Source organism: Mycobacterium asiaticum (assembly GCF_001673635.1).
Lineage (GTDB): Bacteria > Actinomycetota > Actinomycetes > Mycobacteriales > Mycobacteriaceae > Mycobacterium > Mycobacterium asiaticum_C.
This window is the reverse complement of sequence record NZ_LZMH01000069.1, coordinates 1-57671: the sequence shown is the minus strand read 5'-3', so window position 1 is coordinate 57671 and position 57671 is coordinate 1. Positions and strand designations below refer to the sequence as shown.

The following is a 57671-nucleotide window of genomic DNA, read 5'->3' as shown; positions in this document are numbered from 1 at the left end:
AGGTCGCGTAGGTCGATCAGCCCGGCTTCGTAGGCATAGTCGTGGGCCAGTTCGAGGTGGCCCACCTCGGCGCACATCACCGCCTGGCTACACGCCGACAGCGACGAGTCGCGCACCATCCGCCGCTCGTAGTAGTCGACGTTGCGGGCCTTCTGCTCGCGGGTGAACGCGTGGCTCTGCCACTGCATGGCCAACACCAGATCCGCTTGCTTGATCACTTGCGCCGGATAGAGCTTCACGTACGCCTCGTGCATGAGCAGCGGGTAGGTGGAGTTCGTTTCGAAGTCCCATTCGGCGAAGGTGGTGAACCCCTCGCACTGCTGGTGCACTTCCAACTCCTCATCATAGGGAATGTTGGCGGCGTCGGCCGCATCACGCCAGACGGCCATCTCCTCGGTGGTGACGCCCAGCGCGCCGGCCTTGTCGGGATGACGTTTGGCGGCCTCGGCGGCGGTGCGCAGATTGTGCGCGGCCATCAAATTGGTGAACACGTTGTCCCGGACGATGGCGGTGTACTCGTCGGGGCCGGTGACCCCGTCCAGATGCCAGACGCCGTTGCGGTCGTGGTGTCCCAACGACGTCCACAACCGGGCCGTCTCTACCAGCACGGGCAGACCGCATTCCTCTTCCAGTGATTCGTCGCCGGTAACGATGCGGTAGCGCTCGAAAGCCATGGCGATGTCGGCGTTGATATGCCAGGCCGCCGTACCGGCCGGCCAATACGCCGAGCACTCCTGACCGCGGATGGTGCGCCATGGGAAGGCCGCGCCATCGAGGCCGAGTTCGGCGGCGCGTTCCTTTGCGAGATCCAATGTCGAAGCGCGCCAACGCAATGCGTCGGCAACCGCATGCGGCACGGTGTAGGTGAGCACCGGCAGCACGAAACCCTCGGTGTCCCAGAAGGCGTGGCCGTCGTAGCCGGTGCCGGTGAGTCCCTTGCTGGGGATCGCCCGGCGTTCGGCGCGAGCGCTGGCCTGTAGCAGGTGAAAAAGCCCGAACCGCACCGCCTGCTGGCTTTCCGGGTCCCCCTCGATTTCCACGTCCGCGGTGTCCCAGAACAGGTCCAGGTAGGCCCGTTGCCCGTCCAGGAGCCCCTGCCATCCGCTGTAACGCGCACTGGTGATGGCCGCGGCGGCCTGGTCCCGCAGTGCGGGCCGGGAACGCAGGCTCGACCATCCATAAGCCAGGTACTTGACGATGCGCAGCTTCTGGCCAGGCCGCAGGCCGCAGATGACCGTGGTGCGGGCCAGGTCGGCGCGGGCGTCGGTGGTGACCTCCAGGCGTCCCTCGACCTCCACCTCGTGGTCCATGGCGGCGGCCATCATCAGGGCGCTGCTGCGCGTCCGGTGCATGAGAAGCGCTTTGCAACCGTCACTTTCATGGTCGACGGCCTCCAGCGGATTCTCCAGAATGGCCGCCACGCGCGGGTCATCGGAGGTCTCGGGTTGGTCCTCGTTGGTGACGAGTTCGGACTGCACCGTGACGCGGGAGAAGTCGTCGATCGCTTCGACCACGTACTCGATCGCTGCCACACTGCGGTGCACCAGTGACACCAGCCGCGTGGACGTCACCTTGACCTGCTTGCCGGTGGGGGAGCGCCAGTGCGCCCGCCGAGTCATTGTCCCGGCGCGGAGGTCGAGAGTCCGTTCATGGTCCAGCAATTCGCCGTACCGGACGTCGAATGGCTCGTCGTCGACCATCAGGCGAATGATCTTGCCGTTGGTGACGTCGACGACGGTCTGGCCGGCTTCGGGATAGCTGTATCCCGCTTCGGCGTAGGGCAATGGCCGGATTTCGTAGAAGGAATTCAGGTAAGTCCCGGGTAGGCCGTATGGTTCACCCTCATCGAGGTTGCCGCGCAGCCCGATGTGCCCGTTGGACAAGGCGAATACGGATTCCGATTGGGCCAAAAGGTTGAGATTGAGGGTGGTCTCGCGAATCTGCCAGGGTTCGACCGGAAAGGCTTCCTCGGAGATCACGAGGTCTTCCCGTCGTCGTGACCGAGCAGATCGGCGAGATCGGTCACCACCACGTCCGCGCCGTTCGCGCGCAGTTCTTCGGCCTGCCCGACCCGGTCGACACCTACCACGAAGCCGAAATTACCGTCTCGGCCCGCTTGCACGCCGGAGATTGCGTCCTCGAATACCGCCGCCGCTTCGGGCTCGACGTCGAGCAACTCCGCGCCGCGCAGGTAGGAGTCCGGCGCGGGTTTGCCGGCGATGTTCTCCTCACGCAACGTGACACCGTCGACCCGCTTCTGCACGAACTGGTCCAGGCCGGTGATCTCCAGAACATCGCGGGTGTTAGCGCTCGATGACACCACCGCGATGGCCAGACCCGCCTCGGCGACGGCTTCCAGGTAGCGGCGTGATCCCTCGAAAACCTTGACGCCGTCGTCGTGCAAGACCTTCTGGAACATGTCGTTCTTCCGGTTGCCCAGGCCGTGAATCGTCTCGGTGTCAGCGGAGTCGTCCGGGCTGCCGTCGGGCAGCTCGATATCGCGGCTCTGCAGAAACGACCGGACCCCGTCTTCGCGCTTCTTGCCGTCCACATACTGCCGATAGTCGCTGGCGGGATCGAAGGGGACGAACTCCTCTCCGGTGCTTTCAGCTCGCTGGGACAGAAAGGAGTCGAACATGTCCTTCCACGCCTTGGTATGCACGCTCGCCGTGTCGGTCAGCACACCGTCCAGGTCGAACAGACAGGCGCGCACCTCTTCGGGCAGACCCAGCGTTGCAGCCACGGGTGGGACCTCGCTTTCGCGTAGTTGGCTATCTCACTCCCATGCCCAATGCTGTCCCGCCGGAAACTACGAATCAATCAAGCCGTGTTTACGGGCTACCTCTTCAAAGCTGGTCCGCACCGCGAGAATCTGCTGGGCATTCAACGCCGGAGTTATGTGTAGAAGCTTTTCGGTGATGGTATGGCGGAATTCGTCAGCAGAAAGGACATCGAAATATTCGTCGCCGGCCACTGACCCGTCATCTATGTCTGGACCCCTGTCATTCGCCAACCGCACTTCCCGGGCGAACTTTCCGCGGTCGCCTTCGTCGATTTCGAAAGAGACCCTGGTACCGCGGACCGCTCGGTGTTTCTCCACCTCAAGGTCGTTGACGTGCAGGAAAACGTCTTCGCCACCAAGGTCCGGCGTGATGAAGCCATAACCGCGCACTCCGTCGAACCGCACTATTTTTCCGGTGACCCGCACTCTTTCCGGCCCTTCATCATTCGACCCCGTGCCGGTGAGTATACCGTCGGGCCCAATCGGCCGATTAACACCGGAACCGAAGAATTGCTGAATGGCATTGTGTCGGTTCGGGAACCGCAATCGACAACGAAATCGATCGAGCCGGGTGCGGGTCGCCCGGTGGACAGCCACTAGACTCGGAGCCCGTGGAATCAGCCTCGCCGCGGCCCGTGTTGGTGGTCGACTTCGGTGCACAGTATGCGCAGTTGATCGCCCGCCGGATCCGCGAGGCGCGGGTGTTCTCGGAGGTCATTCCGCATACCGCCTCGGTCGAGGAAATTGCGGCGCGCGACCCGCTGGCGGTGGTGTTGTCCGGCGGGCCGGCCAGCGTCTATACCGAGGGCGCCCCGCAGCTGGACCCGGCATTGTTCGACTTGGACCTGCCGGTGTTCGGCATCTGTTACGGGTTCCAAGCGATGGCGCAGGCACTCGGCGGCACCGTCGCGCACACCGGCACCAGCGAGTACGGCCGCACCGAATTGAAAGTTCTTGGCGGCGATCTGCATTCGGATCTGCCCGGCGTCCAGCCGGTATGGATGAGCCACGGGGACGCGGTCACGGCTGCGCCGGCGGGATTCCAGGTGGTGGCCAGCAGCGCCGGGGCGGCGGTTGCCGCGTTCGAAGCGCGCGAACGTCGATTGGCCGGCGTGCAGTATCACCCGGAGGTGATGCACACCCCGCACGGTCAGCAGGTGCTCAGCCGGTTCCTGCATGAGTTCGCTGGGATCGGCGCGGAGTGGACGCCGGCCAACATCGCCAGCGCGCTGGTCGAGCAGGTGCGCGAGCAGATCGGCGACGGGCACGCGATCTGCGGCCTGTCCGGAGGAGTCGATTCCGCGGTGGCCGCCGCCCTGGTGCAGCGCGCCATCGGCGACCGCCTGACGTGTGTCTTCGTCGATCATGGGTTGCTGCGGGCCGGTGAGCGCGCCCAGGTGGAGCGGGATTTCGTAGCGGCCACCGGCGCGAACCTGGTCACCGTCGATGCCGCGCAGACTTTTCTGGATGCGTTGTCATGTGTGACCAACCCCGAGGGCAAGCGCAAGATCATCGGCCGCCAGTTCATCCGGGCATTCGAGGGTGCGGTGCGAGACATTGTGGGGGACAGCGGCTCTGAGGTGGAGTTCCTGGTACAGGGCACGCTGTATCCCGATGTGGTGGAGTCCGGCGGAGGCAGCGGCACCGCCAACATCAAGAGTCACCACAATGTCGGCGGACTGCCCGACGATTTGAAGTTCATTCTTGTCGAGCCGCTGCGGCTGTTGTTCAAGGACGAGGTGCGCGCGGTGGGCCGGGAGTTGGGCTTGCCCGAGGAAATCGTTGCCCGGCAACCGTTTCCGGGACCCGGTTTGGGTATCCGGATCGTCGGTGAGGTCACCGCGGCGCGGTTGGAGACGCTGCGGCGGGCGGATTCGATTGCCCGCGAGGAGCTGACCGCGGCGGGACTGGACAACCAGATCTGGCAATGCCCGGTGGTGCTGCTGGCCGACGTCCGCTCGGTGGGTGTGCAAGGGGACGGTCGCACCTACGGGCATCCGATCGTGTTGCGCCCGGTGTCCAGTGAGGACGCCATGACCGCCGACTGGACCCGGGTGCCCTACGAAGTGCTGGAACGGATCTCGACCCGCATCACCAACGAGGTGCGCGAGGTCAACCGGGTGGTGCTGGACATCACCAGCAAACCGCCCGGCACCATCGAGTGGGAGTAGCGAGGGGCGTCACCCTCGCCTTCCAGCGGTTCGGGCTGGAAACAGTTGTGCCGGCCGGGCTTTCGGCGCCGACCGGCGTGGGCTGTTTAGCGGACGGAACTACTGCCGGTTGTCCCCACCGCAGTTGGTGTTGGCGGGCTTGGACTGCCATGCGCAGGCGTTGACGTCGGTGGCGCTACCGAAGCCTCCTCCGGTGAACACGCCATAGGCCGCGCCCCTGGTTGCGGTGTAGGTGGCGCCACCGCCACCGCCCCGGCCGCCGGAATTGGCGACGGTCACCGTCCAGCCCTTGCCCTCCAGCGCGGTCTTGTACGCGTCCAGAACTGCAGTCGCGGGTGCACTCACCAGGAAGTGCATGCGGATGCCGTTGTTGGAGACGGCGTCGGGACCGTCGGTGCGCGCAGTGTTCGCCGGTGTGGGTATCAGCGATTGCAGTTGCGCTTGGTCGCCGCTGTCGGCGTATCCAGGCGCAGCAAGACCGATGGCGGTCGCGGTGATCGCCGTGGCCAGCAGGGCACCGGCGATGGTGCGCTGGAAGCTCTTGTTGTGCAGGGTTTTTGTGGTGGTGTTGGCGTGAATGTTCATGGCACTGATTTTTCAGCCACAACCGGAGGTGCAGTAGTGGCCTCGTTCTTGCAGGGGTACAAGTTCCCCTTGTACCTGCTCAGCTCACCAGTTCGCGGTCGCCGTAGGCGAGGGTGGCCGTGGCCCAGTCACCGCCGGATGCATAGACGAGGCGACGGGCGGTATCGAGATCGTCTTTGGCGGCGACAAGGATCAGGGTGTGGTCGGCGGTGGTGACCGATCCGCCCTGCAGTCGACGGTGCGCGGCGGGATCAGCCACAAACGCGGCCACCAAGCGGGCGAAGTCGACGTCGGGCACGGCGATGGTGATTGCGTCGGCGTCGGCGGGGTCCTCGGGCAGGTAGTCGAAGGTCAGTACCGCTTGCTGGTTGAACTGACGGCGTAGCGCCTCGGCGACGGTGTGCAACATGGGTTCGTCGACTACGCAGAGCTGGAATCGGCGGGCCCTTTCCACGTCCGCCGATTCGCCCGACCAGTACACCCCGTCCAGCGGGGTGGTCCCGGTGACAGAGGCTCCGTTGAGCGTGATCGTCGTGCTCGCCTGTAGGTCGAAGAGCGGCGAGTCGTCAGCCGAAATGAACAGGGCGGCCGGCCGGCAATCTCCTGTGTCGGAGGTGGCCGGTGGGGCTGAAGTGACCCCGAGGTTCACCCCAATACATACCAATGGCCACACCAGCATCGAGCGCATAAAGCAGCCTCTCACGTTGCTTGACGCTTGTCGGAGGGCAGGTGTTTACTTCGAATCAGATCGAACATACTTTCGAACATCGGCAAGCAGGAGGCGGTCGTGACTGTGGCTTTCGCCTCTGAAAATCGCGCTGACCAGCTTGAATCGCTGCGCCGGAAGATCGCGGCAATCTCCGGCAAGGATTCCGCTTCGGTGGAGCCGGTGTCGTCTACGGGGCCGGCGCGGCTGCCCCGGGGCACGGTGGCGGTGTTGTCTGGAGCGCGGTCTTTGTTGCTGCGCATGGTGGCCACCGTGACGGCGGACGGAGGCAACGTCGCGATCGTGGGCCAGCCGGACATCGGGTTGTTGGCGGCGGTGGAAATGGGGGCGGACCTCGATCGGCTCGCGGTGATTCCGGACCCCGGAAACGATCCGGTGGAAGTGGCCGCGGTGCTCGTCGACGGCATGGATCTGGTGGTGCTCGGTTTGGGTGGGCGCCGGGTCACGCGGACCCGGGCGCGCGCAGTGGTGGCCCGTGCCCGGCAGAAGGGGTGCACGGTGCTGGTCACCGACGGCGATTGGGAAGGCGCGGCGACGCGGCTGGAAGCCCGGGTCTGCGGCTATGAATTCAGTGCCGGGAGCCGTCCGGGCTTCGGGCGGATCAGCGCGGTGCGATTGCAGATCAACAGTTGCGGCCGGGCAATCGGCCGCGGTCGTACCGGGTAATTCCGATGGCTGGTTCCCCTGGATCGCGCGTCTTGGCGATCTGGTGCATGGATTGGCCCGCGGTCGCGGCGGCCGCGGCCGCCGGCCAGGCTGCGACGGCGCCGGTTGCGGTCACCTTGGCGAACCGGGTGATCGCCTGTTCGGCGACGGCTCGGGCGGCCGGGGTGCGGCGCGGGTTGCGGCGCCGGGAGGCGGCGGCCCGGTGTCCGCAACTGCACATCGCGGCCGCCGACGCCGACCGTGACGCCCGCTTCTTCGAGGGAGTGGTCGCCGCCGTGGAAGATCTGGTGCCCCGGGCCGAGGTGCTCCGGCCCGGCCTCCTGGTGCTGCCGGTGCGCGGGGCGGCCCGGTTCTTCGGGTCCGAACAGCAGACGGCCGAACGCTTGATCGACGCGGTGGCCGCGGCCGGCGCGGAATGTCAGGTCGGCGTCGCCGACGGGCTCTCCACCGCTGTCTTCGCCGCGCGGGCGGGCCGCATCGTGGAGCCGGGCGGCGACGCGCGGTTTCTGTCGTTGCTGTCGATCCGCCAGCTCGCCACCGAGCCGAGCCTGGCCGGGCCGGGGCGCAATGAGTTGGCAGACCTGTTGTGGCGGATGGGGATTCGCACCTTGGGGCAGTTCGCCGCGCTGTCCCGCTCCGACGTGGCCTCCCGGTTCGGGGCCGATGCGGTGACCGCGCATCGGTTCGCCCGCGGTGAACCGGAGCGAGGGCCGTCCGGACGGGAGCCACCGCAGGAGCTCGGCGCCGTGCTGGACTGCGATCCGCCGATCGACCGGGTCGACGCGGCGGCGTTCGCCGGCCGTTCGCTGGCTGCCAGCCTGCATCAGGGGTTGTTGGCCGCCGGGGTGGGATGCACCCGGTTGGCCATTCACGCCGTCACCGCCAACGGCGACGAGTTGAGCAGGGTGTGGCGGTGTGCCGAACCGCTGACCGAGGACGCCACCGCCGACCGGGTGCGCTGGCAACTGGACGGATGGTTGAGTCATCGCCTCGCGCGGGGTCAGCCTCTGGATGCACCGCTGACGTCGTTGCGGCTGCAGGCCGTCGAGGTTGTCTCGGCCGAGGCGCTGCAGCTCCCGCTCTGGGGCGGGCTGGGGGAGGAGGACCGGCTTCGGGCCCGACGGGCGCTGGTGCGGGTGCAGGGCTTACTGGGGCCGGAGGCGGTGCAGGTGCCGGTGCTGTCCGGCGGACGTGGGCCGGCCGAACGCATTACGTTCACCCCGTTGGGTGACGAGCCGGTGCCCCGGGCCGACCCGAGTCAGCCGTGGCCCGGCCAGTTACCCGAGCCGTCGCCGTCGGTACTGGTGGATGACCCGGTGGAATTGTTTGACGCTCAAGGCAACCCGGTCCGCGTCACCAGCCGGGGGCTGTTCTCCGCCGACCCTGCCCGGTTGGCCGTCCGCGGTCGGGATGACCAGTTGCGCTGGTGGGCGGGGCCCTGGCCGGTCGATGAGCGCTGGTGGGATGACCGGCCGGAGGCCATTTCAGGGGTCAGCCGGATCGCTCGTGCCCAGGTGCTGTTGCAAAGCGAGCGGGCGCTACTGCTGTGCTATCGACAGAGGAGGTGGTATTTGGAGGGAATATACGAGTAAGGCCGAATAACACACATTGCGGATGTGCTTATGCCGCAGGGGCATTCGTTGAGGTGTGCCGTAAACCGGCTTCGCTGTAACAATCGCGTAATGAAGAAGCCGGCGCTCGGAGCCTAGACGGCGGAGCGGGCCTTGCGCTTGTTGAGGAAGTCAGCCCAGGACACGACCTCGGGGTGCTCCTTGAGCAGGGCCCTGCGCTGCCGCTCGGTCATGCCGCCCCACACGCCGAACTCAACCTTGTTGTCCAGCGCGTCCGCGCCGCATTCCTGCAACACCGGGCAGTGCCGGCACAACGTCGCGGCCTGGCGCTGGGCAGCGCCCCGCACGAAGAGCTGGTCGGGATCGGCGCTCCGGCACAGTGCTTTCGAGACCCATGCACGCTCGCCGGAATCCTGCGCCGTCGGCGAGTTGTTGACCACGGAAAGGTTGAGCCGCCGCACGGTCGGCCTGGTTCCTGACACCTGCTGTTCCCTTTCTCCCGGCCGCGGTTGCGACCGCCTCCCCTGTGCCAGACCAGCCTCGGTGCGTGATCTGAGTCTCACTGTGCTTCTAAAATAGGTACTGCGGTGCCAATTTGCAAGACGAACGGCAACATTTTTTGGGACCAGCGTGCCATCCTGTGCATGGCCACCTGGAAATGCGGCCCCGATTCCTCCGAAAGCCGGGTATCCGGCGCGGTTTCCCCCTACGGGTGCCAGGGTGAGATAGGGCCAGAATTTGAGATCCGGGGTGAGGGCGGGGGGCGCGCGCTCAGCGCACCGACTGCGCGAACTCGGCGACCTGCGTGATCAGCCGATCCAGCACCGCTCCCGCATCCACTCGAACTCCGATGTGCGCGTTGGGTTCCGGTGAATCCCAGGCGGCCGCGGTGAGGCCGCGCTCACCGCGCAGGTCGACGCTCACGCGGGCGGCGCGGGTCAGCACGAGTTGCGGGTCCAGTGCTACGGCCGCGGCCAGCGGATCGTGCAGATGGGCCAGGTAGCCCAGGCCGCGGTCGCGGTGGACTTCGAAGTAGAAGCGCATCGCGTCCCGGATAAACCGGCTGACCGGATCCGCGCCCGGAAGCCTGGCGAGGTGATCCGGTCTCATCGCGACGGTCCGGGTCAGATCCAGGCCGCACACCACGGGAAGGCGATCCGGCCCCGCCCAGGCGGCGAACACCTCCGCTGCCGCCTCCGGATCCACCTTCACGTTCCACTCGGCTTGCCGATCGGTGCCATACTCGTCGCCGAACATCCCGCCCATGATCACCAGCCGACCCACCAACTGCGGCAGCTCGGGTTCGGCGCGCACCGCGAGCGCCAGGTTGGTCAAGGGACCCGTCGCCAGCCCGATCAGCGCGCCGGGATAGCGGTGAGCGGCGCGCACCCACGCCGCGGCGGCGTCGTGTCCGGTCACCGGTCGCTGGGCGGGCGGCAACTCGGCATAACCTAAACCGTTGGGGCCGTGGAAGTCTCCGCGACGTGGCCCTGGTCCGGCCAGCGGCTGACCGGCGCCCCGGGACACAGGCACCCCCGTCGCACCGCACAATTCGAGCAGGGCCAGGTTGTTTTCGCAGACCTGGTCGACGGCAATGTTGCCGCCGGTCGAGGCGACGCCGACCAGATCGACACCGCTGGCCAGCAAGTAGATCAGCGCGATCGCGTCGTCAATGCCGGTATCGACATCCGCGAACACCGCGCTCACCGGCGCCACACTACGCTGGCGAGATGCCGGACGACCTGAAGCCGCACTTCGACGACGTGCAGGCGCACTACGACCTGTCCGACGACTTCTTCCGGCTGTTCCTGGATCCCACCCAGACCTACAGCTGCGCGTATTTCGAGCGTGAGGACATGACGCTGGAAGAGGCGCAGATCGCCAAGATCGACCTGGCGCTGGGCAAGCTGGGTCTGCAGCCGGGTATGACGCTGTTGGACGTGGGCTGCGGCTGGGGTGCGACCATGCGCCGCGCCATCGAGAAGTACGACGTCAACGTCGTCGGGCTGACCCTGTCCAAGAACCAGGCCAACCACGTGCAGCAGACCTTCGACGCGATGGACACCCAGCGCACCCGGCGGGTGCTGTTGGAGGGCTGGGAGCAGTTCGACGAACCCGTCGACCGCATTGTCAGCATCGGCGCGTTCGAACACTTCGGACACGAGCGCTACGACGCGTTCTTCACGCTCGCGCACCGCTTGTTGCCCGACGACGGAATCATGTTGCTGCACACCATCACCGGGTTGCACCCACTGGAGATGAAGGAACGCGGCATGCCGCTGTCCTTCACATTCGCCCGGTTCGTCAAGTTCATTGTCACCGAGATCTTTCCGGGCGGCCGGCTGCCGTCGATACCGATGGTGCAAGAGCGCGCGACCGCCAACGGCTTCCGCGTCACGCGCGTGCAATCGCTGCAACCGCACTACGCCAAGACACTGGACATCTGGTCGGCGGCGCTCGAAGCACACAAAGACCAAGCCATCGCGCTGCAGTCCGAGGAAGTGTACGAGCGCTACATCAAGTACCTCACCGGTTGCGCCGAGATGTTCCGCATCGGCTACATCGACGTCAACCAGTTCACCTGCGAGAAGTGACCGTCAGCGGGATGCGAAGGTGATCACCAGGACGTCACGCTGAGCCGGCCCGGAGTCGTCGATCGGCCGGATCGGCGACACGCCGTGCACGATGCGGCGGTCGTCGCCGACCAGCAGCGTGCCCGGCTCGACCAACGTGGTCGCGAGTAGTCGCCGGCCGTCGGGGTCGCACACCACGCTCTGCCCACCCAGCGCGTTGCGCCGCCTGATCAACAGCGAACTGACCATTGTCACGCCATCGCGATGCATCCCCTCCGGGGTCGGCCTGCCGTTCCCGTTTCCCGAGGACTGGCTGCGGAAAGGGTGCACCTTCACGTTCCACTCGGTGACCTCGTCGAGCGCCGACGCCAGCCGGCGCAGCAGTGCCAGCAGGCCGTGCAGCACCGGGTCTTCGGCGAAAGCCGGGGTCAGCGGTTCGAACTCGCGGCTCTTGCCGATATAGAGCGGGTTGCTGTCCTCGGGCTGGACGAAGTCTTCGGCGGGCACCGGTCGGGTTGTGTCGCCGATCAGGTACCGGCCGTAACGCCGCAGCCGCCGGACGCCCAACTCGGCGGCGTACCGGTCGGGCAGCAGGTGATCCCAGTGCCGCCCGAACCGGATCCACTCTTCAAGGTGTATGCCCAGGCTGCGGCTGAGCGCGAAAGCGGGCAGCACGGCCACGCCCGCCGTGGTCAGGTCGTGGGTCGCGGCGGCCACCGGGTCACCGTGGGTGACCTCGTCGCTGGCAATTCGCACCACGGCGCGGGAATACCGCCGTCGCGCAGGGTTAAACGTCTAGGCGTGCCGAATATTCACCAATGCACGCCGGGCACCAGCCGGACCAGCCGCCGGACGGGCCGGGGCACCCCCACCACCCGGGCGACGCTGCGGGACGGCCGCTTGGGCCGTCGGCGAACCGGTACCGGCGCCACGGGTTCGGTGATGCCGCGCGCGGCGGGTGAGTCGGGATAGCCGAGGTAGACCTGATGCAGAATTCGGCGCGAAAGCCCAGGCGCAAAGTGGTTGCCTGCTTCGGCGAGTGTTCCGAGCGGGGTGTCGATGCGCGCCGGCTTCTCGACCAGCCCGCGCACCACCATCGCGGCCGCGCGCTCGGCGCTGATGGCCGGCACCGGATTGAGGCGCTTGGACGGCGCGATCATCGGCGTTGCCACCAGTGGCATATGGATGTTGGTGAAGGTGATGTGGTCGGACAGGGTCTCGGACGAGACCACGTCGGAGAACGCGTCCAGCGCCGCCTTGGTCGGCAGATACGAGCTGTATTTGGGATTGCGCGCCAGCACACCGGCGCTGGACACGTTGACGACGTGGCCGAACCGCCGGTCCCGCCAGTGCGGCAGCAACGCCAACACCATCCGCACCGCACCGAAGTAGTTGACCGCCATCACCCGCTCGTAATCGTGCAACCGGTCCGTGGAGTTCACCACCGATCGACGGATGGACCTGCCGGCGTTGTTGACCAGGTAGTCGACGTGGTCGAAGCGGCCCAGGATGTCCTTGACGGTCGCGTCCACCGACGCGGAATCGGTGACGTCACAGGCGAAGGCGTGGGCCTGACCACCGTTGGCGCGGATGTCGGCGACCAGCTGCTCGAGGGCCTCACCGTTGCGCGCCAAGGCGAAAACCGTCGCGCCGCGCTCGGCGACCGCGATGGCCGAAGCCCGGCCGATGCCGCTGGACGCGCCGGTGATGATCACGTGCCGGCCCACCAACGGCCCCTTCGGATCGTCCCGGCGGGCACGGTCGGGGTCGAGATGCTCGGCCCAGTAGCGCCACAGCTTGGGAGCGTATGCCCGGAAGTGGGGGACCTCGATTCCCTTGTCCCGCAATGCGTCTTGGGTCTTGTCCGAGACGAAAGTGGGTGCCAGGTCGACGACGTCGAGAACCTCGGCCGGGATGCCGAGCTGGGTCGCCGCCATGTTGCGCAACACCTTGGCCCGCCCGCTCACCTTCAGCACCGAGGTGCCGACTGACCGGGGCAATGAGCCGCGCAACGCGGGCAGCCCGGCCGCCCCGGCAATACCACGGTAGATGCCGCGCAGCCCAACGGTTTTCGGTGCGGTCAGGTGGAAGGTCTGCCCGTCCCGGCCAGCTGCGTGCATGAGCGCGACCAGCGCGTCGGCAACGTAATCGACCGGAACGATGTTGGTCCGTCCGGTATCGGGCAGCAGCATCGGGGTAAACGACGGCAGCGCAGCGAGTTTCGTCAACACGCCGAAGAAGTAATAGGGGCCGTCGACCTTGTCCATCTCGCCGGTGCGCGAATCACCGACCACGACCGCCGGGCGGTAGATGCGGTACCGCAGCCCGGGCGCGTCCCGCACCAGCGCCTCGGCCTCGAACTTGGTGCGGTGATACGGCGACGGTAGCTGCTGGCCGACGTCGAAATCGTCCTCGGTGTACTCGCCGCGGAAGTCGCCTGCCACCGCGATCGACGAGACGTGATGCAACGTCGCGTCCAGGCGCTGCGCCAGCGCGACCACGGCGCGGGTGCCGTCGACGTTGGCGGCCTGCTGCACGGCCTCACCGACCGTGATGTCATATATCGCCGCGCAGTGCACCAAGTGGTCCACCGAACCCAGCTCGTCGATCACCCGGTCGGTCAGCTGCAGCTCGGGCAGCTCCCCGACCAGGGGTTTTACCCGCTCATCCCATTGCTGCGCGAGGCGCTCGAAGCGGCCCAATGACTGCCTGCGGACCAGCACCCACACCTGCGCATCGGGTTCGGAGTCCAGCAGGCGGGACACGACCCGGCGCCCGATAAACCCGGTACCGCCGGTAACGACATACCGCATGCAGCCCATCGTGGCGGCAGGCGCCGCCCGCGTCAACCTTCGCCTGCGTACAGCGTGCTAGCTGAAGCTGCGGACGCCGTCCCAGTCCACCAACGTCCAGCCGGTGGTCGGGTTGCCGGTGATGACAACCCGGCCCAAGTTGGGCAGCGGATGGTTGTTGAGCAGGCTCAGCTTCGGGTTCTTGGCGTTCATCAGGGTCCACACCATGATCGCGGTGCCCTGAGAGAACACCACCGGCTTGCTGTGCTTGCTCTCGTAGACCTTGCGGATCGCGGCGGTGAATTGCGAGTTGAAGTCCTCGCCGCTAAGCGAACCCGGGATGCTCGTGTTGACATCGCCGTCCACCCAGCGGGTGGGTGCCAGCAGGTAGGTGGAGTTGGCCATCGATTCGGGCTTGCCGTTGTACCAGCCGGCATTGATGGACTGCACGCCCTGCAGGATCTCGACCTGCTTACCGAGCTGGCTGGCCAGCGGTCCGGCTGTCTGCTGATCGGCGGCCGCCGGCGAGGAGTAGATGGCGTCGAAGTCGTTGTGCTGGTGGGTGAGTTGCTGCGCCTGGGCCTTGCCGTCCTCGGTGAGGCTGGGACCCGGTATCCCGGTGTCGATGATCCCGTCGGCGTTCGCCTGCGATTGCGCGTTCCGAATGAAGGTCAGGGTGATGCTGCGTGCCTCCGGGCTGCCGCCACCGCAGGCGCCGACAAGCGTGGCCGCGGCCACCACGACTAGGACTTTGGAGACCGTACAGATCAATGTGCGCTTCACCATGGCGATAGCCTGCCCTGCCGACACCGTCGGTGGGAAGGGTTTGCGATGGTTAGGTGCCGAAAAGGCGTGAATTTTCAATCGAGAGGAGACTCGCATGGCGATTGACCCGAGTGCCGTCGGTGCGGTAACCGAGCCGCAGTTGTTCGAGTGGACCGACCGGGACACATTGCTTTACGCACTCGGTGTCGGCGCCGGATTGGACGACTTGGCGTTCACCACCGAGAACAGTCACGAGATCCCACAGCAGGTGTTGCCCACCTATGCGGTGATCTGCTGCCCGGCGTTCGCGGCGGCCGGCAAGGTGGGAACGTTCAACTGGGCCATGCTTTTACACGGGTCGCAGACGGTCCGGTTGCATGCGCCGTTGCCGCCGGCCGGAAAATTGTCCGTGGTCACCGAGGTCGCCGACATTCAGGACAAGGGTGAGGGAAAGAACGCCATCCTGATGCTGCGCGGCGAGGGCAAGGATCCCGATTCCGGCAAGCTGATCGCCGAGACCCTCACCACCCTGGTGATCCGCGGCGAAGGCGGCTTCGGGGGAGAGAAGGGCGAACGGCCGGTGGCACCGGAGTTCCCCGACCGGGAGCCCGACGCCCGGATCGACCTGCCGACCCGCGAGGACCAGGCGCTGATTTACCGGCTGTCCGGCGACCGCAACCCGCTACACAGCGACCCGTGGTTCGCCACCAACCTGGCCGGCTTCCCCCGGCCGATCCTGCACGGCCTGTGCACATATGGGGTTTCCGGCCGGGCGCTCGTCGCCGAGCTGGGCAATGGGGTGGCCGACAACATCACCTCGATCGCCGCCCGCTTCACCAAGCCGGTGTTTCCCGGCGAGACGTTGTCGACGCTGATCTGGAAGACCGGACCGGGCAAGGCGCTGTTCCGCACCGAAGCGTCCGGGGCGGAGGGGCTCGGCCCGCGGCTGGTCCTGGACGACGGCGAGGTGGAGTACGTCGCTTAGCGCGCCCTACTGTTCAACGGTTCGGTAGTAGTGCACATAGGCGGCGGCCGGTACCACCACGAACGTGAGCGCGATCAGCACGATCGAGAAGTAGTTGGCGCCGCCCTCGGGCGTCAGCACGAGCGTGCGGTAATCAAAGGACACCGCCAAGGCCGCCGATATCACCACGGCGGCGACCGGTAACACCATGTCGGTGAAGCGGTTTCGCTTTACCTCGGCGTGCTCTCCGGCGGTGTCGCGAGCCAGCGCGATCAGTGCGATCGGGACGATGATGAACTGGATGAACCGGGCGATAACGGCCAGGCCGGTCAGGGTTTCCAGGTCGAATCGCAGCGCCAAAGGAAACGCCAGTGCAAGCGTCGCGGTGACCGCGAACGCGAACATCGGCACGCCGAACCGGTTCTTGCGGGACAGGCGGGCCGGCAGAGTCTTGTTGTCCGACAATGCCGTCCACAGTCGTGGGGCGCCGAAGGACGCCGCCACGTTGATGCCGAACATCGATACCAGGGCGCCGAGGATGACGATCGTGCGGAACGCGTCGTTGCCGATCGCGGCCGCCAGTTTGACGGTCCTGGTGGACTGGACGACCTTGTCCGAACCCAAGAGCATGGCCACCGTCACGGCGAGTACATAGACCGTTCCGACTGCCAGGATCGATATGGGTATTGCTCGCGGCAGATTCCGCTGGGGCTCGTCCATCTCTTCGGCGGCATTGGCTATCGATTCGAACCCGGTGAAGGCATACAGCGCGGCCATGGTGGCCAGGATGAGGCCGCTCAGCGTGCTCTGTCCGACTTCGATGAAACCGAACAGGGCATACGGCGCTGGTCGGTAGACGCCCGGTGATCCTGCGGTCGAGTAGTTGTTCACGCCGCGGGTGACAACGATCGCCAGCCCGCCCACGATGAAAGCCGAAAGGGCGAATATCTTGCCCGCGGTGGAGATTCCGTTGGCCCACTCGATCGCCCGGTTGCCGAACAGGTTGATGGTGAGCAAGACCGCGATGAATATCAGGAAGGTCAACGTCTTGGCGCTGAACAGATCGGTGTCCCTAGCCCAATTTTGCTGGGGGAAAGCAACATTGAGGAGTGTGGTTACAAACAGCGAGGCCAACACGCCCCAGGCGATCGACGCGACGATGGCGTGCGTGACCCCGACATAGATGCCGATTCGCTGACCGAACGCGGCGGTCGTGTACGCGTAGGACGCGCCGTTGGTCTTGACGTACCTGGCCGCGGTGGCGAAGACGAGTGCCATGATGCCGGCGAAGAGTCCCGCCAGGATGTAGGCCAGCGGTGCCAGCGGACCCGCCAACTTGATGACCGCGCCGGGGGTCAGAAAGATGCCTGCGCCGATGACGGCGTTGATCCCGAGCATGACGATGCTCCAGAAGCCGAGCTTGCTGATCGCGCGCCCTCCTCGTCTCAGCGCGGTGCTTGAACTGAGACGTCAGCCTGACACAGTCTCGCAAGACCCCATTCGTGGGCCGAGGTTGAGTGCCCTCAGAGCGCGGTTTGGCCGGCGCTGCCGTCACCGACCCCGTTGAAGCCGCTGCCGGCGGCAAAGCACTCAACAACGAACCCGTCAGCGGCAATGGCGGAGGCGGCGGCACCGGCAGCTCCGGCTTTGGCGGGGGCGGCGGCGGTGGGGCAAACGCCAACGCGACGGCCGGCTCCGGCAACGGCGACCCCGCCTGACCCGCCCGCGCCACCGACCGCGGCGGAACCCGTGCCGCCGCCACCACCAAAGCCGCCCTCTGCGACGGCAGAGGGGCTGCCCTGGTTGGTAGCTTTACCGCCGTCTCCGCCCGCACCGCCGGCGGCGCCACTACCGCCGGAGCCTGCCACAGCGCCGCCGGTGCCGGCGTCGCCGCCCTTGCCCCCGGCGCCGCCTCCGCCGCCACCGCCCCCGTAGATATCGGCGGTGATGTCCGTGGCGGTACCACCGTCGCCGCCGGCACCGCCGCTGGCGCCGTTGCCGCCGCTGCCGTTGGTTCCGGTGCCGCTGGAATCACCTCCTGCGCCACCGGCGCCACCACGGCCGCCATTGCCGCCCTTGCCGGCGAAGTCGGAGCTTCCGAGCCCGGTGCCGCCGGCTCCGCCCTCGCCCCCGACGGAGCCGCTGCCGCCTTTGCCACCCGTGCCCCCGTTGACACCGAAGCCACCGGCCCCGCCCGCACCACCGGACCCACCGTCGCCGCCGACGCCGCCGGCTGTGGCCGGCGCGCTGCCGTCGCTATTCCAACCGCTGCCTCCCTTTGCGCCGGCCCCGCCGGAGCCGCCGGCGCCGCCGGCACCGTTGCTGCCGCCATTTCCGGTGCCGCCGTGGCCGCCGTTGCCCCCGGCGCCCCCGCTGCCGCCGGCCTGACCGGTTTGGCTGCTGTCGGCTGCGGCCATCCCCACGGTGCCGAAGCCGCCGTCGCCTCCGTTACCGCCCGCGCCTGCCCCGGCCGAGTTACCGGCGCGGCCGAACAGGCTCGAGCCGGCTCCGGCGACGCCTGCGTTTCCGCCGTCACCGCCGTGTCCCCCACTACCGCCGTTGCCGATCGAACCGCCCGTGGAGCTGAGGGTGCCCGCATTGCCTCCATTGCCGCCGTCGCCACCGTTGCCGGCCGTACCAGCATTGCCGCCACTGCCGAAGAGCATGCCGCTGCGGCCGCCGGAACCGCCGTCGCCGCCGTCGCCGCCGTCGCCGCCGGCGCCACCGGTGCCGCGCTGCGCTGACACAGTGCCGTTGCGGCCGTTGCCGCCGTTGCCGGCGTCGCCACCGTCGCCGGCATTGCCGCCGTGTCCGCCGTTGCCGGCCAGCAACCCGGCACTACCACCGCTGCCGCCGTCACCGCCGTTCCCGCCGTCACCCCCGTCAACTCCGTTGCCGTTAGCGCTACTGGCGCCGCCTCTCATCCCGGCGTCCTGACCGAACCCCCCACGGCCGCCATTCCCGCCGTCACCCCACCATCCGGCACTGCCGCCGGCGCCACCGTTACCGCCATTGCCCCCGTTGCCGTTGTTGGTCGTGGTGCTTGGTGGGACTGTGGTAATCCCGCCGTCCCCGCCGCTGCCGCCGATGCCGCCGTCGCCAATTCCCCGAGCACTGCCACCGCCACCGCCGTTGCCGCCGGTCCCGCCGCGGGCCGCATTCGTGGTGCCACCGACGGTGCTGTTACCGCCGGCACCGCCGGCGCCGCCGGCTCCGCCGTCGCCGTACAGCAACCCGCCCACTCCGCCGGCACCACCAGCGCCACCCGTGCCGCCGGAACTGCCGCTCTGCGTTACCGCGCCGCCGGCGCCGCCTAACCCACCGGTGCCACCGGCGCCGAACACTCCCGCCTGCCCGGCCGCCCCGCCGTTACCGCCACTCCCGCCCGGGCCGGTGCCGGCGCTGATGCCACCGACGCCACCGCCCCCGGCATTTCCACCATCACCGAATAGCCATGCACCGCTGCCGCCGGATCCACCCGCGCCGCCACCACCGGCGCTACCCGTCCCCCCGAACAATCCGCCGCCTCCACCGGTCCCACCGGCCCCGCCGTTGCCGTACAGTGCGCCGGCTGAGCCTCCGGCCCCGCCAGTGCCACCGGCGCCCGACATGGCCCCGCCACCGGCGGAGGAGGTTCCGCCGGTTCCGCCGGCTCCGCCGCCCCCACCATGACCGGCCACATATCCTCCGCCTCCACCAGCGCCCCCTGCTCCGCCAGTACCGGCCGCACCTCCCCCAGCCGTATTTGCTCCGCCGGTTCCGCCCGATCCACCCGACCCGCCCGTGCCGAACAAGCCGGCGTGGCCGCCCATGCCGCCAGCCCCGCCGTTGGCGCCAGCGCTCCCCGTGCCAGCGCCGCCGAAACCACCAGTCCCGCCGTTGCCGTACAACCAGCCGCCCGCGCCGCCGGCTCCGCCGCTTCCACCGGCGCCGTTGGCTCCACTGCCACCGCTGCCACCGGCACCGCCATTGCCGATCAATCCCGCGGCCCCGCCCTGACCGCCAGACAAGCCGGAGTTCGCCGGCTGGGTAAATCCGTTGCCCCCATTTCCGTACAACAGCCCACCGGCCCCACCGTTGGGGCTGGCCGCCGTACCGTTGGCGCCGTCACCGATGAGCGGGCGTCCCAACAGTGTCTGGGTGGGGGCATTGATCGCGCCCAGAATGAGTTGGTCGATGCTCGCCGTCTCGGCCGAGGCGTAGGCGCCCGCGGCATCTGCCAGGGCCGCCGCGAACTGCTGGTGAAACGCCGACGCCTGCGCACTCAGCGACTGATAGGCCTGACCGTGCGTCCCGAAGATTGCCGTGATGGCCGTTGATATTTCGTCGGCGGCAGCGGCTTGCAGCTGTGTGGTCGGAGCCAGCGCCGCCGCCGTTGCAGCGTTGACCGCTTGTCGGATGTTGGCCAGGTTCGTCGCAGCAGCGGTGATCGATTCTGGGGTCGCGGATACGAACGACATGGCAGTCCTCCCGATAGACTGCCGCGCAGAATAACTCGGTTCGCGTCGCCGCGTTGCGCCTTTTGCACAGGTTGTCCGGATTCCGAAGAGCGGTAGATTAATTCACGCCAGCGTCAGCGATCAATCGGGCAAGGTTGCCGGTGAATTCGGCGGCCTGGGCGGGACTGTCCAGGGCGTAGCGCGCCGCGGTGGCCCGGTCGCCATCGTCGTTGTGCCGCACCAAGATCGGCACGCCGTCGTCGCGTACCGCGTCGAAGGCGTCCTCGTCGGTGATGTCGTCACCGAGATAGATCGGCGACAGTGATCCCGAGCCCGAATCGTGCAGATGGTCGATCACCCACCGCAGGGTCTTGCCCTTGTCCCAGTCCAGATCCGGGCGCAGTTCGATCACCTCGCGGCCGGTGGTCACCCGCAGCGCATCACGTTGTCCGGCGGCACGCACCGCCGCGGCGACTTCGCCGACCCGGTCGCGGGGGGCGTTGCGGTAGTGGACGGCCACGCCGAACCTCTTGTGTTCCACCGCAACTCCGGGAATCGATGCGAGCTTCCCCCGCAATTTCGCCGCGGCCTCTTCCAGCACCGGGATCGCTTTCGCCGCCTCTTCGTTCTGGTGGTGCGCGCCGTCGGGTGCGGTCAGCTCGAATCCGTGACTGCCGGCGTACCAGATACCGGCCAGACCCACCCGGTTGGAGACATCGGCCAGATCGCGTCCGCTGAGCACGGCGACCGGGCATTGCGCCGCCAATTGCCGCAGCGCCTCGACCGCGCCCGGCACGGGCCGGGCAGCATCCGGGTCGTTGACGATGTCTGACAGCGTCCCGTCGAAATCGAAGAACACCGCGGGCCGCCCGACGGTGAAGTCGCCGATGGTCTGCAATGCGTCGGGAAGCTCGGACATGCGACGGTCGCCGGTGCGCACGCTGATCTCTTCGAGGTCGGTCACCTCGTAATCGCCGCCGGCGACACCGAGTCCGATCACCAGGGCGAAGCCGGTCTCCCGGGCGGCCGTGAGGTCGTCGCGCTCGGACGCGACGACGGCGCAGCGGCCAGGCCGCACGTCTAGCTCCTCGGCGGCCGCGCGCAGCCCGTCGCCCGGCGAGAAGACGCCGGTGCCGACGCGGGCCTCGCGCAGTTTGTTGGCCAGCGTGCCGGAGGGGGCCGTGTCGAACAGCACTGCGTCATGGCGCCGGGGGTCGATCATCACCGACATGGCCCCACCTTCTCACGGGGGTGCGCGCCGGCCGTCACTGGCGCGACATGAACCTGCGCTGTCGCGTCAGACCCTCGTGGGTGCTGGCGACGGAATAGCAGATCGCCGTCGAGACAACCGTCGGCACCAGCAGCGACAGCACGAAGACCAGTAGGACGAACGCGCGGTTGGGGGCGGTCAGCCAGCCGACCGGCAGGCGTGCCACGCTGACCGCAAGCCATGATGCCGCGACCGCTAGGAACAGGGTGCCCACGGTCGCGACCTTGATCGACCGCAACGCCAGTTCCGTTGGCTGCGCCGCCTTCAGCGACCGGCTGAGGGTCCTGGTGCGGATGTACACCAAGACGAAATCGAGCAGGATGGCCGCGGCGCAGAACGTCGCGATCGATCCGGTGAGCCAGAGCGCGGGCGGGTGGCCGAGCATGGAATGCAGGTAATCGATACTGGTCTCGCTCATGATCAGCGTCGTGGTCATCGCGGCGCCGAAGGTCAGCCAGCCACCCAACTCGCCCAGGAAGCAGTAGGCACCGATGTCGGACGGGTCGTCCTTGGGCGTCTTGTTCACCGCGTGGCTTGCAAGCATCCAGCCCAGCCCGCCGAACAGCCCGGTGGTGCCGGCCGCGAGCATTCCGGTCGCCAGGTTTCCCTGGGTCCAGGCGATTGCGCAGATGCTCTGGCGATCCCCGGTGTCGGAGGGATGAGTCCCGGAGATCAGGCTGAACAAGTAGCTGTCCAGCATCAGGATCAGCACCGCCGAGGCGAACAGCGCCAAGGTGTGCGCGCCTTCTCGGCTGCTGCGGTCGAACACCAAGGCGATGGCCGTGATCAGGAATCCGCCCAGCACCCCGGCGAGTTGGGAAGTCGACGATGCCGCTGCGATCCCGCTCCATTGATCGGACGTGCAGAAGGCATCGGGATTCATCGAGGCCGCAATCCCGTCGAGGTCGGCAAACTCATGGGCCAGAACAATAGCGCGGATGGCGGCCGCGCCACGTCGGCCGCGCAGGTGCGCCGGCTCAGTGGCGCACGCGTGCGGGCGGTGCGGCAGGTCGCCACCGCGCCGCGCTGGCAGTCAGCGCGCGCGACGAGCGCCCGCGCCGGCGGTCGAACAACAGCACGGAGTCCTCGCTGAGCGCGGCCAGCTGCGCCATGCCCAGTTCGATGCCGTCAGCCAGGTGCTCCATCTCGGTCGCCCCGTCGTAGCCGGCTGTGATCCCGAAGACCAGCTCGTCCCCGTAGCTGAAAACCGCGACCCCGGTGCTGACGTCCGGCGCGGTCGGCGGGATGGGTAGCAGCCGCTCCATCCGTTGGCCCAGCAGATGCAAGCGCCGCCGCGGTCCGGCTGCGGTGGTGGCCAGGGCCACCAGTCCTTGCCCGGGTGATTTCGTCAGCGCTTGGATCACCTTGGCGCACAATGCAATCGGCGAATTCGCCGCGGGGCGCTGGTCATTGCGGCCGGACATGCTGTGCACCGCGCGCAGCTGCTGAACGGGTTCTTCGTGTTCGAGCGGGAGGTAGGGCACCGCCGGCCCGAGGGTGCGCAGCGAATCCGCGCGCGGTTGTTCGCCGCGCCGCAGCAGCACGGTGCGGAAGCCCTCGGTGACCGCGGCAAGCGCAACCTCGTTGGGCTGCACCCCGAACTTGCGGGACACGCTTTCGACCTGGGCGCGCGGTACCCGCACCGTGCGGTAGTGCCGCCGAGTGGTGTCGGCACCGGCGGGCGACAGCCACGTGATGGGTAACAGCGCGGCCCGCGCCGCCACCTTCACCAGAGTGGCCGGCAGTTGCCAGAGCGCGTCGGCCCAGTCGATCGGCGGAGCCGGAAGCTCTTTCGGGGCCCCGCTGGAGAAGGTGCCGGTCGCGGCATCGTCGCAGAGCTGGAGGAGAAGGTGGGCGGGCGAAAGCCTGCCGAGGGTGTGGTGGACCTTGATCAGAATCGCCCACCGGTAGTCCCGGAGGCCTTCGATCACCCAGCATTCCCACAGCGGGCCGTCGAGTTCGAGGGGACGTTCCAGGGCGTGGGTGATGGCCAGGAAGAGTTCGCCGTCGTCGCCGGGACGGGGGAGGGCCATCCGGTGCACGTGCTGAGCGGCGTCCGGATTCACCGGAACGCCCGGTCGAATCCGCTCTGCCAGTAGCTTTTTGATCAGTTCGCTGTCCGGTGCGCAACCCTCGACGATGGCAGCGGCGGCCATCGCCAGGTTTGGGTGCGCATCCGGTGTCGCGCCGCCGAAGAATCCCGTATCGGATGTCGTCTGTTGTGTCGTCTGTTGTGCCATAGCCGCCCCCGCCGTGTTTTTTCAACTTGTACCAGTATCCGGATGGGGTCTGCACGGCGGTAGCCCCGCCAGGTTAAGAACGTGTGTTCCAATTGAAGTTGTGTTTAACTGCGGCGATGCCGCGCCGGGGTGTGCTGCGGGCAATTTGTTACAAAGCCGTTTGAAAAGCGTTCGGAAGTTCGCTCCGGCCAGTTAGCGAAGACTTCATCCATCGAACTGATGTTCGATATACTGGCCAGATGGGCTGGCACAATGGACCGCCCAGCTGGTCCGAGATGGAACGGGTGCTGGACGGAAAACCGCGCCACGCCGGCGCGCCCGTTCCGGTGCGGCCGGCCGATGATGCCCCGCTTTCGTCCAAGCGCGGGACGTACACCGCAAAGCCGGACGGGCGCCGGGCCAAATCGTCGGTCGCGTATGCCGAGTTGCATGCGCATTCGGCGTACAGCTTTCTCGACGGGGCCAGCACGCCGGAGGAGCTGGTCGAGGAGGCCGCCCGGCTGGACCTGCGCGCGCTTGCGCTGACCGACCACAACGGCTTGTACGGGGCGGTGCGGTTCGCTGAGGCCGCCGCCGAGCTCGACGTGCGCACTGTTTTCGGCGCCGAGCTGTCATTGGGGGCCTCCTCGGTATCGGAAGCGCGCACCGAGCAGCCGGACCCACCCGGGCCGCATCTGTTGGTGCTGGCCCGTGGGCCCGAAGGGTATCGGCGGCTGTCCCGGCAATTGGCCGCGGCGCATCTGGCCGGTGGCGAGAAGGGCAAGCTGCGCTATGACATCGATGCGCTGGCCGAGGCGGCCGGTGGGCATTGGCACATTTTGACCGGTTGCCGCAAAGGCACTGTGCGCCTGGCCCTTTCCACTGGTGGGCCGGAGGCGGCAAAGCGGGCGCTGGCCGAGTTGGTGGACCGGTTCGGCGCCGAGCGGGTCAGCATCGAATTGACCCACCACGGCCAGCCGCTCGATGACGAACGCAACGCGCTGCTGGCCGGGCTGGCGGCACCCTTCGGCGTCGGGGTCGTCGCCACCACGGGAGCGCACTTCGCCCATCCGTCCCGTCGCCGGTTGGCCATGGCGATGGGCGCGGTCCGGGCCAGGCAGTCTCTGGATGCGGCCGCCGGCTGGCTGGCGCCGCTGGGTGGCTCACATCTGCGGTCGGGGGAGGAGATGGCCCGGCTGTTCGCCCAGCACCCCGACGCGGTGACCGCGGCCGCCGAACTCGGGGAGCAGTGCGCGTTCGGTCTGGCGCTGATCGCACCGCAGCTGCCGCCGTTCGACGTGCCCGACGGGCACACCGAGGACAGCTGGCTGCGCTCGTTGACCATGGTGGGCGCCGCCGACCGCTACGGGCCGCCCGACGCGGCGCCGCGCGCCTACGCCCAGATCGAGCATGAACTGAAAATCATTGCGCAACTGCAGTTCCCGGGTTACTTCCTGGTGGTCGACGACATCACCCGATTCTGCCGGGAGAACGACATCCTGTGTCAGGGCCGGGGGTCGGCGGCAAATTCCGCGGTCTGCTATGCCCTCGGTGTCACCGCTGTCGACCCGGTGGCCAACGATCTGCTGTTCGAACGGTTCCTGTCGCCCGCCCGCGACGGGCCACCCGACATCGACATCGACATCGAGTCGGATCAGCGGGAAAAGGTGATCCAATACGTCTACGACAAATACGGCCGCGACTACGCGGCCCAGGTGGCCAACGTCATCACCTACCGGCCGCGCAGCGCGGTGCGCGACATGGCCCGCGCCCTGGGCTTTTCGCAGGGGCAGCAGGACGCCTGGAGTAAGCAGATCAGTCACTGGTCGGGGCAGCCGGGGGACATCGAAGGCATCCCCGAGCAGGTGGTCGACCTGGCCAACCAGATCCGCAACCTGCCCCGGCACATGGGAATCCATTCCGGGGGCATGGTGATCTGCGACCGGCCGATTGCCGACGTTTGCCCGGTGGAATGGGCGCGGATGGAGAACCGCAGCGTTCTGCAGTGGGACAAAGACGACTGCGCGGCAATCGGTTTGGTGAAGTTCGATCTGCTCGGGCTGGGCATGCTCTCGGCTCTGCATTACGCCAGGGACCTGGTGGCCGAGCACAAAGGCATCGAGGTTGACCTGGCCCGGCTCGACCTCTCCGAACCGGCGGTGTACGAGATGCTCTCGCGCGCCGACTCGGTCGGAGTGTTCCAGGTGGAGTCACGGGCGCAGATGGCCACGTTGCCCCGACTGCGGCCCCGGATCTTCTACGACCTGGTGGTGGAGGTGGCGCTGATCCGCCCCGGCCCCATCCAGGGCAATTCGGTGCACCCGTACATCAAGCGGCGCAACGGTATCGAGCCGGTGGTCTACGACCACCCGTCCATGGAACCGGCCCTGCGCAAGACGCTGGGGGTGCCGCTTTTTCAAGAGCAACTGATGCAGCTCGCGGTCGACTGCGCCGGGTTCTCGGCCGCCGAGGCCGACCAGTTGCGGCGCGCCATGGGCTCCAAACGCTCGACCGAGCGGATGCGGCGGTTGCGTGGCCGGTTCTACGACGGCATGCGCACCCTGCACGACGCCGATGACGAGGTGATCGACCGGATCTACGAGAAGTTGGAGGCGTTCGCCAACTTCGGCTTCCCGGAAAGTCACGCGCTGTCCTTCGCGTCGCTGGTGTTCTATTCGTCCTGGTTCAAGCTGCATCATCCGGCGGCGTTCTGCGCGGCGTTGCTGCGCGCTCAGCCGATGGGTTTTTATTCGCCGCAGTCACTGGTGGCCGATGCGCGGCGGCACGGGGTGCTGGTGCACGGCCCGTGCGTCAACGCCAGCCTGGCGCACGCGACGCTGGAGAATGCCGGCACGGAGGTCCGCCTCGGGCTGGGCGCGGTCCGCCATATCGGCGACGACCTCGCCGAGAAGCTGGCTGGCGAACGAAAGGCAAACGGCCCGTTCGCTTCTCTACTGGATTTGACGTCGCGGCTGCAACTCTCCGTGCCACAGACCGAGGCGTTGGCGACGGCCGGGGGGCTCGGTTGTTTCGGGATGTCCCGGCGCGAAGCGCTGTGGGCGGCCGGCGCCGCGGCCACCCAGCGGCCGGACCGGCTACCGGGGGTGGGCTCGTCGTCACACATCCCGGAGTTGCCCGGGATGAGCGAGCTGGAGTTGGCCGCCGCCGACGTGTGGGCCACCGGCGTCTCGCCGGACAGCTACCCGACCCAGTTCCTGCGCGCGGACCTGGACGCGATGGGGGTGGTGCCCGCAGCCGCGCTGGGATCGGTGCCCGATGGAGACCGGGTGCTGATCGCCGGCGCGGTGACCCACCGCCAACGGCCCGGCACCGCGCAGGGGGTGACGTTCGTCAACCTCGAGGACGAGACCGGGATGATCAACGTGCTCTGCACGCCCGGGGTTTGGGCGCGCCATCGCAAACTGGCGCACACCGCGCCGGCGTTGCTGATTCGAGGCCAGGTCCAAAACGCAAGCGGCGCAATCACTGTCGTGGCCGAGCGGATGGGCCGCATCAGCCTGGCGGTGGGCTCGAAGTCACGGGACTTCCGGTGATGGCGAGCAGACGCAAAAGCACCCATTTCGGGCCGAAAATGGGTGCTTTTGCGTCTGCTCGCGGTGTGCCGCACAGTATGGGGGTCCAGTGACAGAAGGAGGCATGGTGTCGAAGGTCTGGTTCCTCACGGGAGCTTCTCGCGGCTTTGGTCTTGAGATCGCACGCAAGATCCTCAACCAGGGTGATCGCGTGGTCGCCACCGCGCGGCGCGCCGATCAGATTCCGGCGCAATTCCCCGATGCCGGGGACGCCCTGCTGGCCGTCGACCTGGATGTCACCAACGCCGACCAGGCGACGGCCGCGGTCCAGGCCGCCGTCGACAAATTCGGGCGGATCGACGTGCTGGTGAACAACGCGGGCCGGGGACTTCTCGGGGCGGTTGAGGAATCGTCGGACGCTTCGGTTCGTGCCGTCTACGAGGTCAACGTGTTCGGCACCCTGACCATGCAACGCGCGGTGCTACCGGTGATGCGCCGCCAGCGCTCGGGCCACATCCTCAACATCAGCTCGGTCGGTGGGCTGCAAGGCGGACCCGGGTTCGGGGTGTACTGCTCGACCAAATTCGCGATGGAAGGGTTCAGCGAGGCGCTCGCACAGGAGGTCAAGCCGCTCGGCATCTGGGTGACCATCGTCGAACCCGGCTATTTCCGCACCGATTTCCTCGATGCGACCAGCCTGGGCACCGAAGAGACCATCATCGAGGACTACGCCGCGACCGCGGGCGCGGTGCGCGCCCGCGCCGCCGACATCAACCACAGTCAGCCGGGCGACCCGGTCAAGGCCGCCGCGGCCATTGTCGACATCGCATCGGCTGCCGAGCCGCCGCTACACCTGCTGCTGGGCACGGACTGCGTCGCGGCCGTCGAGAACAAGATCAAGCAGCTGCAGACCGACATCGACAATTGGCGCAGCGTCTCGGTGTCCACCGACCTGGATTAGCCGGCTGACGAGCGGAGCGCGTTAAGCGGTGGGTGTGGTCCACACTTTCGTCGGAGTGATCCGCAGTCGCGTGCTGTAGTTGCTCATTGCGTCGGTCAAGCCGAATTGCTCGGCGTCTGCACGGTATTTCGCCCAGTACGGTTCGTCGTCTCGGCAGTCGACTCCGGTGGCGTCCACCGCCGCCGTCCCCCCGATCACGATGATGCCGCCGCCGTTGCCGTCCGAATCCAGATTCAGGCTCACCTGCGGGCGGGCCGCGATGTGGGCGACCTTGGCGGCGTGGGGTTCGGTGTAGACCGTGAGCGTGGTGCCGTCGAAGTAGAACCAGATCAACCGCGGCACCGGCTGCCCGGACTTGGCGACAGTGGTCAGCCAGCCGTAGTGGTCGACGGTGAGCCTGCTGGAAACCTCTTGCGTCAGTTCGATGCTCATGGCGCCAACGGTAGCCTGCAGCCATGACACTCAACCTGACCGTCGACGAAGTCCTGACCACCACCCGCTCGGTCCGCAAACGTCTCGACTTCGACAAACCGGTGCCGCGCGAAGTGCTCATGGAATGCCTCGAGCTGGCGCTGCAGGCGCCCACCGGCTCCAATTCGCAAGGCTGGCAATGGGTTTTCGTCGAGGATCCGGAAAAGAAGAAGGCGATTGGGGACGTCTACCTGGCCAACGCTCGCGGCTACCTGAGTTCACCGGCGCCCGAGTACGGCGAAGGTGACACCCGCGGCGAACGGATGGGGAAGGTGCGCGACTCGGCTTCGTACCTGGCCGAGCACATGCACGAGGCGCCGGTCCTGCTGATCCCGTGCATCCTTGGCCGGGAAGAGAAGTCGCCGTTGGGCGGGGTGTCGTTCTGGGCGTCGCTGTTTCCGGCGGTGTGGAGCTTCTGCCTGGCGCTGCGCTCGCGCGGGCTGGGCTCGTGCTGGACCACCCTGCACCTGCTCGGTGACGGCGAGCGCACGGTGGCCGAAGTGCTCGGGATTCCCTACGACGAGTACAGCCAAGGCGGCCTGTTCCCGATCGCCTACACCAAGGGCATCGACTTCCGGCCGGCCAAGCGGCTGCCGGCCGAAAGCTTGACGCACTGGAACGGGTGGTGACCGTCCCGGGTTGTCCCCCGATCGGGGGACACGCAATTCATCCCAGCTATCACCTGTCGGTGGACACCGCTATCAACTGCAGTCGGGCAATCTAAGGACACAAGGTTTTACCGACAAGTTTCACCGAGAACACAGTCACCGAAGGAGCTTTATTGATCTGCCCGTGACCACAGACTGCGGCATGTTTCCTCCCCTGCCCCCCTGAACATGCCCTGTAGAAAGCAGGCTCGTGTACGCACGAGCCTGCTTCTGCGTTTACCGGGCGCCCGAATAACCCTGTTGCCGCCAGGCCTCGTAGACGGCGACTGCCGCGGCGTTCGACAAGTTGAGCGATCGCCGCCCGGCCAGCATCGGAATGCGCACCTGACCGGTGATGTGGGGATCGGTGAGTGTGACCTCGTCGAGTCCCGTGGGCTCGGGACCGAACATCAGCACGTCGCCCGGTCGGTAGTCGACGTCGGCGAATCGCGTCGTGGCCGCAGCGGTGAAGGCGAACACCCGCGCCGGCGCCAGCACCGCCCACGCATCGTCGAGCGACGCGTGCACGGTGACCGAAGCCAGGTCGTGGTAGTCCAGACCGGCGCGACGGAGCTTGGGCTCGGACAGGTCGAAGCCGAGGGGTTCGACCAGATGCAGTTCGCAGCCGGTGGCGGCCGCCGTGCGGATGGCATTGCCGGTATTGGGGGCGATGCGCGGTGAGTAGAACAGCATCCTGAACACAACAGGCATCCTGCCGGTACGCCGCGGGCACGAAGCGCAGCGGTTGGGACCGGGGACAATGGTCGTCATGGTCGAGCAGAGCCTGTGGATGCGGAAGGTCGCGGCCGATCCCGGACATTCGCACTGGTATATCGAACGGTTCCGCTCGATGGCGCGCGCCGGCGACGACCTCGCCGGTGAGGCCCGCCTGGTCGACGCGGTGGCGCCCCGGCACGCCCGCATCCTCGACGCCGGCTGCGGCCCCGGCCGGCTGGGCGGCTATCTGGCCGCGGCCGGTCACGACGTCGTGGGCGTCGACGTGGACCCGGTACTGATCGAGGCGGCCGAACAGGACCACCCGCAAGGGCACTGGCTCGTTGGCGACCTCGCCGAACTCGACCTGCCTACCCGTGGGATCCCCGAACCGTTCGCCGTGATCGTCTCCGCCGGCAACGTCATGACGTTCCTGGCGCCGAGCACCCGCGTGCAGGTGCTGAGCCGGCTGCGCGCCCACCTTGCCGCCGACGGCCGGGCGGTCATCGGCTTCGGCGCCAATCGGGGTTACGGGTTCGATGAATTCCTCGACCATGCGGCGGAGGCCGGTTTCACCCCGGACCTGTTGCTGTCGACCTGGGATTTGCGGCCGTTCACCGCAGACTCGGATTTCCTGGTTGCAATACTGCGAGCGTCCTAAGCGGTACTAGCCTCACTGCATGACGGGCGCGGACTATGGCAACAGTCGATTCGGGTTAGCGCGGGTCGAAGTACTGGGTCGTACCGACCGCATCGAGCCTCGGCGGCTCGCCATGCTCAACCGGCTGCCCGACTACTTCGTAGCTCAGGGCTTCGAGCCGGACCTGTATTTCCGCGAGCCACTCGGCGCCGCGTCGGGGAGCCTTGAGGAGATTACGCTGGTGCTCGGGGCGCGCGTGGCGTCAGCAGATGTCGGTTTGGCCGCTTGGGCGGCGATGACGGCGGTCGCTGGATGGGTCCCCGAGCGCATTCGGCTCGATCATCCCGATGCGGACCGATCTGTGCTGCAGCCCTTCGTTTCGCTGTGCCTGTACGCGGGCGACGGTGTGCGACTTACCATCGCGAGCATCACCACTGACGGCGCCCTCTACCGCTTCATCCATCCAGCCCTGCATGCGTGACGCCGCCACGTCCCTGGGTCGAAAAGCGGAGGCTGGGTCGGAAAGCGGAGGCTGGGTCGAAAAGCGGAGTTTGCCGGGGCGAACTGCCGGTGTGCGAGGCCTGCGGCAGCGGACCTTATCTACTCAGTAACAATTATGGAGACCTCGGCTGGGTGGTGACATACTCGTCGGATTGCCAGGCAATTGCGTTCGCGGCCATCTGCCGGGGCGGGCGAAATAATGCAGCAGGAAGTTTGATGAGCCTCTCGTTTCACGCGGCCGGCGGCACGGCCGTGCACAGATGACCATGTTCGCCCGCCCGACCAACTCGGTCGCGGCGGTCCCGGGCGACGCACCCGCTGTGGCGGCGGCGGCGCGCGGCCCGAAGCGCCCGCCGGCCTGGTCGCTGCGCAACTGGCCGGTGCGGTGGAAAGTCCTGGCGATCGCGCTGGTCCCGTTGGTGCTGGCGACGGTGTTCGGGGCCCTGCGGGTCGAGCAGGAGATGGCCAATTCGAGTGGTCTGCGGCTGGCGGCGGCCCGCGCCAACGTGATCCCGGCGATCACCAAATACATGTCCGCACTGGATGTGGCGCTGTTGGCGGGTTCCACGGGCCGCGACGTGGAGGGTGCGAAGAAGAATTTCGCCGCCCGCAAGTACGAGTTGCAGACGCGGCTGGCCGATACCGACGTGATTCCCGACGTCAGGTCCGGCGTGAACACCCTGCTCAACGGCGGCCAGGCGCTGCTGGACAAGACGGTGGACAACAGCATCGGGCTGCGGGACCGGGTCACCACCTACGCGCCGTTGTTGCTGACCGCCGAGAACGCGATCAACGCGTCGGTGCGTGTCGACAGCGAGCGGATCCGGTCGCAGGTGCAGGGCCTGAGCCGGGCCGTCGGGGCGCGCGGGCAGATGACGCTGCAGGAGATTCTGACCACCCGCGGCGCCGACCTGCCCGAGCCGCAATTGCGCACCGCGATGATCACCCTGGCCGGCACCGAGCCGTCGACCCTGTTCGGGATGACCGAGGTGCTGGGGGTCGGTTCGCCGGATGCGAAGAACCTGCAGCAGCAGATGGTGAGCCGGATGGCGATCATGTCGGATCCGGACAGCGTGCTCGTCGACAACCAGGACCTGCTGCGTTCGATCCACACCACCCAGGGGATCGCCGAGCAGATCATCAACGACACCACGGGGTCGGTGACGACCTCGGTGCAGGACCAGGCCACCGCGCGGCGCGACGCCGCCGTCCGCGACGCCGTGCTGACCCTGGCCGCCATGGCCATCGCGCTGCTGATCGTGCTGTTGGTGGCGCGGGCGCTGGTCAAACCGCTGCGGGTGCTACGCGACGGTGCACTCAAGGTCGCCCACACCGACCTGGAGGGTGAGATCGACCGGGTGCGCGCGGGCGCCGAGCCGACTCCCGAGCCGCTGCCGGTGTACACCACCGAGGAGATCGGGCAGGTCGCCCACGCCGTCGACGAGCTGCACACTCAGGCGTTGCTGCTGGCCGGCGACGAAGCCCGGCTGCGGCTGCTCGTCAACGACATGTTCGAGACCATGTCGCGGCGTAGCCGTTCCCTGGTGGATCAGCAGCTGGCGCTCATCGACCGGCTGGAGCGCAATGAGGAGGACCCCGAGCGGCTGGACAATCTGTTCCGGCTGGATCACCTGGCGGCGCGGCTGCGCCGCAACAGCGCCAACTTGCTGGTGCTGGCCGGCGCCCAGATCTCGCGGGACCAGCGGGAGCCGGTTCCGCTGCTGACGGTGATCAACGCCGCAGTGTCCGAAGTCGAGGACTACCGCCGCGTCGAGATCGGATCCGCCGCCGATTGCACGGTGCTCAGTGCGGCGGCGGGCGGCGTCATCCATCTGCTCGCCGAGCTGATCGACAACGCGCTTCGCTACTCGCCGCCCAACACACCCGTGAAGGTTTCCGCGGTCCGCGGCAGTGGGGGAGGTGTGCTGCTGCGCATCGCCGACGCCGGCCTGGGCATGACCGAGTCGGACCGGCGCATGGCCAACATGCGGCTGCAGGCCGAACGGGACGGCACCCCCGACCCGACTCCGGAGAACGCCCGGCACATGGGGCTGTTCGTGGTCGGCCGGCTCGCGGCGCGGCACGGTCTGCGCGTGGGGTTGCGCGGTCCCGCCAATGGCGAAGCGGGCACCGGCACGACCGCCGAGGTGTACCTGCCGCTGAACGTGCTTGTCGAGGGTCAGGAACGTCAGGCCGCAGAAAAAGCCGCGGCGCCGCAGCGCCAGTTCTTCGCCGTGCGGCCTCCGGAACCCGACGTGGCAACCGTCGGGACGGCTCTGCATGACGGTCGCACGCAGGCCGGGACGCCGGTGACGTCGCTGCCGCGCCGCAGTCCCGGATCCAGCGGCATCACCGGTGTACCGGCGCAGCCAGAGGAGCAGCAGCCCAAGCAGAAGCGCCCGCTGCCCACGCCGTGGTGGGAGAAGGCCCCGCCGCAGCCGCAGCCGGCGACGTCGGAGCAATCCCAACCGGCAAAGGTCGCCTCGGACACCTCGGCTTTCTTCGCGCGCCGGCCATCGGCCGCGGCTCCGACGCCGCCACCGCCGCAACCACCCGATCTGAAACCGTCCGGACCGGCCGACGACGACGTCATCTATCAGCGGATGCTGTCGGAGATGATGGGCGATCCACACGAGTTGGTGCAGAGTCCCGACCTGGACTGGCAGACGGTGTGGGACCGCGGCTGGTCGGCGGCCGCCGAAGCCGCGGAAAAGCCCGTCGAGGCGCACACCGAGTCCGGCCTGCCGATGCGCACCCCAGGGGCTCGGCTGGTGCCCGGGGCGGCCGACCCCGACGAGCAGCCCGAGCAGCACCGCGATCCCGAAGCCATCCGTGCCACCATCGGGAACCATTTCAGCGGCGTGCGCACCGGACGGTCGCATGCTCGTCAGGAAGCCGAGCAGCAATGACGGTGCAGTCGTCCTACAGCCCGCTGGACTGGCTGGTGTCGAAGTTCGTGCGTGAGGTGCCCGGCGTGGCACACGCGTTGCTGGTGTCGGTCGACGGGCTGCCAGTCGCGGCCAGTGAGCACCTGCCCCGGGAACGGGCCGATCAGTTGGCCGCGGTGGCGTCCGGGCTGGCCAGCCTCGCCACCGGCGCCGCGCAACTGTTCGAGGGTGGGCAGGTGCTGCAGTCGGTGGTGGAGATGCAGAACGGCTTCCTGCTGTTGATGCGCGTCGGTGACGGCTCACACCTGGCGACCCTGGCCATGCCGTCGTGCGACATCGGCCAGATCGGTTACGAGATGGCCGTTCTGGTCGAACAGGTGGGTAACGTCGTTCAGTCCGCCCGCCGTGCCGAGCCCGAGTCCCGATGGACGAACTCGAGCCACCGCTGACACCGCCGAGGTTGGTCCGGCCGTACACTTTGACGGCCGGGCGGACCGGCACCGACGTCGACCTTCCGCTGGAAACGCCGGTGCAGGCGCTGCAGGCGGGCCTGGCCCACGAGTGGCCGATCGACGACGTGCGGGGCAAGATCATCCGGTTGTGCGTCAGCACCCTGTCGGTCGCGGAAGTCGCGGCGCGGCTGGATATTCCGGTCGGTGTTGCGCGCGTCCTGATCGGTGATCTGGTCAGCGCCGACTACCTTCGGGTGCACAGGACCTTGACCGACCGTTCGACCCGCGACGAGCGACAGGAACTCATAGGAAGGACCCTGCGTGGCCTCAGGGCACTCTGAAGCACCCGGCACCGCGTCGACGAAGATCGTCATCGCCGGCGGCTTCGGCACCGGCAAGACCACCTTTGTCGGTGCGGTGTCGGAGATCATGCCGTTGCGGACGGAGGCGATGGTCACCGACGCCTCGGCCGGCGTCGACATGATCGAGGCGACGCCGGACAAGCGCACCACCACCGTCGCGATGGACTTCGGCCGCATCACCCTGGCCGAGGATTTGGTGCTCTACCTGTTCGGCACCCCCGGGCAGCGCCGGTTCTGGTTCATGTGGGACGACCTGGTGCGCGGCGCGATCGGCGCGATCGTGCTGGTGGACTGCCGCCGGTTGCAGGACAGCTTCGCGGCCGTCGACTTCTTCGAACACCGCCGGCTGCCGTTCCTGGTCGCGGTCAACGAGTTTGATGGGGCGCCGCGTTACCCGATCGACGAGGTCCGCAAGGCGCTGACGCTGCCCGAGCACATCCCGATGATCACCATCGACGCCCGCAATCGCAGGTCGGCCACCGACGCGCTGATCGCGGTGAGCGAATACGCGCTGGCCAGCACCTGATTCGTTGCCCGAGTGGACTGAGCGCGAATTCAGCGGCGAAGACTTCCGCGACGAGGATCTGGGCGGGCTGCACACCGAACGCGTGGTGTTCACCGAGTGCGATTTCAGCGGGGTGAACCTGGCCGAGTCCCAACACCGCGGATCGGCATTCCGCAACTGCACCTTCACCCAAACCACGCTGTGGCACAGCACATTTGCCCACTGCAGTGTGTTGGGCTCGGTGTTCACCCAGTGCCGGTTGCGGCCGGTCATCTTCGACGAAGTGGACTTCACGCTGGCGGTGCTCGCCGGCAACGACCTGCGTGGTGTCGACCTGAGCGGGTGCCGGCTGCGGGAAACCAGCCTGGTGGAAACCGACCTGCGCAAGAGCGTGCTGCGCGGCGCCGACCTGCGGGGTGCCCGGACCACCGGCGCGCGGCTGGATGACGCCGACCTGCGCGGCGCGATTGCCGACGCCGCACTATGGACCAGCGCTGCGCTGGTCGGGGCGCGCATCGATGTGCCGCAGGCGATGGCATTCGCTTTGGCGCACGGACTCCGGCTGGACGGGTGAGTTTCCCTGGGCGAGCAGACGCAAAAGCCCCCGCACGCACGGCGTGTCGGGGGCTTTTGCGTCTGCTCGCGCAACCTAGCGCTTGAGCCGGATCCGCCACCACACGATGCCGGAGTACACCACCGACAGCGCCGCCAGCATCCCCATGTCGAACAGCCAGGCGGTGCGGGAATGCGTCCAGTGGCTGTCCTCGGGACTCACCGAACCCGGCACCAGCTCGCGCAGGTTGACCGTGGCCGCCGACGCGCCATAGCCCCAGCGCGCCGGGACCACCCAGGACAGCTGGTCGAGGAAGACCCGATTCGTCACCGGCACAATGCCGCCCGCAAGAACCAGCTGCAGCATCAGCGACACCACCAGTAGCGGCATGATCTGCTCGTTGGATCGGGCGATCGCCGACAGCACCAACCCCAGGATCGCCGAGGCCACGCACGTCGCGGCGATGCTGGTGAACAGTTCAAAGCTCGGGCTGCCCAACAGCAGCGCCCGCTGGGTCGGCGCGCCCTTGCCCACCAGCACGATGATCGTCGCGATCGCCGCTTGCACGATCGCAAACCCGCAGAACACGGTGATCTTTGCGCCGAGGTAGGCCGACGTCGACAACCCGACGGCCTGCTCGCGCCGGAAGATGGCGCGCTCGCCGATCAGGTCGCGGATGGTCAGCGCGCTGCCCATGAACACCGCGGCGATGCTGAGCAGGTTCAGGATCTGCGCCGCCTCGTCCGGGGTGTCGCTCGTCGGCGAGGCCAGGCCGAAGCCCCGGTCACCCGGGACCGTCAACGACAGCGCACCCAGGATGAACGGCAGCACCGCCAGAAAGACGAAATACGCGCGGTCGTTCACCACCAGCCGCACCTGCCGCCGGGCGATCGTGGAGAACTGCCGGCGTGCGCTGGTATGCGCCGGCTCGCCCAGACCGCTGGGGGCCTCCGGTTGCTTGGCCGAGACCAAACTGTCCTGCGCCGCGCGTTGCGCGAGGAAGCGCCGGTTCGCCTCGTCCGGGTCGGCCCCGACCTTGGCGAAGATGTGCGCCCAATTCGTGGTGCCGAAGGCCTCGCCGATCTGACCCGGGGGACCCAGGTACGCGGTCTTGCCGCCGGGCGCCATCAGCAGCACCTGATCGCAGACGTCGAGGTAGGTGAGGGAGTGGGTGACCACCAGCACCACCCGGCCGGCGTCGGCGAGTTGGCGCAGCATCGTCATGACCTGCAGGTCCAGTGCCGGGTCCAGCCCGGACGTCGGCTCATCCAGGATCAGCAGCGACGGGCCGGTCAGCAATTCCAACGCCACCGACGCGCGCTTGCGCTGGCCGCCGGACAGCTGGTCGACCCGTGTCTCGGCGTGCTGGGTCAGCCCCAGTTCGTCGAGCACCTGCGCGATGACCTGGGTGCGGTCGGCCTTGGTGGTGTCGGGCGGTAGCCGCAGTTCGGCGGCATACCCAAGCGCCTGGTTGACGGTGAGTTGCCGGTGCACGACGTCGTCCTGCGGCACCATCCCGATCCGGCTGCGCAGGGACGCGTATTCGGTGTGGATGTTGTGGCCTTCGAACGTCACGACGCCGGAACCGGGCCGGGCGTAACCGGCGATGAGCCGGGCCAGCGTGGTCTTGCCGGCCCCGGATCCGCCGATGATGGCCGTCAGCGTGCCGGGCCGGGCGGTCATCGACACCTTCTGCAGCAACGCCTTTCCGTCGACGCTGAAGCACACCTCGTCGACCTCAAGCCCCCCGGTGCGGGTGGCGGCCTCGGTGCGGCGCACTAGCGTTTCACCGGTGAAAACCAGGTCGACGTTGCCGATGGTGACCACGTCGCCCTGGCTCAGCAACGCCGATCCGACCCGGATGCCGTTGACGAAGGTGCCGTTGATGCTATGGGCATCGCGGATCTCGATGCCGATGGCGATGGGCGCCAGGTACGCGTGCCGGCGCGAGGCCAGCACGTCGTTGACGACGATGTCGCAGTCCTCGGCGCGTCCGATCCAGGCGGTGCGCCCCACCGGCGGCGCCAACGACGGGTCGGCTCCCAGGACGTTGATGCCGCGGGTCGGAAACTGCGACACCGTGGTCACCGGGTTCAGCGGGTCGGTCGGCGCCGGATCGGGCGGCGGCTCGGGAGCGGCCTTGGCCCGCAGCGGAATTGCCGCGGTGCGCTGCGTGACGTCGTGTTGAGACTGACGTTGCGGCGGACGAAACAGTCGCGGCGGCGGCTTGGCGGCCGGCTGCCCGATCCGGAACACGACGTGCGGCCCGTCGGGCCGGGCGAGGTTGACCTTCATTCCGTCCTGGATGCCGACCAGCGGCACAGGCCTGCCGTTGAGGAAGATCCCATGGGGCGACTTGTTGTCGATGGCTTTCGCAATCCAGTTGCCCTGTTCGAAGCGCAACAGCAGATGGGCGCGAGCGACCAGCGGGTGCGCGACCCTCAGGTCGGCCCGGACGTCGCTGCCCAGAATCGCTTCCTGGCCGGCCGCGAACGTGCGTTGCGCCGGCCCGGCGCGAACGGTCAGCGCGGGCGGTTGAGCTTGGGTCATTCGTTCAGCTTGCGGTTCAATGCCGCTTGAGTCGAATGCGCCACCACACGATGCCGGAATACACCACCGACAGCACCGCCAGCATGCCCATGTCGAACAACCAGGCGCTGCGGGTATGTGCCCAGTGGCTGTCCTCCGGGCTCAGAGAACCCGGCACCAGTTCGCGCAGATTGACCGTGGCCGCCGACGCGGCGTAACCCCAGCGCGCCGGGATCGCCCAGGACATCTGATCGAGAAAGATGCGGTTGGTCACCGGGATCATGCCGCCGGCGAGCACCAGCTGCAGCATCAGTGACACCACCAACAGCGGCATGATCTGCTCGTTGGACCGGGCGACGGACGACAGCACCAACCCCAGGATCGCCGAGGCCACGCAGGTGGCGGCGACCGTGGCGAACAACTCGAAGCTCGGATTGCCCAGCACCAGGGCTTTCTGGGTCGGAGCTCCCTTGCCCAGTACCACGATGGCGGTGGTGATTGCGGCCTGCAGCACCGCGAACACGAAAAACACCGTCAGCTTGGCACCCAGGTAGGCCCAGGTAGACAGACCGACCGCCTGCTCGCGTTTGAAGATCGCGCGCTCGCCGATCAGGTCGCGGATGGTCAGGGCCGTACCCATGAAGACCGCGGCGATGGACAGCAGCGTCAGGATCTGGGCTGCTTCGTCCGGTGTGTTGCTGGTGGGGGAGGCCATGCGGAACCCGCTGTCGCCCGGCACGGTCAGCGACAGCCCGCCCAGGATGAACGGCAGGATCGCCAGGAAGATGAAATACGCGCGGTCGGCGACGACCAGCCGCACCTGGCGGCGGGTGATCGTGGAGAACTGTCGGCGCACGCTGGTGTGCGCGGGCGCGCCCAGATCGGCCGGTGCCGGTTCCGGCGCGGTCGGCGGCGGTTGCCGCTGCGCCAGGAAGCGCCGGTTTGCCTCCTCGGGGTCGGCGCCCACCTTGGCGAAGATGTGCGCCCAGTTGGTGGTGCCCATCACGTCGCCGATCTGGCCAGGAGGACCCAGGTACGCCGTCTTGCCGCCGGGCGCCATCAGCAGCACCTGGTCGCAGACGTCGAGGTAGGTCAGGGAGTGGGTGACCACCAGCACCACCCGGCCGGCGTCGGCGAGTTGGCGCAGCATCGTCATGACCTGCAGGTCCAGTGCCGGGTCCAGCCCGGACGTCGGCTCGTCAAGGATCAGCAGCGACGGGCCGGTCAGCAGTTCCAGAGCGACCGACGCGCGCTTGCGCTGGCCGCCGGAGAGGTTGTCCACCCGGGTGTCGGCGTGCTTGGTCAGCCCGAGTTCGTCGAGCACTTGGGCCACCACCTGGGCGCGGTCCTCTTTGCTGGTGTCGGGCGGCAGCCGCAGCTCCGCCGCGTAGTTGAGCGCCTGAATGACGGTCAGCTGCCGGTGTACGACGTCGTCCTGCGGCACCATCCCGATCCGGCTGCGCAGGGATGCGTACTGCTGATGAATGTCGTGGCCCTCGAAGGTCACTGTGCCGGCACTGGGCGTGGTGTATCCGGCGATCAACCGGGACAGCGTGCTCTTGCCGGCACCGGACCCGCCGATGATGGCGGTAAGCGTCCCGGGCCGCGCGGTCAGCGCCACGTTGTCCAGCAACCGGTTGCCGTTGATGGTGAACTGGATGTCGCGAACTTCGAGGCCGCCGGTCCGGCTCGCGGCTTCGGTGCGGCGTACCAGGATGCCGCCGACGAACGCGAGGTCGACGTTGCCGATGGTGACCACGTCACCCTCGGACAGGATTGCCGACCCGACCCGGATGCCGTTGACGAACGTCCCGTTGATGCTGTCCAGGTCGCGGATCTCGGCGCCGACCGGCGTCGGGGTAAGGGTCGCGTGGTACCGGGACGCCAGCACGTCGCCGATGACGATGTCGTTGTCCGGTGCCCGCCCGATGCGTGCCGCGGTGGCCGGCCGTGACCCCCCGGACCCGACGGTGGGAGCTTTCACGGTCCCGGTGGCGAGTTGCGAGACGGTGGTGTCGTGGGTCGGCGCTCCGGGGGGTGCCAGGTTGGGCTGCCCGGCTCGGGTGGGCGGTTGCAGGTTGGGCTGCGCGGCTTGGGTGGGCGGTTGCAGGTTGGGTTGTGCGGCTTGCGTGGGCGGCAGCGGGGCCGGCTGCGGCGGGCGGCCCGCCTTGGGAGCCTGGGGCGGGATGGTCGGAATGGCGGTGGTGCGCTGCGCGGCGCCGGACTGCGCCGGCGGTGGGGCGCCAGGGGGACCGGCGGGTGGCGCGAGCACGGCCAGCCGCTCGGTCGGCGGCAGGGCGCCGACGGTGCCCTGCCGGTGGCCCACCTCGAAGGTGATGCGCGGCCCGTCCGGACCACCGAGGTTGATCGACTGGCCATCCTGGATGTCGAGTCCGGGAACGCGCTTGCCGTTGCAGAAGATTCCGCTTTGCGAGCTGTTGTCGACCGCGACCCAGCGGCCCCGCTCGAAACGCAGGATCAGGTGGGCGCGGGCGATCAGTGGGTGCGCGACCCGCAGGTCCGCGCGTAGGTCGCTGCCGACCACCACGTCCGGACCCGCGGAAAAGTCGCGGTGTGACCGTGCGGACCGAACTGTCAACACCGGACCTGGATTTGGGCTCATTCGCTAACCCTAGAGCCGGAAGCCTGGGTTACCGGCGCTTTAGCCGAATCCTCCACCACACGATCGCGCTGTAGATGATGCACAGCACCGCGAGCATGGCCATGTCAAACAGCCACGCGCTCTTGGTGTGGTTCCAGTGCTGGTCTTTGGGGTCGGTCGGGCCGGGCGTGAGGCGATGGGTGTCGATGGTCGACGACGCCGCCGCGTAACCCCAGCGGGCCGGTGTGGCCCAAGACAATTGGTCAAGACCCGTGCGGTTGGTCACCCAGATCATGCCGCCGGAGAACACCAACTGAGACATGATCGCGGTCACCAGCAGGGGCATGATCTGGTCCTGCGACTTGGCGATGGCCGATAGCGCCATGCCGAGAATTGCCGACGTCACACAGGTGGCGGCGACGGTGACGAACAGCTCGAACCGGACATCGAAGAGCAGCACCGGACCTGAGAGCGGTTTGCCCCAACCGACCACGGCGATCGTGGTCGAGATCGCCGCCTGCATCGTTGCGAACGCACAGAACACCACGATTTTGGCGGCCAGGTAAGCACCCGTGGACAGGCCGACAGCCTGTTCCCTCTTGAAGATCGGCCGCTCCCCGACCAGGTCGCGAATCGTCAGCGCGGTACCCATGAACACCGCGCCGACGTTCAGCATGACCAGGATCTGACCGGGCTGGTTGGGCGCGCTGCTGAGCGGATCGGCCATGTCGAAGCCGGTCTTGCCGCGGACCGTCAGCGTCAGCACGCCGATGAGGAACGGCAGCAACGCGAGGAACACCGTATAACCGCGATCGGAAATGACCAGTCGCACCTGGCGGCGGGCGATCGTCGAGAACTGGCGCAGCCCGCTGTTGTGTACCGGTTCACCGAGATCGGCCGCCGGACTGGACTCCGACGGGCGGTCCGCTCCCGGCCGGTTGCCCTCCAGGAAACGGCGATTGGCCTCGTCCGGGTCGGCGCCCACCTTGGTGAAGATGTCGGCCCAGTTGGTGGTGCCCATCGCGGCGCCGATCTGGTCCGGAGCGCCCAGGAACGCGGTCTTGCCGCCGGGTGCCAGCAGCAGTATCTGGTCGCACACGTCCAGGTATGAAACGGAGTGCGTCACCACCAGCACCACACGCCCGGCATCGGCGAGCTGGCGCAGCATCATCATCACCTGCCGGTCCAGCGCCGGGTCCAGCCCCGAGGTCGGCTCGTCCAGGATCAGCAGCGACGGTCCGGTGAGCAGCTCCAGGGCCACCGACGCACGCTTGCGCTGGCCGCCGGACAATTTGTCGACGCGGGTGTCGGCGTGCTTGGTGAGCTCGAGTTCTTCGAGGACCTGGGCCACCACTTGCGCGCGGTCGGCCTTGCTGGTGTCGGGCGGCAGCCGCAGCTCGGCGGCGTACCCGAGTGCCTGGTTGACGGTCAGCTGGCGGTGCACCACGTCGTCCTGCGGGACCATGCCGACGCGGCTGCGCAACGACGCGTACTCGGCGTGGATGTCATGGCCCTCGAATGTGACGTTGCCGGTGCTGGGGCTGGTGTAGCCGGCGATCAGGCGCGACAGCGTCGACTTACCGGCGCCGGATCCCCCGATGATGGCGGTCAGAGTGCCGGGCCGCGCAGTCAGCGAGATGTGGTCGAGCAGTTGCTTGCCGCCCTCGACGGTGAAGGTGACCGAGTTGACCTCCAGGCCGCCGGTGCGCGAGGCGACCGCGGTGCGACGGACCAGCGTCCCGCCGGTGAAGACCAGGTCGACGTTGCCGATGGTGACCTGATCGCCCTCGGTGAGGATCGCCGACCCGACCCGCACCCCGTTGACGAACGTGCCGTTGACGCTGTTGTTGTCCCGGATTTCCGCACCCAGCGGCGTCAGGGTCAAAAACGCATGGTGACGCGACGCCAGGACGTCCTGGATGACGATGTCGTTGTCGGTGGAACGACCGATCGTGACGGAGTTCGCCGGTATCTCGTGCGAGCCGGTCCGGGTCAGCAAGGCCTGGAACATCTTGGTGGCGATGTTTCCCTGCTCGGGGGGCCGGGTGACATTCGCGGGCGGCACCGGCTGTCGCGGGGCCGATCGCGGCGGGGCCGGCGCGAAGTTCGGCGACGACGGCGGCGGTCCGCTCACCGGATAGCCCGGCGGGGCCCAGGGCGCGTTGCCGCTGCTGGGATACATGGGTTGGGCGGGCGGCGGTGGTGGCGGGCCGCCGGCAATCGGCCGGCTCGGCGGCGGGCCGGCCCAGGCCGGTTGGCGTCCGGACGGCGGTGGTGGGGGCGGCGGTCCGCCGGGCCCGGGCGCTGCGGCCGGTTGGATGATCGGCAGCGACTCGGTTTGCGGCGGCCGACCGGCCGGTCCCCGGTGCCGTCCCACGTCGAAGATCAGCAGCGGCCCGTCCGGGTTCCCGATATTGACGGTCTGGCCGTCGGTGATGTCGACCACCGGGACCCGCCGGCCGTTGGCGTAGGTGCCGTTGAGGGAGTTGTTGTCGATAGCCAGCCAGCGGCCCTGCTCGAAGCGCAGCAACAGGTGGGCGCGCGAGATCAACGGATGGGTAATGCGCATGTCGGCCCGTAGGTCACGGCCAACTACAACGTCGTGGCCCGCCGCGAAGGTACGTTCCGACCCGTCGTGGCGAACGGTCAGCGTAGGCGGGGCGGGAGGGGGCATCGCTGACAACTTTAGCCGGTCGAGCCGGGGTTACGGCTTGTCAGGCGCGCCGGTCACCACGCAGTGGGTGCGGCGATAGATGGTCGGCATGCACTGATTGCAGTGCGTACAGGCCGACCGGGTGTGCGCGCCGTCGGCCGCGATCCGGTTGATCAAGTCGGGCTCGGCCAGCAGCGCACGGGCCATCGCGACGAACTGGAATCCCTCGGCCATGGCGAGGTCCATCGTCTCCCGGTTGGTGATGCCGCCGAGCAGAATGAGCGGCAGCTTCAGCTCGGCGCGGAACAGCTTGGCTTCCCGCAGCAGGTAGGCCTCGTGGTAGGGATACTCGCGCAGGAACTTCTTGCCGGTCATGCGCATGCCCCACCGGATCGGCGGTTTGAATGCGCCGGCGAACTGCTTGATCGGCGCGTCGCCGCGGAACAGATACATCGGGTTGACCAGCGAGCTGCCGGCGGTCAGCTCGATCGCGTCGAGCCCGCCGTCTTCCTCCAGCCACTTCGCGGTGGTCAGGGCCTCGTCGGTGCTGATGCCGCCGCGGACGCCGTCGGACATGTTGAGTTTTGCCGTCACCGCGATCTGGCGTGGTCCTTGGTCCACGGCGCGGCGCACGGCCAGCACCAGTCCGCGGGCCACCTTGGCGCGGTTGGCCAGCGACCCGCCGAACTCGTCGGTGCGACGGTTGATCAACGGGCTGAGGAACGAGCTCGCCAGATAGTTGTGGCCCAGATGGATTTCGACGGCGTCGAAGCCGGCCTCCACGGCGAACCGGGCGGCCTTGGCGTGATCGGCCAGCACGTCATCGATGTCGTCGCGGTTGGCTTTGCGGGCGAAGCGCATGCCGATCGGATTGAAGAACCGCACTGGGGCCAGGGCGGTGGCCTTGTTGGATTTGGCGTTGGCCACCGGTCCCGCGTGCCCGATCTGGGCGCTCACCGCCGCCCCTTCGGCGTGAACCGCGTCGGTGAGTCGGCGCAGCCCCGGGACCGCCTCCGGACGCATCCACAGCCCATTGCCTTCCGTGCGTCCGCCGGGGGAGACCGCGCAGTAGGCAACGGTGGTCATCCCGACGCCGCCGGCCGCGGGCAGGCGGTGGTACTCGATGAGGTCGTCGGTCACCAGCGCGTCGGGTGTGCGAGCTTCGAACGTGGCGGCCTTGATGATTCGGTTGCGCAGCGTCAGCGGACCGAGCTTGGCCGGGCTGAACACGTCTGGGGCTGCAGACATACCGGGAGCTTAGCTGGGTACTGCGGGTCGGCGGCGGTGACGGGCGCGGCGGGCATGCCAGACTGTCAGGCGTGGGCGCAATCACGCTGGACGGCAAGGCCACCCGCGACGAGATCTTCGTCGAACTCAAACAACGGGTCGCCGCACTGACCGAGTCGGGCCGCACGCCCGGCCTGGGCACCATCCTGGTCGGCGAGGATCCCGGGTCGCAGGCTTACGTGCGCGGCAAGCACGCCGACTGCGCGAAGGTGGGCATCACGTCGATCCGCCGCGACCTGCCGGCCGACATCTCCACGGAAACGCTCAACGAGACCATCGACGAGCTGAACGCCAACCCCGAGTGCACCGGCTACATCGTTCAGTTGCCGCTGCCCAAGCACCTCGACGAGAACGCGGCCCTCGAGCGCGTCGACCCCGACAAGGACGCCGACGGGCTGCACCCCACCAACCTGGGCCGGCTGGTACTCAACACGCCCGCGTCGCTGCCGTGCACCCCGCGCGGCATCGTGCATCTGCTGCGGCGCTACGACATCGAGCTCGCCGGGGCGCACGTGGTGGTCGTCGGCCGCGGTGTGACGGTGGGGCGCCCGCTCGGGCTGCTGCTCACCCGCCGCTCCGAGAACGCCACTGTCACGTTGTGCCACACCAAAACTCGCGATCTGCCCGCCCTGACCCGGCAGGCCGACATCATCGTGGCGGCCGTCGGCGCACCGCATCTGCTGACCGCCGACATGGTGCGCCCCGGGGCCGCCGTCGTCGACGTCGGTGTCAGCCGGGTGGACGGCAAGCTCACCGGGGACGTGCACCCCGATGTGTGGGAAGTTGCCGGCCACGTGTCGCCCAACCCCGGCGGCGTCGGGCCCCTGACCCGCGCCTTCCTGCTCACCAACGTCGTCGAGCTGGCCGAACAGTAATGACGGTTCGGGCCATTCTGGGGCGCGTGTTGCGCGCCCAGTGGCCGATCCTGCTGGTCGGGGTCATTTTTCTGGTGGCGTTCGTATTGGCCGGTGCGAACTTCTGGCGCCGCGGCGCCCTGCTGATCGGTATCGGTGTCGGGGTCGCCGCCGTACTGCGGCTGGCCCTGCCCGACGAGCGCGCCGGCCTGCTGGTGGTGCGCAGCAGGGGCACCGACTTCCTCACGACGGCGTCGGTCGGCGCCGCGATGGTCTACGTCGCCTGGACGATCGACCCGTTGGGAACCGGTTAGAACCCCGGCAGCCCCGGAATGCCCGACAAACCGGGCAGCTGTTGCAGACCGCCCGGAATGTTGCCACTGGCGACGTCGGCCATCACCGACGGGCAGTACATCTGGATCGCGATCGTGGTGAACATGCTTGCCATCTCGGGCGACATGCCGTTACTGCCCCGGATGCGGCTGGCCGCCGCGGCGAAGTTCCCGCCCGGCTGGACCAGCATCGGACACACGGACTGGCCGAGTGCTTCTGCGTTGAGCGGGTCGCCGTAGTTCACGCCGGCATTGCTCAGCGCGGTGATGAAGGCGTCGTCGACGGGACTCGCGTCGGCGGGGCCTGCGAACGCCGCGGCCGCGGTCAGCAGGCCCGCGGTTCCCGCCAGTAGGCGAACGGTCAGTGGCTGGTGACGCCATGGCTTCATGTCTGCTCCCTCATTTGTGTCGAGAGCACCCAGGACTCCCAGCGGCACTCCAGTGAACGCTATGAACCTTTGTCGACGGTGGTCTCGTTCGGGACACGATGACATAAAGCTTTGGCTTTCGAGGCGTTTGTCGCTGGCTAGCAAACGCGGCATCTATTATCGGGTCCGCGGTTAACAACACGATCTTGTCACGCTGTTCGCGACACGTTGGCGGACAGGCCTGTTGACCGCCGCGGCGATTAACAATGCGGTTCATGATCTCTCGCCAGGCTTTTCTGCGCGGTGCGGTCGGTGCGGTGGCGACCTCCGCGCTGTTTCCGGCGGCACTGGTCAGGGCGGAACCGACCGGTGCCTGGAGCAGTTTGGCTTCTTCCATCGGCGGAAAAGTGCTGCTGCCCACCGACCCCGCTTTCAGCACTGGCAAACAGATATTCAATTCGAATTACAACGCCTCGAGCCCCGCGGCCATCGTCGTGGTCACCACGCAGGCCGACGTGGAGAAGGCCGTGGCCTTCGCGGCGGCCAACAAGCTCAAGATCGCCCCGCGGGGCGGCGGGCACTCCTACATCGGCGCCTCGGCCGCCAACGGCGCCATGGTGCTCGACCTGCGCGGGCTGACCGGCGGGGTGAACGTCGACAGCGCCGCGGGCACCGTCACGGTCCCGGCCGGGACCACCTTGTCCGCGGTGCAGCAGGCCCTCGCCGGCGCCGGGCGGGCCATTCCCACCGGCAGCTGCCCCACGGTCGGCGTGGCGGGCCTGACGCTGGGCGGTGGGATGGGGGCTGATTCCCGCCATGCGGGCCTGGCGTGCGACGCGTTGCGCTCGGCCACAGTGGTGTTGCTTAACGGCCAGACGGTCACCGCATCCGCCGACGAGCACCCCGACCTGTTCTGGGGCCTGCGCGGTGGTGGCGGTGGCAATTTCGGGGTGGTCACCTCGATGACCTTCACCACCTTCGCCGCCTCCGACTCCGATGTGGTGCGCGTCGTGTTCGCGCCGTCGGCGGCGCCTCAAGTGCTCACCGGCTGGCAAGCGTGGCTGGCCCAAGCCGACCGCAACACCTGGGGGCTGGTCGACCTCTCCGTCAACGGGACGCAAGGGGACTGCCACGTGCTGGCCACCTGCCCGGCCGGTACCGGCGCGGCGGTGGCCGATGCGATCAAGGCCGCCGTCGGGGTACAACCCACCGCGACCGAACACAAGACGCTGAGCCACATGGACCTGGTCAACTATCTGGCCGGGGGCAGCGCGGCCAGCTCGCCGCGTGGGTTCGTGGCGGGCTCCGACGTGATCGGCACGATGACTTCGGCTGCGGCGCAGGCGATTGTCTCCGCGATCGGCAAGTACCCACCTGCCGGGGGACAGGCATCGGTGATCGTCGACACCCTCAGCGGCGCAGTCGGCGACGTGGATCCGGCGGCATCGGCGTTTCCGTGGCGACGGCACTCGGCCGTCGCGCAGTGGTACGTCGAAACGGGGAACGGTCAGACGTCCACCGCGAGCACCTGGGTGGCCACCGCACACCAGACCGTGCAACAGTTTTCGGCCGGTGGCTACGTCAACTACCTGGAGCCCAACACGCAAGCGTCGCGGTATTTCGGGCCGAACCTCGCGCAGTTGACCACCGTCCGGCAACGCTATGACCCGGACGGTCTGATGTACTCCGGTCTGACCTTCTGAGGGTCGCCGGACGGAACAATTGCTCCGTCGAAACGCCGATGTGCATTCTGCACATGGCTCTGTGCAGTTTGCACGAGCTACCTAAATTATTGGCGAAACACGCCATTTCCCGCGCAGGATGCTGGTGAAATCGTATCGACAGGACTGCTGGGTCGGGGGTCTCCGCAAGGACTGCTGAAATCCGCAAGAAATGCGGTGTGTGCACATCCTGAAGGGATTCGGCCATGGAATTTCCGGTGCTGCCGCCGGAGATCAACTCCGCTCTGATGTATGCGGGCGCTGGGACCGGGCCGTTGTTGAAGGCGGCCCAGGCATGGCAAAGGCTCGGGGCCGAACTGTGGTCGGCTGCCGCTTCGTTCGGTTCGGTCACGTCCGGCCTGACGGAGGGGGCCTGGCAGGGTCCGGCTGCAGCCGCGATGGCCGAGGTGGCCGGCCCGTACGTGGGCTGGCTGAGTGCCGCCGCGGCCCAAGCCGAAACGACCGCCGCGCAGGCCAGTGCCGTTGCGAGCGCCTTCGAGACGGCGGTGGCCGCCGTCGCGCACCCCCTGGCGGTGGCGGCCAACCGGAGTGAGCTGGTTCGGTTGGCGCTGTCCAACATCTTCGGTCTCAATGCACCGGCGATCGCAGCCACTGAGGCCGCGTACGAACAGATGTGGGCCCAGGACGTCGCGGCGATCTTCGAGTATCACGCCGGTGCCTCGGTGATTGCTGCGGCGTTGACCCCCTTCGTGCACAACCCGACCGGGCTGGCGGGCACGGCAGCCGCGATCGGTGCCGCCGCCGGGGAGACAGCGCTGCAACTGAACGCCGGCATGGCCAACGTCGGCAACTACCACCTCGGCCTGGGCAACGTCGGTCAATGGAACGTGGGCGCGGGCAACCTCGGCGCACAGAACCTGGGGTTCGGCAACAGCGGCATCGGCAACATCGGATTCGGCAACGTCGGGAACGGCAACATCGGGTTCGGCAACGCGGCCCTTGGCGCCTTCCTCGGCGGCAATATCGGGTTCGCGAATACCGGCGCCAACAACTTCGGTTTCGCGAACACCGGAAATAACAACATCGGTATTGGGCTGACCGGCGACAATCAGACCGGCATTGGTGGACTGAATACTGGCACCGGAAATATTGGGTTGTTCAATTCCGGAACCAACAACGTCGGATTTTTCAATTCCGGTACAGGCAACTTTGGTCTGTTCAATTCGGGTAATTACAACAGTGGTTTCGGTAATTCGGGTCTTGCCAGCACAGGCTTGTTCAATGCCGGAAATTTCAACACCGGTCTGGCCAATGTGGGCAACTACAACACCGGCACCCTGAACGTGGGCAGCTTCAACTCCGGTGATCTGAACCCCGGCCACACGAACACCGGCTGGCTCAACACCGGCAACATCAACACCGGCTTCGCGAATTCGGGCAACGTCAACACCGGTGCCCTCATTGCAGGCAATCAGAGCAACGGCATGCTGTGGGTCGGTGACAACGAGGGACTGATCGGCTTCGCCAGCGGGACGCATGTGTCCGTCATCCCGCTCGACTTGGGCATCTTCGGCGGTATCGGGCCCATCACCTTGCGGCCCATCCCGATCATTCCCACCATTCCGCTGAACATTCACCACACATTCTTTATCCCGCCGCTGGCCATTCCAGACATCGTGATTCCGCCAATCGGTGGTGGCACAGCTATCCCGGTCAACATCGGGCCGCTGACTATTACGCCGCTCGAACTCATAGCCAAACAGGCATTCCAGGCGAGTTTCCCCGCCGGGCCATTCGATCTGTTCGGGATCGTCACGATACCCCAGACCGTCGATACGGCCGGTTCGGTCACCGGCCCGATACATATCGACACCCATGTTCCCGTATTGAATATCAAAGTCAACTGGAATACTCCGGCGTTCACGATTTTCCCAAATGGCATCAGCGTGCCGGACAGCCCGCTGTCCGTGCTGGCTAATTTGGGCCTGGGAACTCCTGGCTTCACCATCCCCGGCTTCAGCATTCCCGGACAACCCATCCCGCTGACGATTGACATCGACGGCCAGATCGACGGCTTCAGCACCCCGGCCATCACCATCGACCGCATACCGATCAACCTCGGGGCACATATCGAAATCGGACCTACCCAGATTCGGGGTCCGTTCAATCTTCCCGCGACACCCGGTTACGGGAACACCACCGTCGCGCCGTCGTCCGGCTTCTTCAACTCCGGGGCCGGCGGCACGTCGGGGTTCGGCAACATGGGCGCGGGCGTATCCGGCTGGCTGAACCAGGCGCCGAACTTGTTGACGGGATCTGCTTCGGGTGCCTTCAACGCCGGGACCCTGAACTCGGGCATGCTGAACTTCGGCTCCGGGGTGTCCGGTCTGTACAACACCAGTTCGCTGCCGTTCGGAACGCCGGCATCGCTGTCCGGTATCGCGAGCATCGGCGAAAAGCTGTCCGGGGTCACCGCGGCTGGTACTGCGCTGAGCCGCGGAATCATCGCCAACCTCGGCTGGGCCGACGTCGGCAACTTCAACGTCGGGTTCGGCAACGTCGGCGACTTCAATCTGGGTGCTGCCAACATCGGCGGGTCCAACTTCGGTTTCGGCAATGTCGGGCACGGCAACTTCGGTCTGGGTAATTTCGGTGGCGGCAACGTCGGATTCGGCAACGCCGGCCTGATGCTGGGCCAATCAGGTAACGGCAACTTCGGTTTCGGCAACGCCGGCAGCGACAACTACGGCTTCGCGAACCTGGGATTGAACAACATCGGGTTGGCCAACACCGGAAACAACAACATCGGCATCGGGCTGACGGGTGACAACCTGACCGGCATCGGCGGCCTGAACTCCGGCAGCGGAAATATCGGATTGTTCAATTCCGGAACCGGCAACGTCGGTTTCTTCAACACCGGAACCGGCAACTTCGGCCTGTTCAACTCGGGCAGCTTCAACACCGGACTCGGCAACTCCGGATCGGCGAGTAGCGGCCTGTTCAATGCCGGCGTGCTGAACACCGGCGTCGCGAACCCCGGCAGCTTCAACACCGGCAGCTTCAACGCCGGCAACTACAACAGCGGCGACTTCAACCCGGGCAGCACCAACAGCGGATGGTTCAACACCGGGCACTCCAATACCGGGCTATTCAACTCCGGCAGCCTCAACACCGGTGCGTTCCTCAGCGGTCACGGTAACAACGGCATGTTCTGGCGCGGCACCTACGAGGGCCTGATTAGTGCCTACTCGGACATCACCATTTCCCGGGCCCCCATCACCGTGCACGCCATCGGTGGCGTCGGGCCCCTCCACGTCGCGCCCGTGCCCATTCCCGCGCTGCACTTCAACATCACCAACGCGGCTGTGGGCCTCGGGCCGATCAACTTCGCGCCCATCACCGTTCCCGCGATCCCGCTGCAAGCCCTGGGTTCGGTGGACCTGGCGCAGACGTTCATCTCGCCCATCGTCGTGCTCAACTCGCGCTTCGACGCCATCTCGGCCAGCATCGGATCGTTCAGCTTCAACAACCCGTTGGTCAAGATCGACAAGTTGGGCAACCCGAATGGGTTCTACATCTCCGACCTCTCGTTGAGCGGTGTCACGATCAGCGGTCCCACCGTCGGCGCCGACATCCCACTGTCGGTGAGCCTGAGTACCAACATCGTGCGGCTGCTGCCCAGCGGATTCTCGATCCCCGCCCAAACCATTGCGAATATCGCCATCACCGGCGGCAACGACGCGTTCACCTTCTTCCCCAACGGGCTCACCGTCCCGAGGGCGTCCGCCGGGATCGCCAACTTCTCCGGCGGCCTAGACGCATTTACCTTGCTGCCCGACGGCTTGACGATCACCACCGTGCCGTTGACCCTCGACGCCAAGGGCATGGTTGGTGACATCCACTTGCCGTTCATCGACATCAAGCCGCTCCCGGGCTTCGGGAACTCGTCCACCAACCCGTCATCGGGCTTCTTCAACTCCGGCGGTGGCGGTGGCTCCGGCTTCGGCAACTTCGGTGCCGGAATGTCGGGCATGCTGAACCAGGCGCACGACACACTGGTCGGCGCGGGTTCTGGCTTCGCCAACTTCGGCACGTCGGGATCGGGCCTGTTGAACGCGGGTTCGGGCGTGTCAGGTTTGTTCAACACCAGCGCGCTGCCGCTCGGAAATTCCGCTTTCCTTTCGGGGTTCGGCGGCGTCGGCCACCAGCTATCCGGATTGTTCACCGCCGGAACGGTTCTCAACCAGGGCAGCAGCATTCTCAACCTGGGGTGGGCCGACCTCGGCAGCGGCAACTTCGGCTTCGGCAACGTCGGGAACCTCAACCTGGGCGCTGCCAACATTGGCGGGCAGAACTTCGGCGGCGGCAACATCGGCAGCGGCAACTTCGGGTTCGGCAACTTCGGCAACGGCAACATCGGATTCGGCAACACCGGCCTGGCCGCAGGCCTGCTGGGCAACAACAACTTTGGTTTCGGCAATGCCGGCAGCAACAACTCCGGGTTCGGCAACTTCGGGCTCGGCAACATCGGGTTCGCCAACACCGGCAACAACAACATCGGCATCGGGCTGCAGGGAGACAATCTCACCGGCATCGGCGGCCTGAACAGCGGTAGTGGCAACATCGGGCTGTTCAACTCGGGCACCAACAACGTCGGGTTCTTCAACACCGGCACCGGCAACTTCGGGTTGTTCAACTCCGGGAGCTACAACACCGGCATCGGAAACGCCGGAATTGCCAGCACCGGTCTGTTCAACGTCGGCAACTACAGCACCGGACTGGGCAATGCCGGCCACTACAACACCGGCAGCTTCAACACCGGCACGGGTAACAGCGGCGACTTCAACCCCGGCAACTACAACACCGGCTGGTTCAACACCGGGCACGCCAACACCGGCGTATTGAACTCGGGTGACGTCAACACTGGCGCGTTCATCAGCGGCAATTACAACAACGGCATGTTCTGGCGGGGCAACTACGAAGGACTTGCAAGCTTGTACTACGGGATCACCATTCCCGAGTTCCCGATCCACGTGACCACTACCGGCGGCCTCGGACCCATCGTCATCCCGGACATCCACGTTCTTCCACCATTGCACTTCGGCATCAACGGCAACGGCAACTACGCCTTCACCGTGCCCGACATCCCAATTCCGGCCATTCACATCAGCTTCGACGGAACCGGCAACATCAACTTCCACGCACCGGCGACCACGCTGCTGTCCCCGATCAGCGCCAACGGACAGTTCACCGGTGGCCCCGTCACCGCCTCGAACATAACGCTGAACCCGTTCAAGGTGAACTGGGCCCTCCCGAAGTTCTTGCGCGATTGGTTCGGGCTGCCGGAAAGTATCTTCATCGAGCTCGAGGCTCCCGTCGTCCTCAATTTCATTACGCTGGGCCAACTCAACCTGCCGCTGCAATTCGCCAACCCGGCCATCGCAATGGACGCGATCTCGATCAGCCAGGCGCTGCCGATCGAGATCCCGCCGATCGACATCCCCGCCTCGGTGATCAAGGGCATGTCGATGGCCCAGACGCTGCCCCTCAATTTCTCCGCGGACATCCCCGCCGTGACGATTCCCGGGATGACGATCGCCGGGATTCCGCTGAACTACGACATCGCCACCACCGCTGGGCCTTACACGCTGTCGATCATCGACCTGAAGCCGACTCCGGGCTTCGGGAACTCGACCACGCTGCCGTCGTCGGGCTTCTTCAACTCCGGCGCCGGGGGAGGCTCCGGCTTCTTCAACGCCGGCGCGATGGTCTCGGGTCTCATGAACAACGCGTCGAGTGCGACGCTGGGCGTGCTCTCCGGGGTGGGCAACGTGGGTTCGCTGGTATCGGGTATGTCCAACGCCGGCACCGGCATTTCCGGCCTGCTGAACGTGAGCTCGCTGGACTTCGACACGACGGCGAACATCTCGGGACTTAGCAACCTCGGCAACCACGTCTCGGGCATCTCCTACCAGGGCCTGGTCGCGATACTCACCGCCCCCTCGAGCCCGTCGCCGATCTCGCAACTGATCGACGGTTTCTTCCACGAATTGGAGGCGCTGGATCCGGTCAACCTGCTGAGCCTGGGCAACGCGGGTGGCATCAACATCGGCTTCGGAAACTTCGGCGAATTCAACCTTGGTGCCGGCAACGCCGGCGGCATGAACTTCGGTGGCGGCAATTTGGGTGGCGGCAACCTGGGCTTCGGGAACCTGGGCAACGGCAACTTCGGATTCGGCAACATCGGTGACGGAAACTTCGGGTTCGGCAACAGCGGCCTGGCGGCAGGACTGTTGGGCTACAACAACTTCGGATTCGGCAATGCCGGCAGCGGCAACTACGGCTTCGCCAACTTCGGCGTGGGCAACATCGGATTCGCCAACAGCGGCAACAACAACGTCGGCATCGGGCTGCAGGGAGACAACCTCACCGGCATCGGCGGACTGAACTCCGGCAGCGGCAACATCGGGCTGTTCAACTCCGGCACCGGAAACATCGGCTTCTTCAACACCGGCACCGGCAACTGGGGGCTGTTCAACTCCGGCGACTACAACACCGGCGTCGGGAACTCGGGGACGGCCTCCACCGGTCTGTTCAACGCCGGCAACTTCAACACCGGCCTGGCCAACTCCGGGCACTACAACAGCGGCACCGGGAACGCGGGCAACACCAACACCGGCGACTTCAACACCGGCAACACCAACACCGGCTGGTTCAACGTCGGCAACACCAACACGGGCATGTTCAACACTGGCAATGTCAACACCGGCGCGTTCAACTCCGGCAACTTCAACAACGGCGTGTTGTGGACCGGCGAATACCACGGCGTGTTCAGCTTCAAATACAGCATCGAAATCCAGCCGAGCACCATCCTGGACTTCAACGAGACCTTCAACTTCGGTCCCGTCACCATCCCGCAAATCGACATCCCGAGCATGTCGCTGTTCGACATTCACCAGGTTGTCAACGTCGGACCGTTCACCATCCCGCAGATCGATGTTCCGGCACTGGGCCCGGACATCCACCAGACCATCGAGATCCCGCCGATCGTCTTCTTCAAGAGCATCACCCTCGGTGGCGAATACATCTTCCCGATGATCAACCAAGCGGCGCCGGCGCCGCCGCCCTTCACCTTGCCGGTCATCACCGTCAAGGCCCTCGGTGACATCTGGACGATCGGACAACCGAATGGCCTGATGAGCAACGACTGGGCCAGAAAGCCGGTCACCGGTATCACCTTGTTCGGCGGGCCGAGCAGCGGATCAACCGGCTACACCAAGATCACCATGCCGACCATCACCATCCCGACCATCGCGAGCGACCCCATCCCGTTGAAGATCGATCTGACAGGCGGGATTCCGGCGTTCACCTTGTTCCCGGGTGGCCTGAACATCCCGCAGAACGCGATCCCGATCAACATCGACGCGGCCGGTGTGCTGGATGCCATCACGATCTTCCCGGGTGGTCTGACCATCGATCCGCTGCCACTGAAGGCCGCGCTGAACATCACCATGCCGCACAGCAGCGTCACCCTCATCGACATCCCGGCGATGCCGGGCTTCGGAAACTCCACTGCCACACCGTCGTCGGGCTTCTTCAACTCCGGTGCCGGCGGGGTGTCGGGCTTCGGCAACTTCGGTTCTGGCGTATCAGGCTTCCTGAACCAGGCGCACACGGCGCTAACCGGAACGCTGTCCGGCACCCTCAACGTCGGCACGCTGAGTTCGGGCCTGCTCGATGTGGGTTCGGGGGTTTCCGGGTTCTTCAACACCGCCAACCCGTTGGACTTCGACACGCCGGCACTCCTTTCCGGCATCGGCAACTTCGGCAACCACCTCTCCGGTCTGTCCGCCGCCGGAACCGCGCTGAACCAGACGCTGATGGCCAACGTCGGCCTGGCCGACGTGGGCAACTTCAACGCGGGTTTCGGCAACATCGGTGGATTCAACCTGGGCGCCGCCAACATCGGTTTGCAGAACCTCGGGTTCGCCAACGTCGGCAACGGCAACTTCGGGTTGGGCAACTTCGGCGATGGCAACTTCGGGTTGGGCAACTTCGGCAACGGCAACTTCGGGTTCGCCAACACCGGCCTTGCCGCAGGCCTATTGGGCAACAACAACTTTGGGTTTGCCAACTCCGGCAGCGGCAACATCGGTTTCGCGAACAGCGGCAACAACAACATCGGCATCGGGCTTTCGGGCGACAACCTGACCGGCATCGGCGGGCTCAACTCCGGGTCCGGAAACATCGGGCTGTTCAACTCCGGAACGGGCAACATCGGGTTCTTCAACAGCGGCACCGGCAACGTCGGGTTGTTCAACTCGGGCAGCTACAACACCGGGATCGGCAACGTAGGGACGGCTTCTACTGGCTTCTTTAATACCGGCAACTTCAACAGCGGTGTGGCCAACGCGGGGCATTACAACACCGGCAGCTTCAACGCCGGAAACACCAATACCGGCGACTTCAACCCGGGCAACATCAACACCGGTTGGTTCAACACCGGCAACTCCAACACGGGCGTGCTGAACTCCGGCAACATCGGCACCGGTGCGTTCATGACGGGCAACGCCAGCAATGGCTTCTTCTGGCGAGGCGAGTACCAGGGCCTGTTCAGCTACGCCACCACTCTGCCGATGCCACCGGTCACCCTCCTGGACATCCACGCCAACGCCTCCTTCGGGCCGGTCATCATCCCGCCCATCCCGGTGCCGGTGACACACCTGCACCTCACCGGCAACGTCGCGATGGGTGCTTTCACCATCCCGCAGATCGACATCCCCGCTCTGCACCCCAACTTCAACGGGACCATCTCCTTCGGCCCGATCAGGCTGCCGTCGGTCGCCATCCCCGCAATCAACCAGCTCGAGATCGTCCAGCACGTCGACCAGACGACCGGGTCGAACTCGGCGATCAGCCCGTTCATCATCTGGACGTGGCCGAGCGAAGGCAAGCCGTTCGACACAGGTCCTACCTACTACAGCATCGGCGCCAGTTGGCCGGGCCCCCCCTTCGCAACGGGCAACCTGGTCACCTTCGCCGGCGTGGCCGGCGAGGCCAATACCTTCATCAAGCTGATCACCTCGGGATTCAATACCCCCGAAATCAACATCGGCCAGGTGCTGGCCAGCGTTCAGGCCCCCGGCGTCATCGACCCGATCACTATCTTCCCCGGCGGATTGAACTTCTCGGCGGCAAACCTGTTGAACCTCAACCTCGATGCGGGCACCCGCGCGGTCAGCATCCCCGCGATCACGTTCCCGCAGATTCTGGGCAACGCCGACGGCTCGGTGTACCTCATCGGCAGCAACACCACGCTACTGCACATCCCGCCCACCCCAGGATTCGGAAACACCACGGCCACACCGTCTTCCGGCTTCTTCAACAGCGGCGCGGGCGGCGGGTCCGGTTGGGGCAACTTCGGTGCCGGCGTGTCGGGCATGTGGAATCAAGCTCACGACGCATTGATGGGCAACGGTTCTGGATACATGAACGTGGGCTCACTGCACTCCGGTTTGCTGAATGTGGGCACGGGGCTGTCGGGCCTGTACAACACCAGCACGCTGCCCTTCGGACAGCAGGCGCTGCTCTCCGGCTTCGGCGACGTCGGCCA

41 protein-coding genes (1 of these 41 running past the window's edge) are annotated in these 57671 nt (G+C 67.0%); 19 read left to right on the top strand and 22 right to left on the bottom strand.

Features of this window, described 5'->3' with window-relative positions:
• The 3 genes from A5645_RS18935 to A5645_RS18925 all read right to left on the bottom strand — a co-directional run.
• Positions 1–1979, bottom strand: partial view of a glycoside hydrolase family 65 protein gene (locus A5645_RS18935; protein ID WP_065036110.1) — the 5' portion only. The gene continues 394 nt to the left of window position 1, outside the view; only the first 1979 of its 2373 coding nucleotides appear in the window; it begins with the start codon at positions 1977–1979; its stop codon lies off the left edge, out of view.
• The gene (locus A5645_RS18930; RefSeq protein ID WP_065130664.1) at positions 1976–2743 is read right to left on the bottom strand and encodes a beta-phosphoglucomutase family hydrolase; all 768 of its coding nucleotides are present in this window, start codon (positions 2741–2743) and stop codon (positions 1976–1978) included. The genes A5645_RS18935 and A5645_RS18930 overlap by 4 nt, the downstream gene beginning before the upstream one ends.
• A gap of 66 nt (positions 2744–2809) precedes the next feature.
• Positions 2810–3328, bottom strand: coding sequence for a cold-shock protein (locus tag A5645_RS18925; protein WP_253867063.1), 519 nt, complete (start codon positions 3326–3328; stop codon positions 2810–2812).
• Positions 3329–3393: 65 nt separating this feature from the next.
• Between A5645_RS18925 and guaA the strand changes: the two genes are divergently transcribed.
• The gene (gene guaA / locus A5645_RS18920; RefSeq protein ID WP_065036113.1) at positions 3394–4953 is read left to right on the top strand and encodes a glutamine-hydrolyzing GMP synthase; all 1560 of its coding nucleotides are present in this window, start codon (positions 3394–3396) and stop codon (positions 4951–4953) included.
• A 99-nt stretch (positions 4954–5052) separates the two neighbouring features.
• Here the strand turns inward: guaA and A5645_RS18915 are convergent, their stop codons facing one another.
• Entirely contained in the window at positions 5053–5538 is a 486-nt protein-coding gene (locus A5645_RS18915) for a hypothetical protein (protein ID WP_253867061.1), read from the bottom strand.
• 79 nt (positions 5539–5617) lie between these two features.
• The gene (locus tag A5645_RS18910) at positions 5618–6187 is read right to left on the bottom strand and encodes a hypothetical protein (protein ID WP_155768081.1); all 570 of its coding nucleotides are present in this window, start codon (positions 6185–6187) and stop codon (positions 5618–5620) included.
• Positions 6188–6325: 138 nt separating this feature from the next.
• Between A5645_RS18910 and imuA' the strand changes: the two genes are divergently transcribed.
• Both imuA' and A5645_RS18900 read left to right on the top strand, forming a co-directional pair.
• Positions 6326–6931, top strand: a complete 606-nt coding sequence (gene imuA', locus A5645_RS18905; RefSeq protein WP_065130661.1) for a DnaE2-dependent mutagenesis accessory factor ImuA' — start codon at positions 6326–6328, stop codon at positions 6929–6931.
• Positions 6932–6936: 5 nt separating this feature from the next.
• Complete coding sequence (locus A5645_RS18900) at positions 6937–8523, top strand: DNA polymerase Y family protein (protein ID WP_172830566.1); 1587 nt, start codon at positions 6937–6939, stop codon at positions 8521–8523.
• 113 nt (positions 8524–8636) lie between these two features.
• On the opposite strand, the gene A5645_RS18895 is transcribed toward A5645_RS18900, so the two are convergent.
• Together A5645_RS18895 and A5645_RS18890 are read right to left on the bottom strand one after the other, a co-directional pair.
• A complete protein-coding gene (locus A5645_RS18895) occupies positions 8637–8984 on the bottom strand; it encodes a WhiB family transcriptional regulator (RefSeq protein WP_065036116.1) in 348 nt (115 codons plus the stop codon).
• 289 nt (positions 8985–9273) lie between these two features.
• A complete protein-coding gene (locus tag A5645_RS18890; RefSeq protein WP_155768080.1) occupies positions 9274–10218 on the bottom strand; it encodes a nucleoside hydrolase in 945 nt (314 codons plus the stop codon).
• Positions 10219–10232: 14 nt separating this feature from the next.
• Between A5645_RS18890 and cmaA1 the strand changes: the two genes are divergently transcribed.
• The gene (gene cmaA1, locus A5645_RS18885; protein ID WP_065130659.1) at positions 10233–11096 is read left to right on the top strand and encodes a cyclopropane mycolic acid synthase CmaA1; all 864 of its coding nucleotides are present in this window, start codon (positions 10233–10235) and stop codon (positions 11094–11096) included.
• Positions 11097–11099: 3 nt separating this feature from the next.
• Here cmaA1 and A5645_RS18880 read toward each other — a convergent pair whose 3' ends face one another.
• From A5645_RS18880 to A5645_RS18870, 3 genes are read right to left on the bottom strand one after another with little or no spacing between them, the layout of a single operon-like run.
• Complete coding sequence (locus A5645_RS18880) at positions 11100–11831, bottom strand: 2OG-Fe dioxygenase family protein (RefSeq protein WP_065130897.1); 732 nt, start codon at positions 11829–11831, stop codon at positions 11100–11102.
• Between the two features lie 56 nt (positions 11832–11887).
• A complete protein-coding gene (locus A5645_RS18875) occupies positions 11888–13888 on the bottom strand; it encodes an SDR family oxidoreductase (RefSeq protein ID WP_065130658.1) in 2001 nt (666 codons plus the stop codon).
• A gap of 57 nt (positions 13889–13945) precedes the next feature.
• Positions 13946–14653 (bottom strand): histidine phosphatase family protein, encoded by a 708-nt coding sequence (locus tag A5645_RS18870; RefSeq protein ID WP_065035744.1) that lies wholly within the window; start codon positions 14651–14653, stop codon positions 13946–13948.
• Positions 14654–14747: 94 nt separating this feature from the next.
• On the opposite strand from A5645_RS18870, the gene A5645_RS18865 reads away from it, so the two are divergent.
• Positions 14748–15617: a MaoC/PaaZ C-terminal domain-containing protein gene (locus A5645_RS18865; RefSeq protein ID WP_065130657.1), complete on the top strand. Its 870-nt coding sequence runs from the start codon at positions 14748–14750 to the stop codon at positions 15615–15617.
• Between the two features lie 6 nt (positions 15618–15623).
• Here A5645_RS18865 and A5645_RS18860 read toward each other — a convergent pair whose 3' ends face one another.
• The 5 genes from A5645_RS18860 to A5645_RS18840 all read right to left on the bottom strand — a co-directional run bounded on the left by A5645_RS18860 (position 15624) and on the right by A5645_RS18840 (position 23545).
• On the bottom strand, positions 15624–17045 hold the full coding sequence (locus tag A5645_RS18860; RefSeq protein ID WP_331225599.1) for an APC family permease: 1422 nt from the start codon (positions 17043–17045) through the stop codon (positions 15624–15626).
• Positions 17046–17119: 74 nt separating this feature from the next.
• A complete protein-coding gene (locus A5645_RS29140; protein ID WP_065130656.1) occupies positions 17120–20056 on the bottom strand; it encodes a PE family protein in 2937 nt (978 codons plus the stop codon).
• A gap of 97 nt (positions 20057–20153) precedes the next feature.
• Entirely contained in the window at positions 20154–21266 is a 1113-nt protein-coding gene (otsB, locus tag A5645_RS18850) for a trehalose-phosphatase (RefSeq protein ID WP_065130655.1), read from the bottom strand.
• Positions 21267–21300: 34 nt separating this feature from the next.
• A complete protein-coding gene (locus A5645_RS18845; protein ID WP_065036055.1) occupies positions 21301–22188 on the bottom strand; it encodes a hypothetical protein in 888 nt (295 codons plus the stop codon).
• Positions 22189–22282: 94 nt separating this feature from the next.
• Complete coding sequence (locus A5645_RS18840; protein ID WP_065130654.1) at positions 22283–23545, bottom strand: wax ester/triacylglycerol synthase domain-containing protein; 1263 nt, start codon at positions 23543–23545, stop codon at positions 22283–22285.
• Positions 23546–23784: 239 nt separating this feature from the next.
• On the opposite strand from A5645_RS18840, the gene A5645_RS18835 reads away from it, so the two are divergent.
• Complete coding sequence (locus A5645_RS18835; protein ID WP_065130653.1) at positions 23785–27078, top strand: error-prone DNA polymerase; 3294 nt, start codon at positions 23785–23787, stop codon at positions 27076–27078.
• 106 nt (positions 27079–27184) lie between these two features.
• On the top strand, positions 27185–28018 hold the full coding sequence (locus A5645_RS18830; RefSeq protein ID WP_253867059.1) for an oxidoreductase: 834 nt from the start codon (positions 27185–27187) through the stop codon (positions 28016–28018).
• A gap of 21 nt (positions 28019–28039) precedes the next feature.
• Here the strand turns inward: A5645_RS18830 and A5645_RS18825 are convergent, their stop codons facing one another.
• On the bottom strand, positions 28040–28450 hold the full coding sequence (locus tag A5645_RS18825; RefSeq protein ID WP_065130651.1) for a TIGR03667 family PPOX class F420-dependent oxidoreductase: 411 nt from the start codon (positions 28448–28450) through the stop codon (positions 28040–28042).
• A 23-nt stretch (positions 28451–28473) separates the two neighbouring features.
• Here A5645_RS18825 and A5645_RS18820 point away from each other — a divergent pair, with 23 nt between their 5' ends.
• Positions 28474–29118, top strand: a complete 645-nt coding sequence (locus A5645_RS18820; protein ID WP_065130650.1) for a nitroreductase family protein — start codon at positions 28474–28476, stop codon at positions 29116–29118.
• A 255-nt stretch (positions 29119–29373) separates the two neighbouring features.
• Here A5645_RS18820 and A5645_RS18815 read toward each other — a convergent pair whose 3' ends face one another.
• Positions 29374–29838, bottom strand: a complete 465-nt coding sequence (locus A5645_RS18815; RefSeq protein ID WP_065036046.1) for a tRNA (cytidine(34)-2'-O)-methyltransferase — start codon at positions 29836–29838, stop codon at positions 29374–29376.
• A 67-nt stretch (positions 29839–29905) separates the two neighbouring features.
• Between A5645_RS18815 and A5645_RS18810 the strand changes: the two genes are divergently transcribed.
• From A5645_RS18810 to A5645_RS18780, 7 genes are all read left to right on the top strand, one after another.
• Positions 29906–30511: a class I SAM-dependent methyltransferase gene (locus tag A5645_RS18810; RefSeq protein ID WP_065036054.1), complete on the top strand. Its 606-nt coding sequence runs from the start codon at positions 29906–29908 to the stop codon at positions 30509–30511.
• Between the two features lie 19 nt (positions 30512–30530).
• Positions 30531–30971, top strand: coding sequence for a hypothetical protein (locus A5645_RS18805; RefSeq protein WP_065130649.1), 441 nt, complete (start codon positions 30531–30533; stop codon positions 30969–30971).
• A gap of 280 nt (positions 30972–31251) precedes the next feature.
• Positions 31252–33900: a sensor histidine kinase gene (locus A5645_RS18800; RefSeq protein ID WP_065130648.1), complete on the top strand. Its 2649-nt coding sequence runs from the start codon at positions 31252–31254 to the stop codon at positions 33898–33900.
• Positions 33897–34328, top strand: coding sequence for a roadblock/LC7 domain-containing protein (locus A5645_RS18795; protein WP_036353007.1), 432 nt, complete (start codon positions 33897–33899; stop codon positions 34326–34328). Before A5645_RS18800 ends, A5645_RS18795 begins: the two co-directional genes overlap by 4 nt.
• The gene (locus A5645_RS18790) at positions 34304–34672 is read left to right on the top strand and encodes a DUF742 domain-containing protein (protein WP_065036043.1); all 369 of its coding nucleotides are present in this window, start codon (positions 34304–34306) and stop codon (positions 34670–34672) included. Before A5645_RS18795 ends, A5645_RS18790 begins: the two co-directional genes overlap by 25 nt.
• Positions 34653–35219, top strand: a complete 567-nt coding sequence (locus A5645_RS18785) for a GTP-binding protein (protein WP_065036042.1) — start codon at positions 34653–34655, stop codon at positions 35217–35219. The genes A5645_RS18790 and A5645_RS18785 overlap by 20 nt, the downstream gene beginning before the upstream one ends.
• A gap of 4 nt (positions 35220–35223) precedes the next feature.
• Complete coding sequence (locus A5645_RS18780; protein WP_065130647.1) at positions 35224–35772, top strand: pentapeptide repeat-containing protein; 549 nt, start codon at positions 35224–35226, stop codon at positions 35770–35772.
• A 75-nt stretch (positions 35773–35847) separates the two neighbouring features.
• Here the strand turns inward: A5645_RS18780 and A5645_RS18775 are convergent, their stop codons facing one another.
• From A5645_RS18775 to A5645_RS18760, 4 genes are read right to left on the bottom strand one after another with little or no spacing between them, the layout of a single operon-like run.
• Positions 35848–38301, bottom strand: coding sequence for an ATP-binding cassette domain-containing protein (locus A5645_RS18775; RefSeq protein WP_065130646.1), 2454 nt, complete (start codon positions 38299–38301; stop codon positions 35848–35850).
• Positions 38302–38317: 16 nt separating this feature from the next.
• Positions 38318–40903 carry an ATP-binding cassette domain-containing protein gene (locus A5645_RS18770; RefSeq protein WP_065130645.1) on the bottom strand — a complete coding sequence of 862 codons (2586 nt, stop codon included), beginning with the start codon at positions 40901–40903 and terminating at the stop codon, positions 38318–38320.
• Between the two features lie 28 nt (positions 40904–40931).
• Entirely contained in the window at positions 40932–43556 is a 2625-nt protein-coding gene (locus A5645_RS18765; RefSeq protein ID WP_065130644.1) for an FHA domain-containing protein, read from the bottom strand.
• Between the two features lie 30 nt (positions 43557–43586).
• Positions 43587–44783: an NADH:flavin oxidoreductase gene (locus A5645_RS18760; RefSeq protein ID WP_065130643.1), complete on the bottom strand. Its 1197-nt coding sequence runs from the start codon at positions 44781–44783 to the stop codon at positions 43587–43589.
• Between the two features lie 71 nt (positions 44784–44854).
• Between A5645_RS18760 and A5645_RS18755 the strand changes: the two genes are divergently transcribed.
• A complete protein-coding gene (locus A5645_RS18755; RefSeq protein WP_065130642.1) occupies positions 44855–45697 on the top strand; it encodes a bifunctional methylenetetrahydrofolate dehydrogenase/methenyltetrahydrofolate cyclohydrolase in 843 nt (280 codons plus the stop codon).
• Positions 45697–45990 (top strand): DUF3017 domain-containing protein, encoded by a 294-nt coding sequence (locus A5645_RS18750; protein ID WP_065033713.1) that lies wholly within the window; start codon positions 45697–45699, stop codon positions 45988–45990. The genes A5645_RS18755 and A5645_RS18750 overlap by 1 nt, the downstream gene beginning before the upstream one ends.
• Here the strand turns inward: A5645_RS18750 and A5645_RS18745 are convergent.
• Positions 45987–46397, bottom strand: coding sequence for a DUF732 domain-containing protein (locus tag A5645_RS18745; protein WP_065130641.1), 411 nt, complete (start codon positions 46395–46397; stop codon positions 45987–45989). The genes A5645_RS18750 and A5645_RS18745 overlap by 4 nt on opposite strands.
• A 254-nt stretch (positions 46398–46651) precedes the next feature.
• Here A5645_RS18745 and A5645_RS18740 point away from each other — a divergent pair, with 254 nt between their 5' ends.
• On the top strand, positions 46652–48079 hold the full coding sequence (locus A5645_RS18740; protein ID WP_436405512.1) for an FAD-dependent oxidoreductase: 1428 nt from the start codon (positions 46652–46654) through the stop codon (positions 48077–48079).
• A gap of 224 nt (positions 48080–48303) precedes the next feature.
• Positions 48304–57671, top strand: a 9368-nt coding sequence (locus A5645_RS18735; protein WP_065130639.1) for a PPE family protein, incomplete at its 3' end; no start/stop codon positions are given.

Coding starts and splice junctions, on each gene's coding strand:
- A5645_RS18795 (WP_036353007.1), top strand. CDS start 33,897: ATGACGGTGCAGTCGTCCTACAGCCCGCTGGACTGGCTGGTGTCGAAG.
- A5645_RS18805 (WP_065130649.1), top strand. CDS start 30,531: ATGACGGGCGCGGACTATGGCAACAGTCGATTCGGGTTAGCGCGGGTC.
- A5645_RS18865 (WP_065130657.1), top strand. CDS start 14,748: ATGGCGATTGACCCGAGTGCCGTCGGTGCGGTAACCGAGCCGCAGTTG.
- A5645_RS18765 (WP_065130644.1), bottom strand. CDS start 43,556: ATGCCCCCTCCCGCCCCGCCTACGCTGACCGTTCGCCACGACGGGTCG.
- A5645_RS18760 (WP_065130643.1), bottom strand. CDS start 44,783: ATGTCTGCAGCCCCAGACGTGTTCAGCCCGGCCAAGCTCGGTCCGCTG.
- A5645_RS18875 (WP_065130658.1), bottom strand. CDS start 13,888: ATGCGGTATGTCGTTACCGGCGGTACCGGGTTTATCGGGCGCCGGGTC.
- A5645_RS18800 (WP_065130648.1), top strand. CDS start 31,252: ATGACCATGTTCGCCCGCCCGACCAACTCGGTCGCGGCGGTCCCGGGC.
- otsB (WP_065130655.1), bottom strand. CDS start 21,266: ATGTCGGTGATGATCGACCCCCGGCGCCATGACGCAGTGCTGTTCGAC.
- A5645_RS18740 (WP_436405512.1), top strand. CDS start 46,652: ATGATCTCTCGCCAGGCTTTTCTGCGCGGTGCGGTCGGTGCGGTGGCG.
- A5645_RS18745 (WP_065130641.1), bottom strand. CDS start 46,397: ATGAAGCCATGGCGTCACCAGCCACTGACCGTTCGCCTACTGGCGGGA.
- A5645_RS18770 (WP_065130645.1), bottom strand. CDS start 40,903: ATGAGCCCAAATCCAGGTCCGGTGTTGACAGTTCGGTCCGCACGGTCA.
- A5645_RS18840 (WP_065130654.1), bottom strand. CDS start 23,545: ATGGCACAACAGACGACACAACAGACGACATCCGATACGGGATTCTTC.
- cmaA1 (WP_065130659.1), top strand. CDS start 10,233: ATGCCGGACGACCTGAAGCCGCACTTCGACGACGTGCAGGCGCACTAC.
- A5645_RS18845 (WP_065036055.1), bottom strand. CDS start 22,188: ATGAATCCCGATGCCTTCTGCACGTCCGATCAATGGAGCGGGATCGCA.
- A5645_RS29140 (WP_065130656.1), bottom strand. CDS start 20,056: ATGTCGTTCGTATCCGCGACCCCAGAATCGATCACCGCTGCTGCGACG.
- A5645_RS18870 (WP_065035744.1), bottom strand. CDS start 14,653: ATGGTGAAGCGCACATTGATCTGTACGGTCTCCAAAGTCCTAGTCGTG.
- A5645_RS18775 (WP_065130646.1), bottom strand. CDS start 38,301: ATGACCCAAGCTCAACCGCCCGCGCTGACCGTTCGCGCCGGGCCGGCG.
- A5645_RS18825 (WP_065130651.1), bottom strand. CDS start 28,450: ATGAGCATCGAACTGACGCAAGAGGTTTCCAGCAGGCTCACCGTCGAC.
- A5645_RS18900 (WP_172830566.1), top strand. CDS start 6,937: ATGGCTGGTTCCCCTGGATCGCGCGTCTTGGCGATCTGGTGCATGGAT.
- A5645_RS18835 (WP_065130653.1), top strand. CDS start 23,785: ATGGGCTGGCACAATGGACCGCCCAGCTGGTCCGAGATGGAACGGGTG.
- A5645_RS18810 (WP_065036054.1), top strand. CDS start 29,906: ATGGTCGAGCAGAGCCTGTGGATGCGGAAGGTCGCGGCCGATCCCGGA.
- A5645_RS18750 (WP_065033713.1), top strand. CDS start 45,697: ATGACGGTTCGGGCCATTCTGGGGCGCGTGTTGCGCGCCCAGTGGCCG.
- A5645_RS18915 (WP_253867061.1), bottom strand. CDS start 5,538: ATGAACATTCACGCCAACACCACCACAAAAACCCTGCACAACAAGAGC.
- A5645_RS18790 (WP_065036043.1), top strand. CDS start 34,304: ATGGACGAACTCGAGCCACCGCTGACACCGCCGAGGTTGGTCCGGCCG.
- A5645_RS18820 (WP_065130650.1), top strand. CDS start 28,474: ATGACACTCAACCTGACCGTCGACGAAGTCCTGACCACCACCCGCTCG.